General features: G+C 72.4%; 49 protein-coding genes (1 of these 49 cut by a window edge). 20 read left to right on the top strand and 29 right to left on the bottom strand.

The annotated features are described in order from the left end of the window. Positions 1-47: 47 nt before the first annotated feature. On the bottom strand, positions 48-314 hold the full coding sequence (locus tag AB0H12_RS37475; RefSeq protein ID WP_499629477.1) for a hypothetical protein: 267 nt from the start codon (positions 312-314) through the stop codon (positions 48-50). Between the two features lie 404 nt (positions 315-718). Between AB0H12_RS37475 and AB0H12_RS37470 the strand changes: the two genes are divergently transcribed. Next, a complete protein-coding gene (locus AB0H12_RS37470; RefSeq protein ID WP_499629475.1) occupies positions 719-2,017 on the top strand; it encodes a tannase/feruloyl esterase family alpha/beta hydrolase in 1,299 nt (432 codons plus the stop codon). A gap of 97 nt (positions 2,018-2,114) precedes the next feature. Here the strand turns inward: AB0H12_RS37470 and AB0H12_RS37465 are convergent, their stop codons facing one another. After that, positions 2,115-3,965, bottom strand: coding sequence for a helix-turn-helix domain-containing protein (locus AB0H12_RS37465; protein ID WP_499629474.1), 1,851 nt, complete (start codon positions 3,963-3,965; stop codon positions 2,115-2,117). 314 nt (positions 3,966-4,279) lie between these two features. Between AB0H12_RS37465 and AB0H12_RS37460 the strand changes: the two genes are divergently transcribed. Continuing rightward, positions 4,280-4,519 carry a zinc ribbon domain-containing protein gene (locus AB0H12_RS37460; protein WP_499629472.1) on the top strand — a complete coding sequence of 80 codons (240 nt, stop codon included), beginning with the start codon at positions 4,280-4,282 and terminating at the stop codon, positions 4,517-4,519. A gap of 35 nt (positions 4,520-4,554) precedes the next feature. On the opposite strand, the gene AB0H12_RS37455 is transcribed toward AB0H12_RS37460, so the two are convergent. Further along, a complete protein-coding gene (locus AB0H12_RS37455) occupies positions 4,555-5,892 on the bottom strand; it encodes an MFS transporter (protein WP_230571322.1) in 1,338 nt (445 codons plus the stop codon). 41 nt (positions 5,893-5,933) lie between these two features. Further along, positions 5,934-6,701, bottom strand: a complete 768-nt coding sequence (locus tag AB0H12_RS37450; RefSeq protein WP_499629470.1) for a 3-hydroxybutyrate dehydrogenase — start codon at positions 6,699-6,701, stop codon at positions 5,934-5,936. A gap of 194 nt (positions 6,702-6,895) precedes the next feature. Between AB0H12_RS37450 and AB0H12_RS37445 the strand changes: the two genes are divergently transcribed. After that, positions 6,896-7,033, top strand: coding sequence for a hypothetical protein (locus AB0H12_RS37445; RefSeq protein ID WP_230571324.1), 138 nt, complete (start codon positions 6,896-6,898; stop codon positions 7,031-7,033). A 9-nt stretch (positions 7,034-7,042) separates the two neighbouring features. On the opposite strand, the gene AB0H12_RS37440 is transcribed toward AB0H12_RS37445, so the two are convergent. Then, positions 7,043-7,771 carry a TetR/AcrR family transcriptional regulator gene (locus tag AB0H12_RS37440; protein WP_499629468.1) on the bottom strand — a complete coding sequence of 243 codons (729 nt, stop codon included), beginning with the start codon at positions 7,769-7,771 and terminating at the stop codon, positions 7,043-7,045. A gap of 37 nt (positions 7,772-7,808) precedes the next feature. Between AB0H12_RS37440 and AB0H12_RS37435 the strand changes: the two genes are divergently transcribed. Together AB0H12_RS37435 and AB0H12_RS37430 are read left to right on the top strand one after the other, a co-directional pair. After that, positions 7,809-9,014 carry an MFS transporter gene (locus tag AB0H12_RS37435; RefSeq protein WP_499629466.1) on the top strand — a complete coding sequence of 402 codons (1,206 nt, stop codon included), beginning with the start codon at positions 7,809-7,811 and terminating at the stop codon, positions 9,012-9,014. A gap of 83 nt (positions 9,015-9,097) precedes the next feature. Next, positions 9,098-10,270, top strand: coding sequence for an MFS transporter (locus AB0H12_RS37430; RefSeq protein ID WP_499629465.1), 1,173 nt, complete (start codon positions 9,098-9,100; stop codon positions 10,268-10,270). 93 nt (positions 10,271-10,363) lie between these two features. Here the strand turns inward: AB0H12_RS37430 and AB0H12_RS37425 are convergent, their stop codons facing one another. From AB0H12_RS37425 to AB0H12_RS37400, 6 genes are all read right to left on the bottom strand, one after another. Continuing rightward, positions 10,364-11,467, bottom strand: coding sequence for an LCP family protein (locus tag AB0H12_RS37425; RefSeq protein WP_499629463.1), 1,104 nt, complete (start codon positions 11,465-11,467; stop codon positions 10,364-10,366). Positions 11,468-11,631: 164 nt separating this feature from the next. Then, the gene (locus AB0H12_RS37420) at positions 11,632-12,021 is read right to left on the bottom strand and encodes a DUF3037 domain-containing protein (RefSeq protein ID WP_230571328.1); all 390 of its coding nucleotides are present in this window, start codon (positions 12,019-12,021) and stop codon (positions 11,632-11,634) included. After that, positions 12,005-12,799 (bottom strand): HipA family kinase, encoded by a 795-nt coding sequence (locus tag AB0H12_RS37415; protein WP_499629461.1) that lies wholly within the window; start codon positions 12,797-12,799, stop codon positions 12,005-12,007. The genes AB0H12_RS37420 and AB0H12_RS37415 overlap by 17 nt, the downstream gene beginning before the upstream one ends. A gap of 13 nt (positions 12,800-12,812) precedes the next feature. After that, positions 12,813-13,595: an SGNH/GDSL hydrolase family protein gene (locus AB0H12_RS37410; RefSeq protein WP_499629459.1), complete on the bottom strand. Its 783-nt coding sequence runs from the start codon at positions 13,593-13,595 to the stop codon at positions 12,813-12,815. 56 nt (positions 13,596-13,651) lie between these two features. Beyond that, positions 13,652-14,725: a lactonase family protein gene (locus AB0H12_RS37405; RefSeq protein WP_499629457.1), complete on the bottom strand. Its 1,074-nt coding sequence runs from the start codon at positions 14,723-14,725 to the stop codon at positions 13,652-13,654. A gap of 143 nt (positions 14,726-14,868) precedes the next feature. Then, positions 14,869-15,738: a PPK2 family polyphosphate kinase gene (locus AB0H12_RS37400; protein WP_499629455.1), complete on the bottom strand. Its 870-nt coding sequence runs from the start codon at positions 15,736-15,738 to the stop codon at positions 14,869-14,871. Positions 15,739-15,880: 142 nt separating this feature from the next. Between AB0H12_RS37400 and rocD the strand changes: the two genes are divergently transcribed. Together rocD and AB0H12_RS37390 are read left to right on the top strand one after the other, a co-directional pair. Next, entirely contained in the window at positions 15,881-17,110 is a 1,230-nt protein-coding gene (gene rocD / locus AB0H12_RS37395) for an ornithine--oxo-acid transaminase (protein WP_499629453.1), read from the top strand. A gap of 100 nt (positions 17,111-17,210) precedes the next feature. Then, positions 17,211-18,584, top strand: coding sequence for a DUF2252 domain-containing protein (locus AB0H12_RS37390; RefSeq protein WP_499629451.1), 1,374 nt, complete (start codon positions 17,211-17,213; stop codon positions 18,582-18,584). On the opposite strand, the gene AB0H12_RS37385 is transcribed toward AB0H12_RS37390, so the two are convergent. Then, a complete protein-coding gene (locus AB0H12_RS37385; RefSeq protein WP_499629449.1) occupies positions 18,550-19,182 on the bottom strand; it encodes a hypothetical protein in 633 nt (210 codons plus the stop codon). The genes AB0H12_RS37390 and AB0H12_RS37385 overlap by 35 nt on opposite strands. Positions 19,183-19,255: 73 nt before the next feature. Between AB0H12_RS37385 and AB0H12_RS37380 the strand changes: the two genes are divergently transcribed. After that, positions 19,256-19,990, top strand: coding sequence for a histidine phosphatase family protein (locus tag AB0H12_RS37380; protein ID WP_499629447.1), 735 nt, complete (start codon positions 19,256-19,258; stop codon positions 19,988-19,990). Positions 19,991-20,005: 15 nt separating this feature from the next. On the opposite strand, the gene AB0H12_RS37375 is transcribed toward AB0H12_RS37380, so the two are convergent. The 5 genes from AB0H12_RS37375 to zapE form a co-directional block, all read right to left on the bottom strand. Beyond that, on the bottom strand, positions 20,006-20,152 hold the full coding sequence (locus AB0H12_RS37375) for a hypothetical protein (protein WP_499629446.1): 147 nt from the start codon (positions 20,150-20,152) through the stop codon (positions 20,006-20,008). Next, a complete protein-coding gene (locus AB0H12_RS37370; RefSeq protein ID WP_499629444.1) occupies positions 20,137-21,027 on the bottom strand; it encodes a COX15/CtaA family protein in 891 nt (296 codons plus the stop codon). The genes AB0H12_RS37375 and AB0H12_RS37370 overlap by 16 nt, the downstream gene beginning before the upstream one ends. Before the next feature lie 20 nt (positions 21,028-21,047). Continuing rightward, positions 21,048-22,685, bottom strand: coding sequence for an ABC-F family ATP-binding cassette domain-containing protein (locus AB0H12_RS37365; protein ID WP_499629442.1), 1,638 nt, complete (start codon positions 22,683-22,685; stop codon positions 21,048-21,050). A 181-nt stretch (positions 22,686-22,866) separates the two neighbouring features. Continuing rightward, positions 22,867-23,109, bottom strand: coding sequence for a DUF3040 domain-containing protein (locus AB0H12_RS37360; protein ID WP_106618954.1), 243 nt, complete (start codon positions 23,107-23,109; stop codon positions 22,867-22,869). 67 nt (positions 23,110-23,176) lie between these two features. After that, positions 23,177-24,187 (bottom strand): cell division protein ZapE, encoded by a 1,011-nt coding sequence (gene zapE / locus AB0H12_RS37355; RefSeq protein ID WP_499629440.1) that lies wholly within the window; start codon positions 24,185-24,187, stop codon positions 23,177-23,179. A 39-nt stretch (positions 24,188-24,226) separates the two neighbouring features. On the opposite strand from zapE, the gene AB0H12_RS37350 reads away from it, so the two are divergent. The 9 genes from AB0H12_RS37350 to AB0H12_RS37310 all read left to right on the top strand — a co-directional run bounded on the left by AB0H12_RS37350 (position 24,227) and on the right by AB0H12_RS37310 (position 28,869). Continuing rightward, the gene (locus AB0H12_RS37350; RefSeq protein ID WP_499629483.1) at positions 24,227-25,000 is read left to right on the top strand and encodes a pyrimidine reductase family protein; all 774 of its coding nucleotides are present in this window, start codon (positions 24,227-24,229) and stop codon (positions 24,998-25,000) included. A 52-nt stretch (positions 25,001-25,052) separates the two neighbouring features. Continuing rightward, on the top strand, positions 25,053-25,505 hold the full coding sequence (locus AB0H12_RS37345; RefSeq protein ID WP_499629438.1) for an Asp23/Gls24 family envelope stress response protein: 453 nt from the start codon (positions 25,053-25,055) through the stop codon (positions 25,503-25,505). A 5-nt stretch (positions 25,506-25,510) separates the two neighbouring features. Further along, on the top strand, positions 25,511-25,762 hold the full coding sequence (locus AB0H12_RS37340; protein WP_499629437.1) for a hypothetical protein: 252 nt from the start codon (positions 25,511-25,513) through the stop codon (positions 25,760-25,762). Continuing rightward, a complete protein-coding gene (locus AB0H12_RS37335) occupies positions 25,762-25,938 on the top strand; it encodes a hypothetical protein (protein WP_499629435.1) in 177 nt (58 codons plus the stop codon). The genes AB0H12_RS37340 and AB0H12_RS37335 overlap by 1 nt, the downstream gene beginning before the upstream one ends. Before the next feature lie 35 nt (positions 25,939-25,973). Beyond that, positions 25,974-26,237: an Asp23/Gls24 family envelope stress response protein gene (locus tag AB0H12_RS37330; RefSeq protein WP_499629433.1), complete on the top strand. Its 264-nt coding sequence runs from the start codon at positions 25,974-25,976 to the stop codon at positions 26,235-26,237. Next, positions 26,238-26,741, top strand: a complete 504-nt coding sequence (locus AB0H12_RS37325) for a DUF6286 domain-containing protein (protein WP_499629432.1) — start codon at positions 26,238-26,240, stop codon at positions 26,739-26,741. Next, on the top strand, positions 26,738-27,313 hold the full coding sequence (locus tag AB0H12_RS37320) for an alkaline shock response membrane anchor protein AmaP (protein ID WP_499629430.1): 576 nt from the start codon (positions 26,738-26,740) through the stop codon (positions 27,311-27,313). The genes AB0H12_RS37325 and AB0H12_RS37320 overlap by 4 nt, the downstream gene beginning before the upstream one ends. Beyond that, on the top strand, positions 27,298-28,371 hold the full coding sequence (locus AB0H12_RS37315) for an ATP-dependent DNA ligase (RefSeq protein ID WP_499629428.1): 1,074 nt from the start codon (positions 27,298-27,300) through the stop codon (positions 28,369-28,371). The genes AB0H12_RS37320 and AB0H12_RS37315 overlap by 16 nt, the downstream gene beginning before the upstream one ends. Positions 28,372-28,449: 78 nt before the next feature. Beyond that, entirely contained in the window at positions 28,450-28,869 is a 420-nt protein-coding gene (locus AB0H12_RS37310) for a hypothetical protein (protein ID WP_499629427.1), read from the top strand. Here the strand turns inward: AB0H12_RS37310 and AB0H12_RS37305 are convergent. Continuing rightward, entirely contained in the window at positions 28,860-29,297 is a 438-nt protein-coding gene (locus AB0H12_RS37305) for an iron chaperone (RefSeq protein WP_499629425.1), read from the bottom strand. The two genes, AB0H12_RS37310 and AB0H12_RS37305, sit on opposite strands and share 10 nt — an antisense overlap. A 3-nt stretch (positions 29,298-29,300) precedes the next feature. Beyond that, positions 29,301-30,203 (bottom strand): EamA family transporter, encoded by a 903-nt coding sequence (locus AB0H12_RS37300; RefSeq protein ID WP_230571415.1) that lies wholly within the window; start codon positions 30,201-30,203, stop codon positions 29,301-29,303. A 174-nt stretch (positions 30,204-30,377) separates the two neighbouring features. Between AB0H12_RS37300 and AB0H12_RS37295 the strand changes: the two genes are divergently transcribed. Next, positions 30,378-31,895 (top strand): alpha/beta fold hydrolase, encoded by a 1,518-nt coding sequence (locus AB0H12_RS37295; RefSeq protein WP_499629423.1) that lies wholly within the window; start codon positions 30,378-30,380, stop codon positions 31,893-31,895. A 1,070-nt stretch (positions 31,896-32,965) separates the two neighbouring features. On the opposite strand, the gene AB0H12_RS37290 is transcribed toward AB0H12_RS37295, so the two are convergent. The 10 genes from AB0H12_RS37290 to AB0H12_RS37245 form a co-directional block, all read right to left on the bottom strand. Then, positions 32,966-33,643, bottom strand: coding sequence for a DUF6319 family protein (locus tag AB0H12_RS37290; protein ID WP_499629421.1), 678 nt, complete (start codon positions 33,641-33,643; stop codon positions 32,966-32,968). Positions 33,644-33,689: 46 nt separating this feature from the next. Beyond that, complete coding sequence (locus tag AB0H12_RS37285) at positions 33,690-34,292, bottom strand: DUF2238 domain-containing protein (protein ID WP_499629420.1); 603 nt, start codon at positions 34,290-34,292, stop codon at positions 33,690-33,692. Between the two features lie 78 nt (positions 34,293-34,370). After that, complete coding sequence (locus tag AB0H12_RS37280) at positions 34,371-35,312, bottom strand: DUF1996 domain-containing protein (RefSeq protein WP_499629418.1); 942 nt, start codon at positions 35,310-35,312, stop codon at positions 34,371-34,373. Between the two features lie 38 nt (positions 35,313-35,350). Beyond that, entirely contained in the window at positions 35,351-38,110 is a 2,760-nt protein-coding gene (locus AB0H12_RS37275; protein ID WP_499629416.1) for a glycosyl hydrolase, read from the bottom strand. Positions 38,111-38,216: 106 nt separating this feature from the next. Next, complete coding sequence (locus tag AB0H12_RS37270) at positions 38,217-38,426, bottom strand: DUF8847 domain-containing protein (protein ID WP_230571353.1); 210 nt, start codon at positions 38,424-38,426, stop codon at positions 38,217-38,219. 98 nt (positions 38,427-38,524) lie between these two features. Then, complete coding sequence (locus tag AB0H12_RS37265) at positions 38,525-38,818, bottom strand: hypothetical protein (RefSeq protein WP_499629414.1); 294 nt, start codon at positions 38,816-38,818, stop codon at positions 38,525-38,527. After that, on the bottom strand, positions 38,818-39,411 hold the full coding sequence (locus AB0H12_RS37260) for an aminoglycoside phosphotransferase family protein (protein WP_499629413.1): 594 nt from the start codon (positions 39,409-39,411) through the stop codon (positions 38,818-38,820). The genes AB0H12_RS37265 and AB0H12_RS37260 overlap by 1 nt, the downstream gene beginning before the upstream one ends. Positions 39,412-39,449: 38 nt before the next feature. After that, positions 39,450-39,635 (bottom strand): hypothetical protein, encoded by a 186-nt coding sequence (locus AB0H12_RS37255; RefSeq protein ID WP_499629411.1) that lies wholly within the window; start codon positions 39,633-39,635, stop codon positions 39,450-39,452. Positions 39,636-39,823: 188 nt separating this feature from the next. Beyond that, entirely contained in the window at positions 39,824-40,816 is a 993-nt protein-coding gene (gene ligD / locus AB0H12_RS37250) for a non-homologous end-joining DNA ligase (protein WP_499629409.1), read from the bottom strand. An 89-nt stretch (positions 40,817-40,905) separates the two neighbouring features. After that, positions 40,906-41,520: a TetR/AcrR family transcriptional regulator C-terminal domain-containing protein gene (locus AB0H12_RS37245; protein ID WP_499629408.1), complete on the bottom strand. Its 615-nt coding sequence runs from the start codon at positions 41,518-41,520 to the stop codon at positions 40,906-40,908. Between the two features lie 77 nt (positions 41,521-41,597). Between AB0H12_RS37245 and AB0H12_RS37240 the strand changes: the two genes are divergently transcribed. Next, positions 41,598-42,749 (top strand): acyl-CoA dehydrogenase family protein, encoded by a 1,152-nt coding sequence (locus AB0H12_RS37240; RefSeq protein ID WP_499629406.1) that lies wholly within the window; start codon positions 41,598-41,600, stop codon positions 42,747-42,749. Positions 42,750-42,761: 12 nt separating this feature from the next. Further along, positions 42,762-43,814, top strand: the 5' portion of a protein-coding gene (locus AB0H12_RS37235) for an acyl-CoA dehydrogenase family protein (protein WP_230571359.1). The gene runs 117 nt beyond the window's last position; only the first 1,053 of its 1,170 coding nucleotides appear in the window; it begins with the start codon at positions 42,762-42,764; its stop codon lies off the right edge, out of view.

Here is a 43,814-nt window from a genome sequence, read left to right as displayed (position 1 = left end):
CAGGACGGGGGGGGGGCGGGGCGTCCGCCCCGGCCCGCGCACGGCGTTCAGCGAACGGGTGCGGAGACCTTCTCGTCCGCGACCGGCGCCGCCTGTCGGGGCAGCTTGGCCGGTCTCGGCATCCGCTGCGCCACCGCCTGCTCGGTGAGGACGCGGATCTCCGCCAGGATGTCCAGGTGCTGCTGGGACGGTGGCGGACCGACGAGGTTCGAGTGGTCGAACGCGGTGCGTTCGGCACGGTGGGCCAGGTTCTGGATGCGCCGGATCAGGTCCCACTCCTGGTCAGTGCGCGTAGAGCGCCGTTGCTCAGTCACCCCGGAAGCAGACACCTCACGCCGGGTGAACGTAAATCACCTGGCAGTGCGAACTTCGCTGGGTCAACTCAGCTACCCCCGCCAGGACGCCCGAAACGCACCGATCGTGGTACTCAAGGTTCCACCGCCGGGCGATCGGCCACGCCGCGCACGCGGGGACGTCCAGGACACGGCTGTTCGGACGGTCGTGGCGACCGGTTACAGCCCGGTCAAGCACCGATCGACGTCACCTGTAGCAGTGAAAATCCCGATTACCGCACTTGGTGACGCGGTGTCGTGCCAACCCCCGGTGTGAGGGTCACTCGCAGGTGTGCCGCCGATGGCTCCGCACACCACATCCGCCCCGCCGGCCATGGCGTCCGGACCCATTTCGCGGCCCGGCGGGCCGTCTTACCGTGCCTCGGGTGAACATCGTCGTTCCACTGATCGCAGCGCTCCTCGCGACGACGGCGCAGGCCGTCCCCGCGTCCGCCGGCGGGTGCGGGCCCCTGCGCGTTCCCGGTGCCGAGCACCAGGAACTGACCCACCTCGCCGACCTGTCCACCGCCGGTGGCCGCACCGATCCCGCCGACTGGGCCGGGCTGACCCCGGCGGGCCTGCCCGCGCCGACGCCCGTGCCGGGCACGCAGGTGGACGGCTACTTCCCCGACTCCTCGACCGGCAACACCAACAACGGCTGGGCGCACGACTCGCAGTTCGTGATCCGGCTGCCTGCCCGCTGGAACGGCGGCCTCGTCGTGGCGGGCTCCCCCGGCGTGCGCGAGCAGTACGCCAACGACCGCGCGATCAGCGACTTCGCGCTGGCCCGCGGGTACGCGTTCGCGTCGACCGACAAGGGCAACACCGGCGTGGCCTTCCACCGGGACGGCAGGCGGCCGGGCGACGCGATCGCCGAGTGGAACCACCGGGTCACGCAGCTGACGCGGGCGGCGAAGGCCGTGGTGGCGCAGCGGTACTGCCGACCGCCGTCGCGCACCCTGGCCACCGGCATCTCCAACGGCGGCTACCTGGTGCGGTGGCAGCTGGAGAACCGCCCCGAGCTGTACGACGGCGGCGTGGACTGGGAGGGCACGCTGTGGACCGCCGAGGGCCCCAACCTGCTGACGTTCCTGCCGCCCGCGCTCAAGGGCTACGCCACCGGCGACGAGGCGGCGGTGGTGGCCGCCGGGTTCCCGGCCGAGTCGGAGTTCCTGTGGCAGTTCCACCACCAGTACTACTGGGACCTGACCCAGCGCATCTACCGCGAGGAGCTGGACCCGGCCTGGGACGGTGACGCGGAGGCCGGCACGCCGTTCTGCGCGCCCGGCACGCCGCTGTGCGACGCGGACTACGACTACGCCTCACGGCCGCAGGCGCAACGGGCCGTCGAGCGGATCGCGTTGACCGGCAGGATCGGCAAGCCGCTGCTCACCCTGCACGGGACGTTGGACGTGCTGCTGCCGATCACCAAGGACTCCGACGTCTACGCCGACATGGTGCGCCAAGCCGGCCGCGGCGCGCTGTTCCGCTACTACCGGATCGAGGGCGGCACGCACGTGGACTCGCTGTTCGACGCGTTCCCGGACCGGCTGCGGCCGTTGACGCCGTGCCACCGGTCGGCGTTCGCCGCGCTGGAGGGCTGGCTGTCGGGCACGCGCCCACCCGCGTCGACCACCGTCCCCCGGCCGGCGACCGTGAACGCGACGGAGTGCGCGCTGGCGTGACCGGGACCGTCCCGCCGCTCGGCGCGCACTGGGGGCAGCCGAGCGGCGGGACACCTGTGCTTCCAGGTCCGGGGCCGCGCGGTCGTGCCGGCACGCCTCACGGGCCCAGCACCTTCATGAGCTTGAGCGCCAACTGGACTTCGAGCACCCGTTCCGGCGACTGCCAGTCGTCGCCCAGCAGGCTCGCCACCCGGTCCAGCCGCTGCACCACCGTGTTCACGTGGACGTGCAGCTCGTCCTTGGCGCGACTGAGGTTCGCGCCGCACGCGAAGTACGCGGTCACCGTCCGGACCAGTTCGGTGCCGCGGCTGGAGTCGTAGTCCAGCAGGGGGCCGAGGGTGGCGCGGACGTACCCGGCGATGTCGGCCCGGTCGCCCAGCAGCACGCCGACGAATCCGAGGTCCGCGAGCGTGCCGCCGGTGCCCTTGCGCCCCAGCTGCAGCAAGGCCTTCAGGCACCGCACGGCCTCGGCGTGCGCGGCGGCCACGCCTTCCGGGCCGTGCGCCGGACCGCCGGAGCCGACGGTCACCGGCAGGCCGACCGCCTTGCCGAGCACCCGTGCCGCGTCGTCCGCCGCGCACGCCAGGTCCGCGCCGGGCAGCACCAGCACCACGTGCTCGCCGTGCACGCCCGCCAGGCCGCGGCACGACGACGCGTGGTGCGCGGCGGCGGCGAGGAGCCGGTCACGCGGGCCGTCCGCGACCAACACCACGTGGTCGGCGGCCAGCTCGACGCCGACCCGGCGGGCACGAGCGCGCAACGCGACCGAGTCGACGGCGGCCGTCAGCAGGTCGGTGATCAGCTCGCCGCGCACCTTGTTCTCCGCCTCGGCGACCGTGCGGCGCAGCAGGAGCAGCAGGGCGGTGACGACGCCCGCGCGTTCGAACAGCCTGCGGTCGGCGTCGCCGAGGTCCGGGCGGTCGGTGAGCGTGATGCCGCCCAGCAGCTCGCGGCCCGCCAGCACGGCGCACACCCACGTGCCGTCCTGCGGGATGGCCCGGCCGCTGGCGCGGGAGGCGTTGACCGCCGCACGGGGCGTGAGCGCGCGGGTGGTGCCGATGCGGGCCAGCTCGACGCCGTCGTTGTCGTGCACCACGATCCCGCCGTCGAGCACCTTGGCCACGGCGGCGGCCACCTCGGGCACGTCGGCGCCGCGCAGCACCAGGTCGGTGAGCCGGTCGTGGGCGTCCTCGGCGCGGCGCATGGCGTCGTTGTGCGCGCGGATCGTCTCGCCCGCGGCCCGGGTCTCCTCCAGCAGGTGCGCGGTGTCCAGCGCGATGGCGGCGTGGTCGGCCAGCGAGGACAGCAGCGCCACCTCGTCGGGCGGGAACTGGCGCGGCGAGCGGTTGGCCGCGTAGAGCACCCCGATGACCCGGCGGTCGAGCTGGAGCGGCACGCCCAGGATCGCGACCAGGCCCTCGTCGCGCACGGCCGCGTCGATCGGGCCGGTGTGGTTGAACCGGTCGTCGGCGAAGTAGTCGGCGGTCACGTAGGGCCGCGCGGTCTGCGCCACCAGCCCGCCGAGCCCTTCGCCCATGCCGAGCCGGACCTGTTGGAACAGCGCGGAGATCGAGCCGTCGGTGACTCGCATGTAGGTGCCGCGGCCCGGTTCGTTCATGCTCAGGTAGGCGATGTCGGCGCCGAGCAGCAGCCGGGCGCGCCGCACGATCGACCGCAGCACGGCGTCCGGGTCGCGCACGCCCGCCAGGTCGTTCGCGGTGTCGAACAGCGCTTCGAGCTCGGCCTCACGACGGCGGTGCGCGGTGAGCGTGCGGCGGATCCGCAACGCCCACTCCGTGGCGCGGGCGATGTGGTCCAGCTCGTGGTCCGGCACACCCGCCGCGCGGGCCGCGGGGAGCACCGCCGCCAGCCGCTCGCTGCCCGCGTCGGTCGCGAGCAACCCGAGCAGTTCCAACAGGTGCTCCACCGCGTCCGCCCCATCGGTCATGGGTTTCCCGATCGGCGGATTGTGTTGGCCATGACCGGATCCCGTCGACGATTTCGGATGGCTTGATCCTGTGGCGCGCCATCGGCTCGCTCCCACCCTAGAACAAGAAACCCTGCTGCTGGAGCACTGCGCGCGCTCGTCTCGTGTGGAACCTCGCGGCCGAGCAGCACTCGCACTGGCGTTGTGCGGCACTTCTTCACGGCACCCACCGGCGTCCGACGTGACGGAAGGCCGGCCGTCACGAGGGCCGCGGTCGACCTCGTGGCAGCGGAAGTCGAACAGGTGCGCACGAGGATCCCCGACGGCGGGAGCGGGTGAGAACCGCGTGCACGTCGCAGCGATGCTCCTCGTGCGGGCATGTCGCACCGGAGTCCCGCAAGAGCCGAGCGGGATTCCGGTGCGTCGCTTGCGGGCGCAGTTGCAACGCGGACGTCGACGCAGCCGAGAACATCGCCGCCGGACGGCCGGTGACGGCACGGGGAGGCGGGGCACCGGCTCCACCCGCGAACCGTGGACCTCACCGTGCCACCTCCGCCCGACCGCGCTGGTGGTGAGTCGGAATCTCACGTTCCTCCAGCGTGAGAGGACGTCAAGCTCGCACCGAGGCCTGGTCGGCGTCGGTCCGGTTCAGGGAGCTGCCCTTCGTCTCCTTCGCCACCACCACGGCGATCACGGTCAGCACGCACATGCCGATCACGTACAGCACGATCGGGAACGAGCTGTCGTAGGCGGCGAGCAGGGCGGTCGCGATGAGCGGCGCCACCGCGCCCGCGCCGATCGACGCGAGCTGGTAGCCGATGGACGCGCCCGAGTAGCGCACCTTCGTGCCGAACAGCTCCGAGAAGAACGCGGCCTGCGGGCCGTACATCGCGCCGTGCAGGAAGAGGCCGACGGTGACCGCGAGCGTCATCGGGAAGAACGACTTGGTGTCCAGCAGCGCGAAGAACACGAACATCCACAAGCCGATGCCGACCGCGCCGATCAGGTACGTGGTGCGGCGGCCGATCCGGTCCGACAGCGCGCCCCACATCGGGATCGTGACCAGGTGCACGAACGACGCGATAAGCACCGCGTTCAACCCCGCCGAGCGCGGCATCCCGAGCTCCGACGTGATGTAGACCAGGATGAACGCGGTGATCACGTAGTACGACACGTTCTCCGCCATGCGGGCGCCCATCGCGATCAGCACCTCGCGCCAGTGGTCGCGCACGACGGCCACGATCGGCGGCTTCTCCTTGAGCTTGCCCTCCTCGACCTTCTTCTGCGCTTCCAGGAAGACGGGCGACTCCGACACGCTGAGCCGGATCCACAGCCCGATCAGGACGAGCACGCCGGACAGCAGGAACGGCACCCGCCAGCCCCACGACAGGAACGCCTCGTCGGTCTGCACGGCGGCCAGCACCGCGAGCACGGCGGTGGCCAGCAGGTTCCCCATCGGCACGCCCGCCTGCGGCCAGGACGCCCAGAACCCACGCCGTTCCGCGCTGCCGTGCTCGGACACGATGAGCACCGCGCCGCCCCACTCGCCGCCCAGCGCGAAGCCCTGGACCAACCGCAGCAACGTCAGCAGCAGCGGCGCGGCCACGCCGATCGCGGCGTAGGTGGGCAGCAGGCCCATGGCGAACGTCGCGCCGCCCATCAGCACCAGGCTGAGCACGAGCAGCTTCTTGCGGCCGAGCTTGTCGCCGAAGTGACCGAACACCAGGCCGCCGAGCGGACGGGCCAGGAAGCCGATCGCGTAGGTGAGGAAGGCGAGCATGGTGCCCACCAGCGGGTCGCTCTGCGGGAAGAACAGCTTGTTGAACACCAGGGCGGCGGCGGAGCCGTAGAGGAAGAAGTCGTACCACTCGATGGTCGTGCCGATGAGGCTGGCTATGACCACCTTGGCGAAGGACTTCTTCGGCTGCGGAGGGGCGGCGTTCGTCATGTCGTCACCACTTCGTTGGGGGAGGGGGGGGTGAACGGGGGCTACTGGGCGGTCCAGCCGCCGTCGATCGTGAACGACGAGCCGGTGACGTGACCGGAGTGCGCGCCGCACAGCCACAGCACGACGGAAGCCACCTCGGCCGGTTCGATGAGCTGCTTGATGGCGTGCCGGGTGAGCATCACGTCGGCGAGCACCTGCTCGGGCCCGATGCCGTGCGCCCGGGCCTGGTCGGCGACCTGGTTCTCCACCAGCGGGGTGCGCACGTAGCCGGGGCTGACGCAGTTGCTGGTCACGCCGTGCGGCGCGCCTTCCAGCGCGATGACCTTGCTCAGCCCTTCCAGGCCGTGCTTGGCGGTGACGTAGGCGGACTTGAACGCGCTGGCCCTGGTGCCGTGCACGCTGGAGATGTTCACCACCCGGCCCCAGCCGCGCTGGTACATGTGCGGCAGGGCGTGCCGGGCGAGCAGGAACGGCGCGGTGACCATGACCCGCTGCAACAGCGCGAACCGGTCGGGCGGGAACTCGTGGACCGGCGCCACGTGCTGCAGGCCCGCGTTGTTGACCAGGATGTCGACCTCGGTGGGCAGGTCACGCGTGGGGTCGTCGACGGCGAGGTCGACCACGTGCTCGGTGCCGCCGGTCTCGCGGGCCGCGTCGGCGACCGAGTCGCCGTCGCGGTCGACGAGGTGCACCTTCGCCCCGGCGCGGGCGAGGGCGACCGCGCAGGCCCGTCCGATGCCGCTACCGGCGCCGGTGACCAGGGCGGTTCGACCGGACAGGTCGTCGCTGTGACCGGGAACACTCGTCATGGCCCGAAACGCTAGGTGACCTGCGGTGCACCGGACATGTGACCGAGCCCCACAACCTTCCGGCGACGCATGTGTTTAGCCGACAGTTAGCGGGGAAATGATCCGGATGTCACATACGCCATGAAGCGAGCAGCGTCCGTATGTAGGCTGCTTTGGCCCGTTCGGGGGACGAACGACGTCTTGGGGGTTACGAAGTGTCACTTACGCCGATCTACGACGACCTGCTGCGCGAGTTCGAGGGGATCATCCTCGCCAGCGAGGCCGCAGAGGCGGTCCAGACCGCCGAGCCCGCCGCGGAGCAGGCCGAGGAGCCGACCCCGGACAAGGCCTGACCAGGACGTTCAGGACGTCGGAGCCCTCTTCGAGGCGATGAGGGCTTCGACGCCGTCCAGCAGCAGCCGCAGCCCGAACTCGAACTGGTCGCCCGCGTACGGCGAGACGCCCGCCCGCACGGCCGCGACCAGCGCCGGGTACGGCTCGAAGTCGACCAGCTCGGCGAGCACGGCGTCGCGGTCGCGCATCTCGTCGGCGCTCGGCTCCGGCGTGTCGAGGCCCAGCCTGGCCTGACCGCGCACGTAGGCGTCGACCGACTCGACCACCGCCATCTTCTCCGCCTCGCTCAGGCCGGTGCCCTCCAGCACGCGCAGCGCCGAGTCCATCCACCGCAGCAGGCCCGGTCCGGGCGCGGCCACCGTCGCGACCAGGTGCAGCACCCAGGGGTGCTTGCGGTAGCCCTCGTGGTCGTTGCGCGCCCACGCCTCCAGCTTGGCGCGCCAGTCGCCCGGCCAGTCGTCCGGCAGCGGGTCGTCGGCCCCGATCGAGTCCGCCATCAGGGCTTCCAGCTCCGCCTTGCCAGGCAGGTAGGTGTAGAGCGAGGCCGTGCCGACGCCCAGCTCGACGGCCACCCGGCGCATGGACAGCGCGGCCAGGCCCTCGGTCTCCGCGATCCGGATCGCGGCGGCCACGATCCGCTCCATCGTCAGGCCGCGCCGGGGGCCGCGGGCGGGGCGGCGGGCGTCCTTCCACAGCAGTTCCAGCACTCGCCGCTGCGCGTCGTCCTTTGCGTCCATGGTGAAACTCAGTATACCGTTCGGAGTTGTACGAACGGTGTTCGAAGTTTTGGGGGACGACGTGGACGACACCGCGGACCGGGGGATGGAACGCGAACGGCGGACGTTGACGGCGGCGACGCTGGCCAACGGGCCGACCGAGCTGATCGACTTCGTGCTGCCGCTGTGGGCGGGCGCGGCCATCGGGCTGAGCGCGACCGAGGTCGGCGTGCTGATGGCGGTGGAGATGGCCTTGTCGGTCCTCGTGCGGCCGCTGGCGGGCGTGCTGGCGGACCGGTGGGACCGACGGCACACCGCCGCCATCGGCGCGCTGCTCTACGCGCTGTCGTGCGCCGGGTACGCGGTGGCCCAGAGCGCGCCGCTCGCGTACGGCGCGGCGGCGGTCGGCGGTGCGGGCGGCGCGCTGCTGTGGGTCGCCGTGCGCGCGATCGTCAGCGAACGGCTGGCCGAGGACACCGCGGTGTTCCCGCGCCTGCTCGCCGCGCAGGAGACGGGCTCGTGGGTGGCGTTCGTGGCCGGCATGGCGTTCGTGGGCTCGGTCGGGTACGCGGGGCTGTTCTGGGCGTGCGCGGCGGCGTGCGCGACGGCGGCGGTGTTCCTGCTCGTCGCGCCGAGGCGGCGGGATCGCGGCGGCCGGGGCGTGGCGGCGGCCGGGCTGGGCGCGGTGGGCAAGCGGTTGCGGCCGATGCTGTTCGCGGTGGTGATGACCATGGCGGCGGAGGCGGCCGTCGGGTTGTTGCTGCTCCTGCACCTGCAGCGCGGGTTCGACCTGGAGCTGCAGGAGGTGGCGTTCGTGTTCCTGCCCGGCGCGATCGCGATGAGCGCCGCCGCCGAGTACCTGCACCGGTACGTGCTGCGGTTCGGCAGGCGGTTGGTGCTGGTGTGCGCGTCGCTGGCCAGTTGCGTGTTCGCGGTCAGCCTCGCGTGGGCGCCGAACCCGTACGTGATCGCGGGGCTGTGGGTGCTCAGCGGGTTGGCGTGGGCGGCGGTGATGCCGGTGCAGCAGGCCGTGATCGCCGAGGCGGCCGACGGTCAGGTGGGGCGCGCCATGGGCGTGTACGAGGCGGCGTGCCTGGTGGGCGCCCTGATCGGCAGCCTGGTGGCGGGGTTCCTGTACGACGGCGCGCACTGGTGGGTGGCGTGCGTGGTCGCCGCCGGGATGATCCTGGCGGGCGCGGTCGTGGTGCCCAGGGCGGTGCGCCTGCTCGGTGTGCCGGACGTCCCGGTGACCGGACCCCGCTGATCGAGGATCATCCCTCGACCGGACCCGTCGCGGGTCCCGGGCACTGCCGTCCGCCCTTCGGACGGTGCCGAGTTGGGGGCGACGTGGACGTGCCGGGTGGGCTGCGGGAGCGGCGGGCGTTGAGCGCGGCGGCGCTGGTCGGCGGGCCGGTCGAGCTGATCGACGTCGTGCTGCCGCTGTGGGCGGGCGCGGCCATCGGGCTGAGCGCGGCCGAGGTGGGTGTGCTGGTCGCGGTCGTGGCGGGAGTCTCGCTGGTCGCGCGGCCGGTCGCGCGCGTGCTGGTGGACCGGCGGGAACGTCGGCACACCGCGGCCGTCGGCGCGGCGCTCTACGCCCTCGCGTGCGCGGGGTACGCGGTGGCGCAGAGCGCGCCGCTCGCGTACGGCGCGGCGGCGGTCGGTGGCGCGGGAGGCACGCTGCTGTGGGTCGCCGTGCGGGCCGTCGTCAGGGAGCGGCAGGCCGACGACACCGAGGCGTTCCTCCGCGTCGCGTCCGCCCGGGACGCGGGGTCCTTGGTCACCACCGCCCTCGGGCTGGGCTTCTTCGGGATCGTCGGGTTCGCCGGCGTGTTCTGGGCGTCCGCGGCGATGTGCGTGGTGGCGGCGGCGTTCCTCGTGGCCGCGCCGCGCCGCCCGGACAGCGCCGGTGAAGGCCCTGTCGAGAGCGGCGGCGACGGCCGGGAAGACGGGGCGGCAGTGGGCAGGCGGCGGTTGGCACCGGTCGCGGAGGCGATGGTGACGGCGGCCGAGGCGGCTGTCGCGCTGCTCCTGGTCCTGCACCTGCAACGCGGGTTCGACCTCGGTGTGGTGCAGGTGGTGCTCGTGTTCGTGCCCGGCTCGATGGTGGCCGGAATCGCCTTCCTGCACCTGCGCCAACGCACGTCGCGGTACGGCCGCAAGCGGGTGTTCGCCGTCGCGTCGCTCGTCAGCTGCGCGGCCACGCTGGGTTTCGCCCTGGCGCCCGACCCGTACGTGATCGCCGCGCTCTGGATGCTCAACGGGGCCGCGTGGGGTGCGGTGTTGTCGGTGCGGCGGGCCGTAGCCGACGCGGCGGTCCGCCCGGCCTTGGGCATGCACGACGCCGCGGGCCTGGTCGGGCTGGTGATCGGCAGCCTGGCGGCGGGGTTCCTGTACGACGGCGTCCCGTGGTGGGCTGCGTGCGTGGTGGCGGCAGTGGCGATCCTCGCGGGTGCGGGCACCCTGTGGTCGGCCGCGCGGCGGCTCGGCGTGCCGGACGTCCCGGTGGTCAAGACCTAGGAACGCGGACGGGCCGCCGGGTGCGTGTGCCCGGCGGCCCGATCCGTGGAGCGACCGCCGGGTGCGTGTGCCCGGCGGCCCGTCGGTGCAGCGCTACTTCGGTTGCGGCAGCAGGTCGGCGGGGACCGGCTCGTCCTTCTCCAGCGCGCCGAACAGGCGCAGCGCGTTGTCCCGGTCCCACTGCACGACCGAGCCCGCGCCCGGCACGGTCGGCGTGCCGCCCACCGGCACGGTCACCGTGTCCACTCCCCCGCCCATGGCGAACGCCATGCCCGCGAGGTGGTGCAGGTGGTCGTCGGAGTTCACCGAGATCGAGTCCGTGCCCGCGAACAGCAGCGGGAACGCCCTGAACGGGTTGGCCAGCGTGCCGAAGCTCGTCGCCTTGTCCGTCAGCGCGGCGAGGAACTTGCGCTGGTTCTCCACCCGCTGCAGGTCGGCCGTGGCGAACGCCCGCGAGCGGACGAAGCCCAGCGCCTGCGCGCCGTCGAGTTCCTGGCAGCCCGGCTGGAGGTCCAGACCCGCCAACGGGTCCTGCATCGGCTCCTCGATGCACATGTCCACGCCGCCGACCGCGTCCACGATCCCGGCGAAACCGCCGAAGCCGATCTCCATGTAGTGGTCGACGTGGATGCCCGTGGCGCCCTCCACGGTCTGCACCAGCAGCGACGGCCCGCCGAACGCGAACGCCGCGTTGATCTTGTTCTTGCCGTTGCCCGGGATGTCCACATAGGAGTCGCGAGGGACACTCACCAAAGTGGACTTCCCGGAACCCTCCGGGATGTGCAGCAGCATGATGGTGTCCGTGCGCCGACCGCCCGCGTCACCGGTGGACAGCGTGGCCTTCTGCTCCTCGGTCAGGTCGTCGCGCGCGTCCGACCCGACGAGCAGCCAGTTGGTGCCCGGCGTGTCGGCGGGCCTGCCCTCGTAGTCGGTCAGCGCGTCGATGCGGCGCAGCGAACCGTCGACGTAGAACCACATGCCGACGCCGAGCGCCAGCAGCAGCACCAGGACGACCCCGATGATCCGCCCGATTCTCGGCTTGCGGCGCTTGGGCGCCGGACGTCGTCCAGCCTGCTGGTACGCGGCTTGCTGCCCGTACCCGCCCTGCGGCGGGCCCTGCGGCCTGCGCTGCCGCGGTTGCCCGCCCTGTCGGTATCCGCCTTGCTGATACCCGCCCTGCTGGTATCCGGCGCTCATCAAGCGACCCCGTCCGTGTGTCGGTCACTGCTCGCACCTAAAGACGCGGTGCGCGGCAAGAGGTTGCCACCCTAGTGCCACGACCGGCAGCCTCCGCCCCGTGTTCCGGCGCTCAGACGGGTGCTGAGCGCCGGAAGACGCGGTGGAGGTCGTCGGTCGTGGCACTACCGGTCGGGAGGCAGCACGAGCGCGGCCAGCAGGCGGTCCAGCTCGGCCTCCGGGTCGTCGGTCAGGCCGGTGTGCGCGGGCGAGGTCTGGACGATGGTGCTGCGCGGCGCGGTCAGCCAGCGGAACCGCTGACCAGCGGAGGTGCGCGACACCGGACCCGCCGTCGGCACGCCGTCGCACGACAGCCCGAGGTGCTCCAGGGTGGCCCGCAACACCTCCACGTCGAGGAACGGGTCCAGCGCCAGCACCCGGCGCTCGTCGACGTGCACGCGGGCGCCGAGGAAGTCCAGGTCCTTGCAGTAGACGAGCACGCCGACGTTGACGAACTCGCCGCGCTCCTGCCTCGGCACGGCGCGCAGCAGCGCGTACTCAAACACGTGCGGCACGTGCGGCCTCCAGTGCGTCGACCCACGCGCGCGGCGCGGCCAGGCGGGCGGTGAAGAACGACTCGTACGCCTCGCGCACCGCCGCCGGTGTGCCGAACGCCTCGTCCTGCGCGAGCCACGCGTCGGGCACGAGCGCCAGCACCTCGCGCACCAGGTCGGGCGTGACCCGGGCGGTCAGCTCGGCGTCCACCTCGGCCAGGTCGCCCGCGAACGGCAGCATCAGGTGGTCGGCCGCGTCGAACCGGTAGGTGGCCGCCGGGAACCTCTCCGGCCGCCACGAGTGGTGGAAGTACAGCGACGCGCCGTGGTCGATCAGCCACAGCTCGCGGTGCCAGAGCAGCGTGTTCGGGTTGCGCCAGCTGCGGTCGACGTTGAGCGTGAGCGCGTCCAGCCACAACAGCCGGGTCGCGGTCTCCGGGGACGGCTCGCGCACCAGCGGGTTGTAGTCGAACGAGCCGGGCAGGTAGTCCAACCCCAGGTTGAGCCCGCCGCTGGCCTTGAGCAGCTCCTGCACCTCCTGGTCCGGCTCGGCCCGGCCCAGCTCCGGGTCCAGGTCGACCAGCACGATCTCGGGAACCCGGAAGCCGAGGCGCCGGGCCAGCTCGCCGACCACGATCTCGGCGACGAGCGCTTTCACGCCCTGGCCCGCGCCCCGGAACTTGAGCACGTACATGCCCAGGTCGTCGGCCTCGACCAACCCCGGGAGGGAGCCGCCCTCCCGGAAGGGCGTGACGTAGCGGGTGGCCGCGACCTGGCGCAGCCCGTTCGAGTGGGTCACTCACGCATCATGGTCAATCGGTCGCGGCGACCGCCAACCGGTTACCCGCGCGGGCGGTGGCGGCGGTCAGGGCCGGGAGGTAGCCGGATTCCTGGCCTGCCCGGTTCGGGTGGTAGGAGCGGTCGACGGGCGCCAGGACCAGGCCGTTCAGCCACGGCTCGTCGGCGCACACGCCGTGGTCGTCGAACGCCTGGCGCACGTCCGCGTACTCGAACCCGGCCGCCTTCGCCCGGTCGCCGGTCACCTCGGCCAGCACGTCCGCGGCCCGGTTCACCGCCGCCCGCTTCGGCCCGCTCATCAGGCACCACGTCTCGTGCGAGAACAGCCGCGGGTAGCCGAGCACCACGACCTCGGCCGACGCGGACCTCCGGTCGGCCACCGCGCCGTACAGCGAGTCCAACCGGCCGGGCAGCTCGCCGCGGATGAACCCCTCGGCCACGTCGACCCGCCGCACGCACTCCTCGTCGCCGCGCAGCGTGCACGTCGTCATGACGTCGCTGAACCCGGCGTCGTTGCCGCCCGCGGTGATGGTGACGAGCGTGGCGTTCGGCGTGATCCGCTCCGCCTGCCTGGTCACCTCGTCGGTCTTGGCGCCCGCGCACGCGGCGAACACCAGCGACGCGCCGTTGCGCTTGGCCCACAGGCTCGGGTACGCGTGCGGGCTCTGGCGGCAGTCGTCGGACGCCTCGTCGCCCGCGCCGAGGCCCGCCGCGTAGGAGTCACCCAACGCGACGAGCTCCGGCGCGACCGGTGCGGGTGTGATGGCCATCAGCAGCGCGAGCGCGAGCATCTTCATGCACCGGTGCCTACCACTGTGGACAGTCCCGCCGGCCGAAGTTAACCCGTCGGGAGTTACCTCGTCAGGGCGACGCAGACCGGGATCGGCGCCGCGGACGTGCTCGTCAGCCGCAGCTTCCCGGTGCGCCGGTCCACCTCGAACGTGGTGATGTTGTCCGAGTTCTGGTTGGCCGCCAGCAGGAACCGGCCGGACGCGTCGAGCGCGATGTGCCGGGGGAACTTCCCGCCCACCGGCGTCGCCTCGACCAGCCGCAGCGCCGCGCCGCCGCGTTCCACCGCGAACACGGCCACGCTGTCGTGACCCCGGTTGGAGAGGTAGGCGAACCGCCCGTCCGGCGACACCACGATCTCCGCCGGGTAGTTGCGCGGCGTGGTCGGCGCGCCGGCGGGCAGCGTGCTCACCTTCCGGCCCGGGGTGAGCACGCCGCGGTCGTAGCCCGCGACCACGATCGTGGAGTCGAGCTCGTTGGCGATGTAGGCGTGCTTGCCCGAGGGGTGGAACGCCAGGTGCCGCGGCCCCGCGCCGGGGTGCACGCGCGCCGTGGCGGCCGAGGTCAGCTTGCCCTCACGGCTGAGCCGGTAGCTGTGGACCGAGTCGGCGCCCAGGTCGACCGCCAGCACGAACTCGCCCGTCGGGTCGACCAGCACCTGGTGGGCGTGCGGCCCCTCCTGCCGGTCCGGGTCCGGTCCCGCGCCGGAGTGCACGACCAGGTCCGTGCGCTCGCCCAACCCGCCCTCGGGCAGCACGGGGTGCACGGCCACGCTGCCCGAGCTGTAGTTGGCCGACAGCAGGAAACCCTTGTGCAGCGCCAGGTGGCACGGGTCCGCGCCGCCGGTGCTGCGGCTGCCGACCACCTTCGGCACGCCGTCCGGGCCGACCGCCAGCGCGGTCACCTCGCCGTCGGACTTCTCGTTGACCGCGTACACCCAGCGGCCCGCGTCGATCACGAACGACGGGTTCGGCACGTCCGGCACCACACCGGTCACGCGCAGCCTGCCCGTCGCCGGGTCGTACGCGCCGAGCCCGAGGCCCGCGCCACCGCCCGCCCAGGACGTGTAGGTGCCCAGGTAGGCGCGGATCTCCGCCCGTGCACCGGGCTCGTCCGCTCGCGCGACACCCTCGGTCATCAGCAACCCCGTTCCCACGCCAACGGCCCCCAGGAACCGCCGCCTGTCCAGAACCACACCGAACCTCCGCTCGACCGCCCGCGGCGGTTCCCACAGTGGCCTGGACCACTGCGCACAGGCAAGAGGCGCAACGAAGATCGCGACTAGCGCAACGGGTCGTCTTCCCGGAGCCGTGCCAACTCGACGGCCGGATCGTACGAGGGTTGCGGGTAGGCGGGCGCCAGGTCGCGCAGCGCCTCCAGCAGCAGCCGCGCCACCACCCAGTTCCGGTACCACTTGCGGTCCGACGGCACGACGTGCCAGGGCGCGACCCGCGTCGAGCACTTGACCAGCGCGTCCTGGTAGGCCAGCTGGTAGCGGGAGAACTTGGCCCGCACCTCCAGGTCGCCCGGGTTGTACTTCCAGCGCTTGAGCGGGTCCTCCAACCGGGCGATGAGCCGTTCGCGCTGCCGTTCCGGCGAGATGTGCAGGAAGCACTTGACCGCGGTCACGCCCTGCTCGGCCAGCTCCGCCTCGAACGCGTTGATCTGCCGGTACCGGCGCCGCCACTCGGTCGACGGCACCAGGTTGTCCACCCGCGCGACCAGCACGTCCTCGTAGTGCGAGCGGTCGAAGACGCCGATGTAGCCCGGCTGCGGCACCTGGCGGCGGACGCGCCACAGGAAGTCGTGCCGCAACTCGGTCCGGGTCGGCTTCTTGAACGACGCGATGCGCAGGCCCTGCGGGTTGACCAGGCCCGCGACGTGCCGGATCGTGCCGCCCTTGCCGGAGGTGTCCATGCCCTGGAGCACCAGCAGCACCCGACGGTCGCCGCCGCCCGTGCCCTCGGCGTACAGCGCCTCCTGGAGCCGGTCCAGCTCACGGCCGATCACCGCCATGTCCGCGGCGGCCTCCGCTTTCGACCGCGGCCCGACCGGCGTCGCGGCCGGGTCGACCTTGGCCAGGTCGAAGTCGTCCGGATCGACCCGGAAGGCGTCGGATATCGACTGGACCTGCGTGGACTTGTCGGCCATCGTCGGAGGGTAACCCGCCGATCATGGGCTTGCCGACCGCACAACGAATCGCCGCGAAACAAGCTGATTGCGCAACGAACATGACGGATGCGCAACGCCTGGCGGATGAATTCGCTGGCGCAGGCCCCTTAGTGTTGGTGACATGACCGCCATGGCCGCAGCTCTGAGCTCCCAGCGCTTCATCTCGCTCGACGAGGAATGGAGCACGCACAACTACCACCCGCTGCCGGTCGTCATCTCGCACGGCGAAGGCTCGTGGGTCACCGACGTCGACGGGCGCCGCTACCTGGACTTCCTGTCCGGCTACTCGTCGCTGAACTTCGGCCACCGCCACCCCGACCTGGTCTCCGCCGCGGTCGAGCAGCTCGGCCGCGTCACGCTGACCAGCCGCGCGTTCCACCACGACCAGTTCGGCCCGTTCTGCCGCGAGCTGGCCGAGCTGACCGGCACCGAGATGGTGCTCGCGATGAACTCCGGCGCGGAGGCCGTCGAGTCGGCGATCAAGGTCGCCCGCAAGTGGGCCTACCGGGTGAAGGGCGTGCCGGCGGGCACAGCGGAGATCGTGGTCGCCGGGTCGAACTTCCACGGCCGGACCACCACGATCGTCTCGTTCTCCACCGACGACACCGCGCGCGACGACTTCGGGCCGTTCACGCCGGGCTTCAAGGTCGTCGAGTACGGCTCGCCGGACGCGTTGCGCGACGCGATCACCGAGCGGACGGCCGCGGTGCTGCTGGAGCCGATCCAGGGCGAGGCGGGCGTGGTCGTGCCGCCCGCGGGCTACCTGGCGGGCGTGCGGGCGCTGTGCGACGAGCACAACGTGCTGATGATCGCGGACGAGATCCAGTCCGGCCTCGGCCGCACCGGCGACCTGCTGGCGTTGGACCACGAGGGCGTGCGCGCCGACCTCTACACGCTGGGCAAGGCGCTGGGCGGCGGCATCATGCCGGTGTCGGCGGTGGTCGGCAGCCGCGCGGTGCTCGGCGTGCTGCGGCCCGGTGAGCACGGGTCGACGTTCGGCGGCAACCCGCTGGCGTGCGCGGTCGGGCGGGCCGTGGTGCGGCTGCTGGCGACCGGCGAGTTCCAGCAGCGGTCCCGCGAGCTGGGCGCCCACCTGCACGCGCGGCTCGGCGAGCTGGTCGGGCGCGGTGTGGCCGAGGTGCGCGGGCGCGGGCTGTGGGCCGGTGTCGAGATCGCGCCCGGCGGACCGCGCGGTCGTGCGGCGTCGGAGGCGCTCGCCGGGCTGGGCGTGCTGTGCAAGGAGACCCAGGACACCACCCTGCGCGTCGCTCCCCCGCTCGTCATCACGCGGGAGGAGCTGGACCGGGGCATCGACGCCGTCGCCGAGGTTTTGGGCACTGTGTCCGATTGACCCGCTTCCGTTCGCACGAACCGAACACGGACCGTTACCGCAGGTCACAGACGTGTCGCGGCACACGTATCCCGTCGTTCCGTGACGCATCCTTACCCGCATGGGTGAACGCAAGCGTGCTCAGGCCGCCGTCGCGCTGGGACAGTGGGTCGAACCGGAAGAGGTCCTGGCGCGCGGGCGCGAGCTGCGGGCGGCGGTGAGCCACCGGGCGCACCGCGAGCTGCGGCTCGCGCCGGACCGGCCGTCCGTGGTCGAGTTCGTGGACGCGTCGAACGAGGGCCGCCTGCCGGACCTCGTGCCGCTGCGGATCGGCCGGATGCTCGTCTCGCCGTTCGCGTTCTTCCGGGGCAGCGCCGGGCTGATGGCGGGCGACCTGGCCGCGGGCGCGCGCAGCGGGCTGGACGCCCAGCTGTGCGGTGACGCGCACGCGGCCAACTTCGGCCTCTACGGCACGCCCGAAGGTCGGATCGTGATGGACATCAACGACTTCGACGAGACGCTGCCCGGCCCGTGGGAGTGGGACCTGAAGCGGCTGGCGACGTCGCTGGTGCTGGCCGGTCGGGAAGGCGGTGTGTCGGAGAAGGGCTGCCGCGACGCGGCGTCCGACGCGGTGCGCGCCTACCGCGGCGCGGCGCGGCACCTGGCCGAGATCCCGTTCATGGAGTCGTGGAACGCGCTGGGCGACGAGTCGGCGCTGTCCAAGACGAAGGCCGACGACCTGCTGGACGACTTCACCAAGGCCGCGTCCAAGGCGCGCAAGAACACCAGCGCGCGGGTGGCGGCGAAGTGGACCCGGCGCGAGGGCGAGCACATCCGGTTCGTGCCGGACCCGCCCGTGCTGTCCCGGATCTCCGACGAGGCGGCGCGGTCCGTCGTGGACGCCCTGCCGTCCTACGTGGACACGCTGCGCGAGTCGCGGTACGAGCTGATCATGCGCTACAGCGTGTCGGACGTGGCGTTCCGCGTCGTCGGCACCGGCAGCGTGGGCTGGCGCAACTACCTGGTCCTGTTGCACGGCAACGGTGACGAGGCGCTGGTGTTGCAGGCGAAGGAGGCCCGACCGTCCGCGCTGGCGCCGTTCCTCGGCGCGCCGGCGGACAAGCACGAGGGCAAGCGGATCGTGCACGGCGCGCGGCTCGTGCAGGCGGAGACCGACATCCTGCTCGGCTGGACCACGATCGAGGGACGGGACTACATCGTCCGGCAGTTCCGCAACCGCAAGGGCGAGATCGACGCGACCACGTTGAAGCGGGACGACCTGGACGACTACGGCCGGCTCGCGGGCGCGCTGCTGGCCCGCGCGCACAGCCGCTCGGTCGACCCGCGGCTGCTGGCGGGGTACTGCGCGGGCGGCGAGGAGCTGGACGAGGCGATCGCCCGGTACGCGCTGGACTACGCCGACCGGACGTGCGCCGACCACGAGGAGCTGGCCGCCGCGGTCAAGTCCGGTCGGCTGCCCGCCGACCGCGAATGACCTGCCGGGCCACCAGGAACAGCACCACGGCGTTGAGCAGGTGCCAGAAGTAGTGCGTGCCGCTCGGCCACTGCCCGCACAGGGGCTGGTCGAGCGTGCGCAGCGCCACCGACACCGCGAACACTCCGGCGGCCGACGCCAGGTCGTGCCACGGCAGCCCGCGCGCCGCCGCGACCACCGCGGCGACCAGCAGGCACAGGAACGGCGCCAGGTAGATGCCCGAGCCGCCGGGCACGAGCGCGCCGAGCGGCGCGGTGGCCACCGCGAGGACGACGAACGCGGGCGCGGCGAGCCAGGCGAGCGACCACCGGACGCCCAGGTGGTGGCGCGTGAACACGATCAGGTACCAGATCACGTAGGCCGCGATGAAGCCGACGTCGAAGAAGTTGGTGAGCGTGTCGGCGACGGTGTGGAAGCTCAGGCTGCCCAGCCCGACGAGCGCGAGCAGCACCGGCAGCGCGCGCAGGCTCCGCGGTCGCGGTCGGTGCCGCCACCACAGCAGGGCCGCCGCGACCAGGAAGGCCGCGTTGCTCACGGCGTTGAGCGGCTCCGCCAGGAGACCGGGCGCCAGGCGTTCGCAGTACGCGTCCACGTCCACGGGTGGAGTTCTACCGCGCCGGGGTTGACGGCAGGGAGTGCCGACGCCGCGACGGAGGGCTAAGTTGGCTCGGGTGGACTCCCTTGGGGTGGACTGGATCGGGCTGATCAGGCACGGCGAGAGCACCGGCAACGTGGCGAGCGGGGCCGCGGAGGCGGCCGGTCACGAGGTCGTCGACATCCTCGACCGCGACGCGGACGTGCCGCTGTCGGACCGGGGCGAGCGGCAGGGCCGGGCGCTCGGCCGGTGGTTCGCCGCCCTGCCGCGCGAGCAGTGGCCGGACCTGGTGGTCTGCTCGCCGTACCGGCGGGCCATCGACACCGCGCGGCTCACCGTGAGCGGGCGACCGCGGTCACGGGTCGACGAACGGCTCCGCGACCGCGAACTGGGCGTGCTGGACCTGCTGACCAGCCACGGCGTGGCGGAGCGGTACCCGGAGGAGCGGGCGCGCGAACGGCGGCTCGGCAAGTTCTACTACCGGCCGCCGGGCGGCGAGTCGTGGGCGGACGTGGCGTTGCGGCTGCGGTCGCTGCTGCGCGACCTCGACGGGCGGCGCGTGCTGCTGTTCGGGCACGAGCTGCAGGCGTTCCTGTTGCGCTACCTGCTGGAGTGCCTGCCCGAGCCCGACCTCGCCGCGTTCGCCCGCAACACCGTGGTGCCCAACGCCTCGCTGACGTCGTGGCGGCGTGAAGAGGGGCGATGGGTGCTGGAACACGAGTTCGAGACCGGCCACCTGCTCGGGGAGGGCGTCGAGCCCGCGGAGTCCGAGGACGCGGCGACCCGGGCACCCGAACCGAGCACCCGCTGACCGCCGGGCGGGCTGTCAGCCGCCGCCACCGCCGTCGGACGAGTTCGGCGCCGGCCCGTCATCGGGGTGGCCCGGGTCGTGCCGGGTCCGCACCGCCAGCACGACACCACTCACGATCACGATCACGGTGGCGACGAGCGCCACCACTAAGCCGGTGTCCATGCGTCGAGTGTGCCTGCCCGGACCCGGAACGTCCGCACGACCAGGTGGGTGGTGGCCGCCACGACCAGCGCGGCGGTGACCACGTGCGCGGCCACCAGCGGCACCGGCAGCGCCAACGCCTCCTGCACCGAGCCGATCACGCCCTGGGCGAGCGACAGCGCCACCGCGGCGAACGCGGCCGGGGTGCGCAGGACGATCGCCGCCCCGAGCTGGAGCCCGAGCAGCACCACGACGAACAGCACGTGGAGCGCCGCCACCTCGGCGGGGTCGAAGCCGAACCGGCGCGCGTCCTCGTCACCCGCGTGCGGGCCGCTGCCGGTCACCAGGGTGCCCAGCACCAGGACACCGGTGAGCGCCACGGGCATCGCCGCCACGCCGATCCGGAGCCGGAGGTTCGCCGGTGCGCGCGGCACGGCATCGGGCCGGCCGAGCAGGTCGACCAGCACGACGAGCGCGGCGACCAGCACCATGCTGACCAGGAAGTGGACCGCGACGACCTCGGGCGCGAGGGTCCGGCGCACGCTGAGCCCGCCGATCAGGCCTTGCAGGCCCACGCCGACCAGCACACCGACGGCCAGCGGCAGCGTCTTCGGCGGACGGGCGCGGTGCCGGGCGACCGCCACCACGAGGGCCAGGGTGATCAGCCCGACCACGATGCCGAGGACCCGGTTGCCGAACTCGACCACCCCGTGCACGCCCATCTCCGGCGTGGTCACGAACGAGTCGTCGGTGCAGCTCGGCCAGGTCGGGCACCCCAGCCCGGAACCGGTCAGCCGCACCAACGCGCCGGTGAGCACGATCAGCACGTTGGCCACGAGCGCCGCCACGGCCGCCGCGTGCGCAGGCCGACGGACGGGAAGCCGCACAGCGTTCACGTCCGGCAGCGTAGATCGCCTCACCGGGCGCGCTTGACCCGCGTCTCGTCCCACACCGGCTCGTCCACCTCGACGACCTCGCCGTCGGAGCGGAACAGCAGGAAGCGGTCGAAGCCGCGGGCGAACCAGCGGTCGTGGGTGACCGCGACGACCGTGCCCGTGAAGCCTTCCAGCGCGTCCTGCAACGCCTCGGCCGAGTTCAGGTCGAGGTTGTCGGTCGGCTCGTCGAGCAGCAACAGCGTGGCGCCGGACAGCTCCAGCAACAGCACCTGGAACCGCGCCTGCTGGCCGCCGGACAGCGTCTCGAACCGCTGGTCGCCCTGCTTGCCGAGCCCGTAGCGGCTGAGCACGGCCATCGCCGCGCCCCGGTCGAGCCCCTTGCGGCCACCCTCGCCGTGCCACAGGACGTCGACCAGCGTGCGGCCGATCCACTCCGGGTGCTGGTGGGTCTGCGCGAACAGGCCCGGCACCACCCGTGCCCCGAGGCGGCACACGCCCGTGTGCGCGACGTCCCCGCCGCCGAGCAGCCGCAGGAAGTGGCTCTTGCCCGAACCGTTCGAGCCGAGCACCGCCACCCTGTCCTCGAAGAAGATCTCCACGTCGAACGGCTTCATCAGGCCGGTCAGCTCGAGGTTCTCCACGGTGATCGCGCGCACGCCGGTGCGGCCACCGCGCAGGCGGGGCGTCACCTTCTCGTCGGTCGGCAGCTCCGGCGGCGGGCCCGCCTCCTCGAACTTCTCCAGCTTGGCCCGCATGACCCGGTACTTCGCCGCCATGACCTCGCTGATCCTGGCCTGGATCTGGAGCGTGCGGACGAGCTCCTTGAGGTGGTCGTGCTCCTCGTTCCACCGCCGGTGCAGCTCGGCGAGCCGGTCGATGCGGGCGGCACGGGCGCCGTGCCAGGTGCCGAACGAGCCCGCGTGCGTCCACGCCGAGTGCGCCTCCACCGTGACGACGTGCGTCGCGGCGATGTCGAGCAGCTCGCGGTCGTGGCTGACCAGCAGCACGGCCTTGCCGGTCTCGCGCAGCCGGTCCTCCAGCCACCGCTTGCCCGGCACGTCGAGGTAGTTGTCCGGCTCGTCGAGCAGCAGCACCTGTTCCGGGCCGCGCAGCAGCGCTTCGAGCACCAGCCGCTTCTGCTCGCCGCCGGACAGCGTGCGGACCTCGCGGAACCGGGCCCGGTCGAACGGCACGCCGAGCGCGGCGACGGTGACGGTGTCCCACAGCACCTCGGCGTCGTAGCCGCCGACCTCGCCCCACGCGGTGATCGCGTCGGCGTAGCGCATCTGGGTCGGCTCGTCGTCGGTCTCCATGAGCTGGAGCTCGACCTCGTCGAGCGCTTCGGCGGCGGCGCGCAGCGGCGCGGGCGACGCGGCCAGCAGCAGGTCGCGGACGGTGCTCTCGTCCCGGACCGAGCCGACGAACTGCGGCATCACGCCGAGGCCGCCCTGCACGCGGACGCTGCCCGCGGTGGGCGTCAGCTCGTTCGACAGGATCCTCAGCAGCGTCGTCTTGCCGACGCCGTTCGCGCCGACCAGGGCGACCACGCTGTTCGTGCCGACCTTGAACGACACGTCGCGGAACAGCTCGCGGCCGTCGGGCAGGCGGAAGGCGAGGCCGTTCGCGTCCAGGAATCCCACCCGCGCATGGTCGGCCATCGCCACCGCGGATGGCCAGCGGATTAGGCCGGATCCGCGAAGTGTGACGCGACTCCCTAAGACCGGGTTCGCCGAGACGGGGTTCGGCTGACGGGCGTGGCCGGGCGCGGCGCGACTGGGCGATGAGCTCGCGGCTGGTGGGCGCCTGCCCTCTCGAGCGGGACCGCGGGGCGGTCCCGGCTCACCGCCAGGTGTAGCCGCGCATCAGCATCAGCAGCGCGCCGAACCCCAGCGACGCCAGGGCGGGGCCGAACGCCCCCAGGAACAGCAGCAGCACGCCCAGACCACCGAACGTGGCCACGAGGGCGTAGCTGAGCACGGGGTGCCGGGGTTTGCCGGCGACGAGCGCCGAGGCCAGGCCCGGCTCCTCGTCCGCGAGTCTGCTCTCGATCTCACTGAGGGTGCGGCGTTCCGCTTCGCTCATCACGGCCGGTGGATACCCGGCGCCCCACCCGCAAAACCACCCTGAACGGGGGTCTGAGCAGGCAAGATCAGCGTGACAGCGCGACGAGCCGCGATACCGCCCGCAGGTACTTCTTGCGGTAGCCGCCGCGCAGCATCTCCGCGGTGAAGAGCTCCGAGAGCGGCTCGCCGGACACCGCCACCGGGATGTCCCGGTCGTAGAGGCGGTCGCCGAGCGCCACGAGCCTCAGCGCCACCGCCTGGTCGGGCGCGGGCCGAACGTGGCGCAGGTGCACGGCGGTCACCCCGTCCACCAGGCGGCCGTAGCTCGACGGGTGGATCCGGGCCAGCGCGGCGCACAGGTCGGCGAAGTCGTCCAACGTGCTGCCGGGCGTGCTCACGGCCTTGGCCACGAGGTCGTCGTCGGCCATCGGCGGCGGCGCGTCGGGCAGGCCGCGGTGGCGGTAGTCGGGGCCGTCGACCCGGACCACGGTGAACTTCGCCGACATCGACTGGATCTCGCGCAGGAAGTCGGCGGCGGCGAACCGGCCCTCGCCCAGCTTGTCCGGCAGGGTGTTCGACGTGGCCGCGACCGACACGCCCGCCGCGGTCAGCTCCTTGATCAGGCGGGTCACCAGCATCGTGTCGCCCGGGTCGTCCAGCTCGAACTCGTCGATCGCGAGCAGCTTGTGCGACGACAGGCGGCGGACGGTCTCGCCGAACCCCAGCGCGCCGACCAGGTTGGTCAGCTCGACGAACGTGCCGTAGGCCTTGGGGCCGGGCACGGCGTGCCACACCGACGCCAGCAGGTGGGTCTTGCCGACGCCGAACCCGCCGTCGAGGTAGAGGCCGGGCTTGGCGTCGTCGGCGCCCGACCGCTTGAACAGCCGGCCGAGCACGCCCCGGCTGCCGCCCTCGGACACGCGTTCGGCGAACTCGCGGCCCGCCCGCACCGCCGCGGCCTGGCTCGGCTCGTCCGGGTTGGGCAGGTAGGTGTCGAAGCGGACCGCGCCGAAGCGGGGCGGCGGGACCATCGCGTCCACCAGCTCGTCCGCGTCGACGTGCGGCAGGCGGTCGGACAGGCGCGGCGGGGCGGACATGACGGGATCGTATCGGCGTGCTGGGATGTGGCGGTGCGGATGTTGTGGCCACCACGTGACGGCGAGATCACCGACGAGGAGCTGGAACGGCTCTACGACTACCCCGACGGGCTCGACCGGCCGTGGGTGCAGGTGAACTTCGTGTCCAGCGTGGACGGTGCGGTGTCGGTGGCCGGGCGGTCCGAGGGGCTGGGCAACGACGCCGACCGCAAGGTGTTCATGCTCGGCCGCGACCTGTGCGACGTGGTGCTCGTCGGCGCGGGCACGGCCCTGGTCGAGGGCTACCACGGGGTCAAGGCGGGCGAGGTGCGCGCGTCCCGGCGGGCCAGGCTGGGCCTCGCGCCCGTGCCGCCGGTCGCCGTGGTGACGGGGCGGTGCTCGATCGAGCCGACGTCCACGCTGCTGACCAGCACGACCGTGCCGCCGATCATCCTCACCACGCGGGCCGCGCCCGAGGAGCGGCGTGCCGCGCTGGCCGCGGCGGGCGCCGACGTGGTCGTCGCCGGCGAGGAGGCCGTGGCCATGGACCTGGCGCTGGCGGCCCTGCGCGAACGCGGGCTGCTCCGCGTCGACTGCGAGGGCGGGCCGAGGGTGTTCGGTACGTTGATCGACGCGGACCTGGTCGACGTGCTGTGCGTGACGTTCTCCCCGCTGCTCGCGGGCGGTGACGCCGGTCGGATCTCGAACGGGCCACTGCCGCCGGCGCCTCGGTCGATGGAGCTGGCGTCGGTGCTGCACCACGACAGCGCCCTCCTGCTGCGGTACCGCAAGGTGACACCTGATCCGGTGACGCAGGGCACGTCCGCCCCCTGATCCCGATACGGTCCGCATCCGAACGTGCACGCACCGAATCGGAGGGACCGCCGTGGCACAAAGCACCGCCGTCAAGCCCGAGACCGGCACCGCGCCGCGTTCGGCCGACGACACCGAGCAGGGCAGGACCACGATCGCGTCGTCGGTCGTGCAGAAGGTCGCGGGCATCGCGGCACGGGAGATCTCCGGTGTGCACGCCGTCGGCGGCGGGGTGTCGCGGGCGTTCGGCGCGTTGCGCGAGCGCATCCCGGGCGCGGGCACGGTGAACACCGCCGGCGTGGCCGTCGAGGTGGGCGAGAAGCAGGCCGCGGTCGACCTGGACATCATCGTCGAGTACGGCGTGAGCATCGTCGACCTCGCGCGGGCCGTGCGGCGGAACGTGATCGGCCAGGTCGAGCGGATGACCGGGCTCGAGGTCATCGAGGTCAACATCGCGGTCAACGACATCCACCTGCCCGAGGAGGACGAGGAGACCACGCCGACCACGGGGTCCCGGGTCGAGTGACGGACGTGGCGGAGGAAGTCGAGGCGGCGGTGCTGGCCCACCCGGAGGTGGCGCGGCTGGACGGCGCGTTCGCCTCCTACCTGCCGGGACGGCGCGTGCTCGGCGTCCGGGTCGGCGCGCGGGTCGAGGTGGCGGTGGTGCTGCGGACCGGCCGGCCGATCGGCGAGGTGGTGCCGGAACTGCGGGCGCGGGTGACGCGGGTGGCGGGCGCCGCGCCGGTCGACGTCGTCGTGGCCGACCTGGAGGTGGAGAGCTGATGAGCGCAGCGCAGACCGGTCTGCTCGCGGGCCTCGTCCTCGGACTGGCCGCGACCCACGGCTTCACCGCCTTCCTGGTGACGCTGGCGGTCGGGGTGATCGGCCTGGTCGTGGGCCGGGTCCTCGACGGCGAGCTCGACCTCGGCGACCTGCTCGGCCGGGGCCGCGACAAGTGACCGACGCGGAGGGCTCGCTCGAGATTCACCCGACCGTGGTGCGGAAGGTCGCGGCGCACGCCGTGCGGCTCGTGCCCGGCGCCGAGCCGAGCGCGGCGGTCAAGGTGGACGAGGTGGGCGATGACCTGGAGCTCGCGGTGAAGCTGGCGTTGCTCTACCCGGCGCCGGTGCGCACGGCCGCCGCGGACGTCCGGCGGCGCGTCACCGAGGAGGTCGAGCGGATCACCGGCTACCGGGTCCGGGCGGTGGCCGTGACGGTGTCCGCGCTGCGCGCCGAGACCCGGCCGCGGGTGGTGTAGGTGCGGGTCCTGCTGCGGGTGCTGTCGCCGTTGCTCGGCTTGGCGTTGGCCGCCGCCGGCGCGCTGCTGGTGTTCGCGGTCGCCCGGCACTGGTCCGGTCGCGGGTGGCCGACCTGGCCGGACTGGTCCTGGGTGGACCGGCCGGTGCTCCTGATCGGCGCGGGCGTGGCCGTCGGCGGGCTGCTGCTGCTGGTCGTGGCGTCACGGGCGGGGGTGTCGCAGGTGCCGCTGGACGATCCGGCCGACGGCGTGCGGGTGGTGACCACGCCGACGTCGCTGGCCCGCGTGGTCGGGCACCGGGTGCGGGCGGAGGACGGCGTGGTGGACGTGTCGGTCACCGCGTCGCGGCGCAGGGTGCGGGTCCGCGCGACCAGCCGCCTGCACGACGAGGCGTCGTTGCGGCCACGGCTGCTGGAGGTGGCCCGAGGCGCGCTGGACGAGCTGCCGATGCCCGTGCGGCCGAAGGTGTCGGTCGTCGTCATCTCGCCGAAGGACCGCCCGTGAACCGCTCGAACCGCACCGAACGCCTGATGGCCGCCGTGCTCGGCGCGCTCGCCCTGCTGGTCGGCGGCGCCGCCGTCGTGCTGCACCGCTTCGCCGTCGACCGGCCGGTGCTGGACCCGGTGGTGCTCGACTGGGCCCGGCGGCACCTGCTGCCCGTCCGGCTCGGGCTGATCGCGCTCGGCCTGCTGGCCGTGCTGCTCGGGCTGCGGTGGGCGTGGCGCGCGGTCCGCCCCGAACGCCACCCCGACCTGCTCCTGGACGACGTGGTCGTCACCGCCAAGGCGCTGGCGGTGGCGGTGCGCGCGGACGCCGAGCAGGTGCACGGCGTGGACGGCGCCAAGGTGTCCGTGGTGGGCCGGCCCGCGTTGCGGCTGCGGTTGACGCTGCGGCACGGCGCGGACGTGAACCGGGTGTGGCGGGAGTTGGACGGTCGGGTGCTGTCGCGGGCCCGCGCCGCGCTCGGCGTCGAGGTCCTCCCGACCGCGGTGCGGCTCGATCTGGCGAAGAGGGAGCGCCAACGCGTGCGGCGAACCCGTTCACCCGGCAGGATGGCCGCGTGGCGCTCCCGTTGACCCCTCCCGTGCAGCCGATGCTGGCCACCTCCGTGGACGAGATCCCGACCGGCGCGGACCTCGTGTTCGAGCCCAAGTGGGACGGCTACCGCTGCGTGGTGTTCCGCGACGGCGACGAGGTGTTCCTCCAGTCCCGCAGCGGCAAGCCGCTCAACCGGTACTTCCCGGAGGCGGAGGCCGCGCTGCGGCGCACCCTGCCGCCGCGGGTCGTGGTCGACGGCGAACTCGTCGTGGCCAAGGACGACAAGCTGGACTTCGACGCGCTGTCCGAGCGGATCCACCCGGCGGAGAGCCGCGTGCGGCTGCTGGCGGAGCGGACGCCGGCGAGCTTCGTGGCGTTCGACCTGCTGGTCCTGGGCGACGACCTGCTGCTGGAGCGGCCGTGCACCGAGCGCCGGTCCACGCTGGAGGGTCTGATCACGCCCGGCGACGGCCTCTACCTCACGCCCGCGACCACCGACGGCGACCTGGCCGCGCAGTGGTTCGAGCTGTTCGAGGGGGCGGGCCTGGACGGCGTCATCGGCAAACCCGCCGCCGGCGAGTACACCCCGGGCAAGCGCAGCATGATCAAGGTCAAGCACGCCCGCACCGCCGAGTGCGTGGTGGCCGGGCTGCGCTGGCACAAGGACACCGAGCCGGGCACGGCGGTCGGCTCGCTGCTGCTCGGCCTGCACGACGACGCGGGCGTCCTGCACCACGTGGGCGTCGTCGGCTCGTTCAAGGCGGCCGAACGGCGGGCGTTGGCCGAGGAGTTCAAGGACCTGATCACCGCGGACGAGCACCCGTGGCTGGTGGAGCCGGACGGCCGCCGGCTGCCCGGCGAGATCAACCGGTGGCGCGGCAAGCACGCCGACTGGGTGCCGTTGCGGCCGGAGCGCGTGCTGGAGATCGCGTACTCGCAGACCGAGGGCGCCGCGCCCGCCCGGCTGCGGCACAACGGCCAGTTCCGCCGCTGGCGGCCCGACCGCGACCCGGCGTCGTGCGGCTACGACCAGCTCGACCAGCCCGCGCGCTACGACGTGGAATCGGTGCTGCGAGGCGAAGTTCGCCCCGCGTGACCGCTCGCGTGGGTACCGTGGTCGGCTGTGGCCGAGGTTGCTGACGTGAACGCGCTCATCCAGGAATTAGACGACCGCATGGATCGCGACTGCCGACGGCTGTCGGCCTGGCGGGTCGTGCACCGGACGACCGGGCTGTTCTACACCGTGGTGCTGATCTTCGTGCCCGCCGTGCTGGCAGTCGGTTTCACCTCGTCGGAAACGGCGCTGGGCAAGGTGCTGCTGCTCATGGCGGCGGTGGTGGGCGGGCTGAACGTGACGTTCCGGCCCTACCTGCACAGCCTGAACCGGCGCAGCGCCGTGAACACCGTGCGCAGGCTGCGCGACGAGTACCGGGCCGACGTGGCCGCCGCGGTCGAGGGCGAGCTGCTGGCCGTCTACCGCAAGTACTCGGCGGGCTACGCGAAGATCTTCGAGGAGCGCGGCGGCGAGCTGATCGACGGGCGGCTCAGCGTGGAGGAACCGCCGGCCGACCCGCCGGCCAAGCCTCAGCCCTGAGCCGCGCGCGCCTTCGCCACGAAGTCGTCCACGCTCTGACGTGCGACCTCACGTCCGATGAGGTCCAACGGCAGGTCGTCGGGGCGCTTGAAGCGCACGCAGCTCTTGCCCATGTCGAGCTTCCGCCCGGTCGCCTCGAACTCGGCCCGGAACTCCTGCTCGCGCTCGCCGTACACGCCCATCAGGTACAGCGAGACGTAGTTCTTCTGCGACGCGAGGGACACGTACCCGAGCGGCTGCCCGTTGTAGGTCTTGCCGGACACCTCCAGCGGCACCGAGTAGGTGATCATCCCCCACCGCATGCCCTCGACGTACCCGTCCGGCAGGTTCGCCAGGATCACGTCCCGCACCGCCGACACCGTCGCGCGCCGGTCCTCCGGCAGCTCCGCCAGGTACTCCTCGACCGTCGCGGCCTTGCTCTGGACCACTCGTCACACCTCCGGTCCCGCGGTCCGGGTGGCGCCGATCGACGCCAGCACCACGCAGAACACCGCGACCCACTGGGCCGGGCGCAGCGCCTCGTGCAGCAGTATCAACCCGGCCAGCGCCGCGACGGCGGGCTCCAGGCTCATCAGGATGCCGAACACGCGCGGCGGGATCTTGCGCAACGCCTCCAGCTCCAGCGAGTACGGGACCACCGACGACAGCAGCGCCACCGCCGCGCCGGCGACGAGCACCACCGGGTCGAGCAGCATCGTGCCCGCCTCGGCCACCCCGAACGGCAGCGCCACGGCCGCGCCGACCACCATCGCCAGCGCCAGGCCCTTGCCGTCGGACGTGCGGCTGCCCAGCGCCGCGGTCAGCAGGATGTAGCCGGCCCAGCACGCGCCCGCGCCCGCCGCGAACAGCACGCCGGGCAGCGCCAGACCGCCGTCGACCCTGGTCAGCAGCAGCACGCCGGTCGCCGCGAGCAGCGCCCACACCCCGTCCAACCAGCGCCGCGACCCGATGACGGCCACCGCCAGCGGGCCGAGGAACTCGATGGTGACCGCCGCGCCCAGCGGGATGTGCTTGATCGCCTGGTAGAAGCTCAGGTTCATGGCGCCGAGCACGAGTCCGTAACCGAGGACGACCGCGTACGTCCGGCGGTCCAGCCGCAGCGACGGCCGCCACACCGCGAGCAGGATGACGGCGGCCAGCACGAGCCGCAGCGTGACCGTGCCCGCGGCGCCGGCCAGGGTGAACAGCTGCTTGGCCACGGCGGCGCCGACCTGCACGCTGACCACGCCCAGCAGGACCAGCGCGGGCGGCGGTATCGCGCCGAACGCCTTGGCGGCGAGCGTGACCGGCCCGGAGCGGTGGAGCCTGCGTTCGGGGATGCCCTCGACGTGCACTGTGACCACGCGGACATCCTGCCCCAGCCCGCTCACCGAAGTCTCACCTGGACTGTGTGAGGCTCTGCACCGGACCTCCGGGGGCGACCTCTGGGGCAACCAGCCCATCGGGAGACCAGTGCCGTGGGAGAGAGCGAGGGGACCGCTGTGCCGCGTCGGCGTCACGCCGCTTCGATGTTGGTGGCTCTGAGCGCGCTGGCCGCGTGCAGCGCGGGTCCGTCGACCCGGCCGGTGATCGCCGTGCACGGTGACGGTGAGGAGCCGTCGTCCGTCACCACCCCGTCCGGTCCCCGCGAGGTCCCGCCGCTGGAGAGCTACGAGACGCCCGGGCTGTCCTGGTCGTCGTGCACGGACTCCGCGCGTGCCCGGATGGGTGATTCGGCGCCGGCGGGCGCGTGGGAGTACGAGTGCTCGCAGCTCACCGTGCGGTTGGACGTGCCGAGCCGTCCCGGGCGGGGCAACCTGGGCATGTCGCTGCTGCGCGTGGGCACGGGCGGCAGCCCGCTGGTGGTGGTCGGCGAGGCGGGCGGCGAGCCGGGGACGTTGAAGGCGGCGAGGCTGGCGGCGAGCCTGCCGGCGACGGTGCTGAGCACGTTCACGCTGATCGGTGTCGACCGGCGGGGCACCGGCGAGTCGGACCCGGTGCAGTGCGTGCCGGACGCGGCGCGGGTCGGGATCGTGGAGGCGGATCCGGGTGCGGCGTCGAACGAGGACCTGGTCGACGCGTACACGCTGGCGAGCCGCGAGTGCGTGCTCGACATGGAGAACCGGTTGCCCGCGGTGGACTCGTGGCGCGCGTCGGCCGATCTCGAGCAGCTGCGGGAGGCGTTGGGCGTGCCGCACCTGAACGCCATCGGCCTCGGTGAGGGTTCGCGGGTGCTGACGTTGTACGCGTCGCGGTTCCCGGACCGGATCGGGCGGATGGTGTTCGACGGCGCGCCGGACCCGACGTTGGACGTGACGGCCGTGATGCAGACGCGTGCGGTGGCGGCGGAGGAGACGTTCTCGGCGTTCCAGAAGGACTGCGTGGTCCGCGGGTGCCCGTTGGGGGCGGGTGCGACGGACCGGTACAAGGCGTTGCTGGACTCGTTGCGGGACCGGCCGTTGCGCGGCGGTGATTTCGACCTCACGCCGGGGACCGCCACGGAGGCCGTGCTGGCAGGCCTGGCGGACCGGTCGCGGTGGGGTGCGCTGGCTGACGCGATCGTGGCGGCGGAGGGTGGCGACGGCGCCAAGCTGAGTGCGTTCATCGAGCCGCTGCTGCTGGAGCAGGACGAGGACCCGCCACGCATCGACGCCGGGATCATCACGGGGTGCAACGACACGACGACCCGCGTGCCGCCGGAACGGGTGGCGGGTTTGACGGAGGACTGGCGCACCAAGCAGCCGCTGTTCGGTGCTCACTTCGCGCGCAAGCTGCTGGCCTGCGGTCCGTTCCCGGTGCCCCAGGCGGTGAAGGTGCCGAGGCTCGTGGGCGCGCCGCCGGTGCTCGTGCTGACCACGGCGTCCGACCCGGTGACGCCGCGTGAGGGCGGGGAGCGGGCGGCGCAGGCCCTGCCGGCCGGGGTCGTGGTGGGGTGGCAGGGCGGGGGGCATGGAGCGCTCGGCCAGTCGGCGTGCGCGACGAAGGCGGCGGAGGAGTTCCTGGTGGACGCCAAGGTGCCGGCCAACGGCACCGCCTGCCCACCGTGAGGTCGGTAGTACGTCGCCCGGCGCACTGACCTCGAGCGCAGTACTGTGCCTGCCGGACCCACCCGCGTGCCACCCGCCGGGGCCCTTGACAACCGAACACGATCGAGTGAACCTGGCCGGAAAGTGTACGGAAACACTGTTACCGCACCTCGGTTGAAAACCAGCGGACCCGCCGAAACCACCCCACTCCGCCCACCACCCGGAACCCCCGAACCCGATCCGCCTCAGTCTCAGCCCCGGGTCCAGGGCCGGGTCCGGGTCCAGGTCCGCCGAGCCCGAACGTGACCCGTCACGAGACGGGACCGGCACACCTCTTGACGGATGACGGCCCCTGGCGCACCACGGACGTGACGGCACCACGGCCCCTGGCGCATCACCGACCGGCACCACGGCTTCGCAGCACACGGGCCCAGCAGCACCACGGACCCAGCAGCACGACGAGCGCGAGGGCCCTGCCGACCTGGCAGCACGACAGACCTGGCAGCACCACGAGCCGACGGCATGGCGAGCACTGCGCTCAGCCCGCCGCGACATGGCGCGTCCACAAAGCAGATCCGAGCCGCGAAACCGTAGGTTCGAAAGCCTCGCGAGGCGTGGACCTGGACCGCGAAAGCCAGGGCGCGAAGGCCCGGACGCGGATCCGGGCCGCGAAACCCGGGCGGTCGGTGGGGATGGCACGGGGATGGCACGCGACAGGCCGGTGGCGCACGGAGGGCTTGTCAGCCCGAACCCCGGCTCGCTGGGGCGGCCGGGGTCGGGTGGTTGGCGGTTCTGCGTTCGTGCCTGGCAGGCGCGGGCGGGCTAGCAGGTGGAGCAACACCCGCAGCCGGGGCCCGTGCAACCGGTGCAGCAGCCGCAGCTGCCGAGTTGGGCCTGCTCAGCCGTCGTGATCTCAACAACCATCTTGTGCCTCCGCGGCGTCGAGGGACTTCGTGCGACCGAAGGTATTTCGACCCCACGGTCCGCCCCTACCGCCGGCCAGGGGAAGTACCCTCACCCGATCGCGGAACGCCAATCATCAATATGTTGCAATACGTGTTCTCGCCAGGTCAGCACCCGTTCCCGCCCGGTCAGCCGGTCAGCTCGTCCAACGCCCGCTGGGCCGCCTCCAGCTCCGCCCGCAGCTGCTCGACCCGCGCGAGGTGGCGGTCGCGGGCGGCGGTGAGGACGCTCTCGACGGCCTCGTCGACCTCCGGCGGCAGCAGTTTCGACGCTTGCGACACCGCCGACGCGGCCACCGGAGCGGCCTTCAACGTCCGCTTCGAACCCCACTGCACGTCGACCGTCCACTCGCCGTCCGCGGTCGAGGTGAGGGTCACCGTCACCTCCGCCGGCTTCGCCTGCTTGCGCGCGGCCGGTCGGCGTTCGGCGGGGGCCGGCGGCGCCGGAGCGGGCTTCGGCTTCGGAGGAGCAGGCGCGGGAGCCGGCGTGTAGATGTGCTCCACCGGCGTCACCGGCGCCGGGGTCTCAGCGGCGGCCGGAGCCGGGGTGCGCTTGCGCGGAGCCGGCTTCTCCACGGTCAACTCGGCCGGCGAGAACGACAGCTCGTCCTTCTCCCCCGTCGGCCGCACCTGGATGAAATCCCCCTCGGCGGGGTCGGTGAACGCCACCACCTTCGCCGATCGCCCGGCCTCCACCCCGACCGCGGCGGAGGTGAACCAGACCGCGGGCGGTCGGCCCGCGGCCAACTCCGCACGCAGGTGGTCGATGTCCTGCGGGGACAACGAGCTCTGCTTCGCCTTCGCCATCGCCTACCTCCACGACTTGCACAAGATCTGTCGGGTGCAGCTTGCCCTACGCCACCGACAATCCCGAGAGCTGCCGGTCGTGCGCACGTCCCAGCGCCCACTGCGCGACCACCGATCCCACGAGCGCGAGGAGCATGTCCCAATGGGTGTCCCACACATCCCCTTGCGTGCCAAGGAAGTCCGTCGCCGACTCACCGCCGATCAGCGCACCGGCCCACTCCACGAACTCGTAACCCGCGCTGATCGCCAGGCACGTGGCCGACACGAGGAAGAACGTCCACCGCCCCGGCCGCAGCGGCGTCCGGCGCAGCAAGATCTCCCGGACCAGCACCGCGGGCACGAAACCCTGCACGAAGTGAGCGAACCGGTCGTAGTGGTTGCGGTCGGTCCACAGGTCGCCGAACGGCACCTCGGCGTACGTGTAGTGGCCGCCGAGCGCGAGCACCAGCGCGTGCCCGAAGATCAGCCAGTACGCGAGCGCCGTCAGCGGGAACCGGCGGCGCGTCCACGCCAGCAGGGGCAGCGCGATGAGGATCGGCGCGACCTCCAGCAGCCAGGTGACGTGGCTCTTGGGCCGGATGGCCGACACCGCGACCGCCACCACGACGAGTACGGCGAGGGTGGCCGGCAGGCGGTCGCGGGGCTCCATCCCCGGATCCTACCGGCCACCGCGCGCGTCAGTCCACAAAGGACGGCGGAGGACGACGCCCCCGCCGCCCGCGCGACCCTAGATCGGGTTGCCGTTCGTGCCGCAGGTGCGACCCGCGTTCACGCAGTCGCGCACCCGTCGTTCCAGTTCCGGCTGGTCCCACGCGTTGATGAAGTCACCGTGGAAGGTGTACCCCGGCGCGTTGGTCACGTTCACCCCGTTCACCGTCCCGCCCAGCGACAGCCCGCCGCCGTTGACCGGGTAGGTGATCAGGAACTCCAGCCTCGGCAGGACCACGTTGTGCGTGGACGGGCACGACCCGTTCCAGAACACGATGTGGTCCTTGTGGTTGGCGCTGTCGGTGTCCCGGCCGTTCCAGCAGGTCGGGAAGTCGAGGTACGTCTCCAGCTTGGTGCCGGCCGGGCAGTTCATGAAGTCCCGGCTCGACGGCGACTGCGTGGTGCACGACCACCGCGCGGACGGGTTCTGGTCGGGGCTGGTCGCCCGGGCGTTGCCGACGACGTACCTCATGTTCGGCGGGTACGCGACGGCGCGTTGCATGTCGTGGATGCCCTGGTAGTACACGGTGACGCTCTCCGGCGCGACCGGTTGCCCGTTCTTGTAGAGCGTGGGCACCCAGTAGGCGGACAGGTCGACCACGGGGTCGCACGTGGTGCCCGCCGCCTTGAGCGACGTGTACGTGGACGACGCGTTGGTCGACCGGTTGCCGAAGAACTCGTGCACGTGCGACACGCCGGTCTGGTTGGGGTAGATGATCGGGTCGTTGCCGGACCGGTGGCTCGCGCGGCAGTTGGCGCGGAACTCCGACGCGGCCTGGATGCCGGCTTGAGCCTCGATGGCCGCGGCCTGGTGCGCGTCCGGTGCGGCCGGGTGGCTGTCGTGGTTTCCGTGGTTGACGGGCCCCGCGCCCGCCGGCTGGTGAGCGACCACCGACCCGATCAGGGCCAGTGCCAGCGCGACGGACGCGGCGCCGATGACACCTCTCAATCTCGCGTTCATCCGATCTCCTCCGGGTGGAGCGGGATGCGGCGGCAGGTCTAGGAGCCGAACGTGATCCAGTTGACGTTGACGAAGTCGGCGGGCTGGCCGCTGGTGAAGGTGAGGTAGACGTCGTGCTTGCCGGTCAGGCCGGCGATGTTGGCGGGCACGGTGCGCCAGCTCTGCCAGCCGCCGGTGTCGGCGATGGCGAAGCTGCCGAGCGGTGGGGCCGTGGGGCTGCCGACGCGGACCTCGACCAGGCCGCTCACGCCGCCCGCCGCGCCGCTGGCGACCCGGGCGATGAACTGCCGGCCGGTGCGGGCGCCGAAGTCGACGCCGCGGAAGAGCGCCCACTCGCCGTTGGCGATGCCGGCGATGTTCTGGCCGCCGCCGCTGTCGGTGGTCGTCTCCTTGAACACGCCCTTGTGCTCGTCGTAGGACTCGGCCTGGATCGTGGCGAAGGCGTCCCGGCTGACGGGCGGAGCGGTCGTGGTCGTCGTCGTCGTAGTAGTAGTGGTCGTAGTAGTGGTCGTCGGGTTCACGCCACCGGAGCCGGAGTCGACGCCGCTGCCGGCCGGCCCGCGCCACGCGGTGGACGACGCCGGCACGGACAGCGCCTGCCCGTCGGAGAACGTCACGGTGGCCGTCGTCGTGCCCGGGTTGTAGGCCACGTACGTGCGGGCGCCGTTCTTGCTCAGCACGGCGTGCGTCGGCACGTTCGCGGTGACGGACGTGTCGGGCGTGCCGTAGGTGTTGAGCGACGTGATCCAGTGGTAGGCGTGCGCCCGCGAGTCGCCGTCCTCCGGCGGCAGGCCCGAGCCGTAGTTCGCCAGCGCCTGCGCCGGGTCGGCGAGCGCGAGGAACTGGGTGATGACGTCCTTCCACTCGACCTCGGTGCCGCCGTTGTTGGCGCGCAGCTCGTTGACGTTCTGGAGGATGTCGGCCTTGTAGTCCGCGTGGTACAGCGAGCCGCCGGTGATCGGCAGCATGTTGATGCCGTGGATCTCCTCCGGGTTCGCCGTCCACCACGTGCTGTAGCTGGCGCCCGCGCCCCACACCATGCCGACCGTGCCGTGCTGGAAGGCCGCCGGGAACACCGTGTCGTCCTTGTCGAACCAGTACTGGGCGATCGTGCTCTCCTGCGTGGTGTGCAGGTAGATGCCCGCGTCGCGCAGCGCGGTGTCACCGGTCGCCTGGCCGAACAGCACCGCGGCGGTGGCGAACATCATGCCCTCGGACGACGACTCCTCGTTGTTGCCGTGCGCGAAGCCGGCGTGGCCGGACGCCCAGCCGTGGCCCGCGTAGGCGTCGAAGTTGCGCAGGAACGGGAAGCGCGACTCGCCGCGGTCGTAGTTGTTGGCGTCCTTGACCAGCAGCTTGACCATGCCGCCGTACCGGGAGTCGGACGCCCAGCCCGGGTCGTGCTGCGCCAGGACGGCCGCGGCCAGCACGTAGTAGCCGGCGTGGAAGTGGTGGTCGTTCAGCTCGGCGTCGGTGCCGTAGGAGGCCTTGTAACCGGTCAGCGCGCCCCACGTGGCGTCGTAGACGAAGTGGTTGCCCGCCTCGCCGGACGTCGCGGTGAGCCAGTCGGAGAGCCGGTCGCGGACCATGCCCAGCAGCCGGTCGCGGCCCGCCGCGTAGCCGATCTGGTTGGCCACCCGGGCCAGCGCGGCCAGGCGCCACAACGCCTTGCCGGTCCAGTAGGTGTCGCCCGCGCCCTTCCACGGGTCGGCGGCGTTGAGCTCCTGGTCGATCTCGGCGCGCAGGCGGTTCTGGTCGGCTGCCGAGGACAGGGGTAGCGCCGGCAGGACGCCGTTGAACGTGCTGCGGGTGGTGAACGACGAGCCCTCGCGCAGCCGCATCTCACCGCGCGGCGAGGTGTAGCGGTAGGCCGTCGTGGTGTCGGTGGAGTTGAGCCACTGGTGCCGGTAGAGGGCCTGCAGGGTGCCGGTCTGGGTGCCCTGGCGCGCCGTCGTCGTGGCCGTGTAGGTGGCCGTGAGCTGGGCGGTCGCCGAGTTGTACGTCCAGTTGACCTTCGTGTCGGTGACGAACGAGAACGCGTACCGCTGGAACAGCGACAGCGCGTCGCGGCTCGGCAGCACGGCCACGGAGAAGAAGGCGGCCGACGAGGTGGCCTCGGCGGTGCCGACGACGTTCCAGTTGCTCGGCGAGAACAACGCGTAGTCGCGGCCGTTGATCGTGACGCCGAGGGTGGTGCCGGTGTTGCTCCAGACCGTGGTGGCGCCGTTGAACCCGACCCTGGCCGCGCCGCCGGTGGCTTCGGCGTACACGTACGGGGAGCCGTGGCCGATGGTCGTGCGCAGGGTGCGCGCCCCATCAGTCCACAGTGGACTGACGGTCCAGTCGGACCAGCCGTCGACCTGGGTGCGCGGCGCGTTGAGCCCGCTGACGCCGACGAACAGGTCGTCGGTGTGCATGAACTCGTAGAACCGGCCGTCCGGGGTGATGTTAGGGCTGGTCGGGTAGCCGACGCCGAGGCCCTGCGCCGCCGCGTGGAACGTCAGCGGGTGGGCGTACATGTTCTCGGAGTACGGGTTGCCGGGATAGCGTTGGAAGGCCAGCGACGACCACCAGTCGTTGGTCGGGACCGGGCGGCCGGCCATCCGGGCGGTGACCTTCGGCGTCACGGGCGCGCCGTTGGAGTCGGACGGGCCGACCGCGCCCGCCGGGCGGGTGGTGGCGTAGCTGCCCGAACCCACCGTGACGGCACTGGCCGTTCCGGGTAGGGCGAGGGGGATCGCGGCAGCCGCGACCACGGCGACCGCGAGGGCCGCCAGGTGGGGGCGGATTGAACGCACAGGGACCTCCAGCAGGGACTCACAACTCTGTGAGAGCGCTCTCACGCAAGCCAAACGGTAAACCGCAGGTGAGGCGTGTGTCTACGGCTGGCCGCTACTGACTCTGTTAAGAGCCGGGCTGGTCCTCGACGCGGAGGCGGTACTCGCAGCCGTACTCGACGGCGTACTGGAGGTCGTAGTGGTGCACGATCTTCGGGCCGCCGTGCAGGTGGACGTGGGTGACGGTCGGCTTCGGGGACTCCGGCGGCTTGGCGTGCGAGTCGACCCGGCCGTCGAGGGGACCACCGACGAACCGCACCACGTACGCCTGCGTCATCGGCCTGCCTCCCTCTCTTCGGCGTTGCCCTCCATGGTACGAGAGGACGAGTCGGATCGCGGCTGAACCGCTGCCGGAAACAGCCGGTTGGCGGTAGGTCAGGCGCCGAACCAGTGGTCGGCCAGGCCGTCCAGGGTGGTGGCCTCGGTCGGCACCTCGCGCAGGTACCAGGCGACGTTCGAGTAGACGTGCAGCAGCGTGTAGGCGAGCACCTTGCGCGGGTCGACCGCGCGGCCGTAGCCGTCGTGCAGCGCCCGGTTGGCCTCGCGCTCGCCGCGCGTGAGGAAGACGCCGGTGGCGACGAACTCGTACTCGCGGGCGGCGCGCATGGCGGGTTCGAAGTCGACCAGGCCGGTGAGGCGGCCATCCTCGACCAGCAGGTGGGCGCTCATCACCTCGGTGTGCGCCAGCACCAGTTCCGGTGCCCGAGGTCGACGGAGTCGAGGAAGGCCGGGACCTGCTCCAGCCACGCGGGCGCGAGGCCGCGGGCGCGCTGCCGTTCGACGCAGCCGGCCCTCTGCGTGCGGACGAATTCCGCCCAGCCCGACGGCTCCAGCGGCGCCGGTGTGAGCGCGTGGAGGGCGGCCAGCGCCTCGCCGACCTGCCGTGAGACGTCCCGACGTGCAGCGGCGTCGAGGCCAGGCCACGCGTCCTTCAGGCTCGTGCCGCGCAGCCGTTCCATGAGGACGTAGCCCCAGCCGCCGAACTCCCCCGCCGCGTGCAGACCGGGCGTGGGCACCGGCAACCGCCCCTGCACGGCCGCCGGCACGTCCCGCTCGGTCGCGACCTCGTCCAGGTGGACGGCGGGGAACAGCTTGAGCACGTGCCGGTCGCCCACCGCGTAGACCGGCAACGACCCGTCGGCGAACCGCTCCACGTCACCGGACACCCCGAGGTGCCCGCACAACGCCTCCACCCCGGGCCGCAAGGCGTCGTCGTCAAGCGCCTCGAACTGCTCTTCGGTCACCGCGGGTGGGAAGCTCACGGCGGGCAGGTCAGGTCGAGCCGAGCGGTGCGGGCGACCTATTTGTCGGCCGTCTTCGACTTCCCGTCGCCTTCTTGGTCTTCTTGGTCTTCTCCGACCCGGAGCGCTCCATCCGCATCCAACCCGGCCGTGTCCAGCACCGCCCAGACGGCGTGGGCGACGGCCGCGCAATCGCGAGCGGGGACGTCGGGCGGCAGCAGCACTTCAAGGCGTCGTGTGTTCACGCGGCCACCATGCTCCCGTGCCGCCGGACCACCCGATCCCCCGTCCGTGCCGGGTGGGCCGCAAGTCCTCGACGGTCGTCGTCGTGCCGCCGCCTGACGTGCGGACACCGGTGGCCGACCGATCCGCCCCGCGCCCCTCTGGCCGGCCACGCACCGCCCGGTCGGGTGACCCGTACCCCGGAGCCGCTCTAGTTGCGCTTGCGCGACGGCTGCACGCGGGGTGGTTCGCCGGGCATCTTCGGGTAGTCCGGCGGGTACGGCATCTCGCCCCGGTCGTCGGCCTCGTACCACTCCAGCAGGCGCTCGATGCCGAACGCCTCGTCGTCCAGGGACGCGTGCGGATCGCCGTGCTCCGCCAGGTACTGCGGCACGGTGAGGACGTCGAAGTCGTCCGGGTCCACAGTGGACAGCCGGTCCCACGTCACGGGGGTCGACACGGTGGCGCGAGGCGTGCCGCGGACCGACCAGGCGGACGCGATGGTGCGGTCGCGGGCGGCTTGGTTGAAGTCCAGGAAGACCCGTTCGCCGCGTTCCTCCTTCCACCACGACGTGGTCGCCTGGTCGGGCACGCGCCGCTCCACCTCGCGCGCCAGCGCGATCACGGCGTGCCGGACGTCCACGAAGTCCCACTCGGGCCGGATGCGCACGGCCACGTGGATGCCACGACCGCCGGACGTCTTCGGGTACGCGGCGAACCCCAGCTCGTCCAGCACCTCCCGCAGCACCATCGCGACCGAGACCGCGTCCCGGAAGTCGGTGCCCGGCTGGGGGTCGAGGTCGACGCGCAGCTCGTCCGGCCGATCGGTGTCCGACCGCCGCACGGGCCACGGGTGGAAGTCGAACGTGCCCAGGTTCGCCGCCCACGCCAGCACGGCGGGCTCGGTCGGGCACACCTCGTCCGCGGGCCGCCCGGAGGGGAACTTGATCCGCGCCGTCTCGACCCACTCGGGCGCCCCCTTGGGCAACCGCTTCTGGTAGAACGCTTCCCCGGTCACCCCGTCGACGTACCGCTTCAACGTCGTCGGCCGGTCGCGCAGCACGCGGAGCAACGGTTCCGCGACGGCCAGGTAGTACTCGACCACCTGGATCTTGGTGATCCCACGCGCGGGGAAGTAGACCTTGCCCGGGTTGGACACCCGCACCACGCGTTCGCCTACGTTCAGTTCCACAGCCTGGGCCACGCGGGCGAGCCTAACAACGAACCACGCGCCCAGCGCGATGATCGCCGAACACGGAGCGCGACCGGAGGGCTTGCGCCGCGACGGGGAGGTCAGCCGCGCGCTCGCGCCGCCAACCCGGTGACGAACGCCTCCAGCGCCAGCTCGAAGCTGTCGTGGTCCAGTTCGCGGGCCACGGCGGGCAGGAGGTGGGCCTTGTCGAGGTTCGGGTACCGGTCGCGGTAGAAGGTCTGGTCTTCCGAGAAGCCGCTGGAGAACGAGCTCAGCGCCGCGCCGAACACCAGGTACATCAGCGAGGCCGCGATCATCGTCGCCTCGCGCCGCGACCAGCCCGCCGAGACCAGCCCGCCGTGCACGACGTCCAGCCGCCGCAGCGACGCCTCGCGGTGCGCCGGCCCGTACGCCAGGAACGGCACGATGTTGGGGTGCGCGGCCAGCGCCGCCCGGTAGGAACGGGCGCAGCTGCGCAGGCCGTGCCGCCAGTCGCCGCCCTCGAACCCGGACACGTCGACCTGCTCCAGGATTTCGGCGGCCACTTCGTGCAGCAGGTCGTCCTTCGTGCTCACGTGCCCGTACAGGGACGCGGCCTGAACGCCCAGCTCAGAGGCCAGTTTGCGCATCGACAGGCCATCGAGCCCGTCCCGGTCGATGATGTGCAGCGCGGCGGTCCGGATGCGCGAGGCACTCAGGATCGGGCTCCTCGGCATGTCCGCTCCCCTTGCCTGTGGTCGATTCCGCGCCTAGGTTAGATAACCTAACACCGTTCGGTTAGGAGGTCACCCCGGTGGATCTGCGCATCTCCGACGAACACCGGCAGCTCAAGGAGCTGGCACACCGGTTCACCGAGGAGCGGATCGTCCCGCACGCCACGCGCTGGGACCGGGACGAGGCCATCGACCGCGACCTGGTGCCCGCCCTGGGCGACGTCGGTTTCCTCGGTCTCGGCATCGACGAAGCGTACGGCGGCTCGGGCGGCGACCACCTGGCGTACTGCCTGGTGCTCGAGGAGGTCGCCCGCGGCGACTCGGCCGTGCGCGGCATCATCTCCGTGTCCCTCGGGCTGGTCGGCAAGACGATCGCCAAGCACGGCTCCGAGGCGCAGAAGCGGCGGTGGCTGCCGGGCCTGTGCTCGGGCCGTGAGCTGGGCTGCTTCGGCCTGACCGAGCCGGACACCGGCTCCGACGCCGCGTCGCTGGCCACCAAGGCCGTCCGCGACGGCGACGACTGGCTGATCACCGGCCGCAAGGTGTTCATCACCAACGGGACGTGGGCCGACGTGGCGCTCATCTTCGCTCGAACGGGTGGTCCCGGCCCGAAGGGCATCACCGCGTTCCTGGTGCCGACCGACTCGCCCGGCTTCACCGCCACCGAGATCCGCGGCAAGCTCGGCATGCGCGGCCAGGCCACCGCCGAGCTCACCCTCGACCAGGTCAGGGTGAGCGACGCCGACCGGCTCGGCGACGAGGGCGCAGGCTTCAAGCTGGCCATGGCCGCCCTCGACCGGGGCCGGATGTCCGTTGCCGCCGGGTGCGTCGGCGCCGCCCGCGGCGCGCTGGAGGTCAGCGTCGAGTACGCCAAGCAGCGCGAGCAGTTCGGCAAGCCCATCGCCGGTTTCCAGCTCGTGCAGGAACTCCTGGCCGACATGGCGGTGGAGACCGACGCGGCACGCCTGCTCACGTGGCGGTGCGCGGACCTCGCCGACCGCGGCGAGCCGTTCGGCACGGAGGCGTCCATGGCGAAGCTCTACGCCAGCGAAGCCGCCGTGCGCGTGGCGAACAACGCCATCCAGGTCTTCGGCGGGTACGGCTACGTCGACGAGTACCCCGTCGGCAAGTACTTGCGGGACACCCGCGTCACGACCCTCTACGAGGGCACCAGCCAGATCCAGAAATTGCTCATCGGCCGGGCGCTGACCGGCGTCAACGCGTTCGCGTAGAGGGAGGACGGCATGGACTTCACGCTTGACGAGGAGCAGAAGGAGATCCGCGACTGGGTGCGGACCTTCGTGCGCAAGGAGGTGGCGCCGCTGGAGCCCGAGGTGCTGCGCCGCGAACGCCTCGGCCAGCCCGGTCTGACGCGTGACGAGCTGAAGGAGCTCCAGGACAAGGCCAAGGCGGCGGGGTTCTTCGGCGTGCTCACGCCCCAGGAGTACGGCGGCATGGGCCTCGGCGCGCTCATGACGGCGCTGCTGGAGGCCGAGCTGGGCCGCACGTTCGTGCCGTTCCGGTTCGGCGGGTACGCGGACAACATCCTGTTCCACGGCAACGAGGAGCAGAAGCAGCGCTACCTGCTGCCCACGATCTCCGGTGAGCGCGTGTCGTGCTTCGCGATCACCGAGCCGGGGGCGGGTTCCGACGCCAAGGCCATCCGCACGTCCGCCCGCAAGGAGGGCGGCGAGTGGGTGATCAACGGCGAGAAGACGTTCATCACGCAGGGCAACGAGGCGGACTTCGTGATGGTGTTCGCGGTGACGGACAAGGAGAAGGGCGCGGACGGCGGCGTCACGTGCTTCCTGGTCGACCGGGACATGGGCTGGAAGTCCGAGCCGATCCCGACCATGGGCCAGTGGGGGCCGGCCGCGCTCGTGTTCGACGACGTCCGCGTGCCCGAGGAGAACGTGCTCGGCGAGGTCGGTCGCGGGTTCAACCTGGCCATGCAGTGGATCGGCCAGGGCCGTTACCTGCTGCCGGCGCGGGCGCTCGGCTCGTGCGAGCGGCTGGTGGAGATGGCCATCGAGCAGGCCAAGACCCGGGTCACGTTCGGTCAGCCGATCGCCGAGTACCAGGCCATCCAGTGGATGATCGCGGACTCGGCGGTGGAGATCGAGGCGTTGCGCTGGCTCGTGCTGCACGCGGCGTGGCTGGTCGACCAGGGCGCGGATTCGCGGCAGGCGCAGTCGATGGCCAAGCTGTACGGCGGCATCAAGGCGAACGAGATCGTGGACCGGGTCCTGCAGATCCACGGCGGCATGGGCTACACGCGCGAGCTGCCGATCGAGCGC

It is taken from the genome of Actinosynnema sp. NPDC023794, from assembly GCF_040639675.1.
GTDB classification, from domain to species: Bacteria; Actinomycetota; Actinomycetes; order Mycobacteriales; family Pseudonocardiaceae; genus Actinosynnema; species Actinosynnema luteola.
Note: the sequence above shows the minus strand (reverse complement) of the source record. Positions and strands in the feature narration are given on the sequence as shown.

What these genes read in the sequence shown, in the direction of transcription:
- AB0H12_RS37465 (WP_499629474.1), bottom strand. Translation starts at nt 3,965, where the DNA reads ATGACCGATGGGGCGGACGCGGTGGAGCACCTGTTGGAACTGCTCGGG.
- AB0H12_RS37455 (WP_230571322.1), bottom strand. Translation starts at nt 5,892, where the DNA reads ATGACGAACGCCGCCCCTCCGCAGCCGAAGAAGTCCTTCGCCAAGGTG.
- AB0H12_RS37450 (WP_499629470.1), bottom strand. Translation starts at nt 6,701, where the DNA reads ATGACGAGTGTTCCCGGTCACAGCGACGACCTGTCCGGTCGAACCGCC.
- AB0H12_RS37440 (WP_499629468.1), bottom strand. Translation starts at nt 7,771, where the DNA reads ATGGACGCAAAGGACGACGCGCAGCGGCGAGTGCTGGAACTGCTGTGG.
- AB0H12_RS37425 (WP_499629463.1), bottom strand. Translation starts at nt 11,467, where the DNA reads ATGAGCGCCGGATACCAGCAGGGCGGGTATCAGCAAGGCGGATACCGA.
- AB0H12_RS37410 (WP_499629459.1), bottom strand. Translation starts at nt 13,595, where the DNA reads ATGAAGATGCTCGCGCTCGCGCTGCTGATGGCCATCACACCCGCACCG.
- AB0H12_RS37405 (WP_499629457.1), bottom strand. Translation starts at nt 14,725, where the DNA reads ATGACCGAGGGTGTCGCGCGAGCGGACGAGCCCGGTGCACGGGCGGAG.
- AB0H12_RS37400 (WP_499629455.1), bottom strand. Translation starts at nt 15,738, where the DNA reads ATGGCCGACAAGTCCACGCAGGTCCAGTCGATATCCGACGCCTTCCGG.
- rocD (WP_499629453.1), top strand. Translation starts at nt 15,881, where the DNA reads ATGACCGCCATGGCCGCAGCTCTGAGCTCCCAGCGCTTCATCTCGCTC.
- AB0H12_RS37390 (WP_499629451.1), top strand. Translation starts at nt 17,211, where the DNA reads ATGGGTGAACGCAAGCGTGCTCAGGCCGCCGTCGCGCTGGGACAGTGG.
- AB0H12_RS37375 (WP_499629446.1), bottom strand. Translation starts at nt 20,152, where the DNA reads ATGGACACCGGCTTAGTGGTGGCGCTCGTCGCCACCGTGATCGTGATC.
- AB0H12_RS37365 (WP_499629442.1), bottom strand. Translation starts at nt 22,685, where the DNA reads ATGGCCGACCATGCGCGGGTGGGATTCCTGGACGCGAACGGCCTCGCC.
- AB0H12_RS37360 (WP_106618954.1), bottom strand. Translation starts at nt 23,109, where the DNA reads ATGAGCGAAGCGGAACGCCGCACCCTCAGTGAGATCGAGAGCAGACTC.
- zapE (WP_499629440.1), bottom strand. Translation starts at nt 24,187, where the DNA reads ATGTCCGCCCCGCCGCGCCTGTCCGACCGCCTGCCGCACGTCGACGCG.
- AB0H12_RS37350 (WP_499629483.1), top strand. Translation starts at nt 24,227, where the DNA reads ATGTTGTGGCCACCACGTGACGGCGAGATCACCGACGAGGAGCTGGAA.
- AB0H12_RS37335 (WP_499629435.1), top strand. Translation starts at nt 25,762, where the DNA reads ATGAGCGCAGCGCAGACCGGTCTGCTCGCGGGCCTCGTCCTCGGACTG.
- AB0H12_RS37310 (WP_499629427.1), top strand. Translation starts at nt 28,450, where the DNA reads ATGGATCGCGACTGCCGACGGCTGTCGGCCTGGCGGGTCGTGCACCGG.
- AB0H12_RS37295 (WP_499629423.1), top strand. Translation starts at nt 30,378, where the DNA reads ATGTTGGTGGCTCTGAGCGCGCTGGCCGCGTGCAGCGCGGGTCCGTCG.
- AB0H12_RS37290 (WP_499629421.1), bottom strand. Translation starts at nt 33,643, where the DNA reads ATGGCGAAGGCGAAGCAGAGCTCGTTGTCCCCGCAGGACATCGACCAC.
- AB0H12_RS37285 (WP_499629420.1), bottom strand. Translation starts at nt 34,292, where the DNA reads ATGGAGCCCCGCGACCGCCTGCCGGCCACCCTCGCCGTACTCGTCGTG.
- AB0H12_RS37280 (WP_499629418.1), bottom strand. Translation starts at nt 35,312, where the DNA reads ATGAACGCGAGATTGAGAGGTGTCATCGGCGCCGCGTCCGTCGCGCTG.
- AB0H12_RS37270 (WP_230571353.1), bottom strand. Translation starts at nt 38,426, where the DNA reads ATGACGCAGGCGTACGTGGTGCGGTTCGTCGGTGGTCCCCTCGACGGC.
- AB0H12_RS37265 (WP_499629414.1), bottom strand. Translation starts at nt 38,818, where the DNA reads ATGAGCGCCCACCTGCTGGTCGAGGATGGCCGCCTCACCGGCCTGGTC.
- AB0H12_RS37245 (WP_499629408.1), bottom strand. Translation starts at nt 41,520, where the DNA reads ATGCCGAGGAGCCCGATCCTGAGTGCCTCGCGCATCCGGACCGCCGCG.